Source organism: Micromonospora sp. NPDC023956 (assembly GCF_040639195.1).
Lineage (GTDB): Bacteria > Actinomycetota > Actinomycetes > Mycobacteriales > Micromonosporaceae > Micromonospora.
This window is the reverse complement of sequence record NZ_JBEZZN010000006.1, coordinates 91,235-147,297: the sequence shown is the minus strand read 5'-3', so window position 1 is coordinate 147,297 and position 56,063 is coordinate 91,235. Positions and strand designations below refer to the sequence as shown.

53 protein-coding genes and 1 pseudogene (1 of these 54 cut by a window edge) are annotated in these 56,063 nt (G+C 73.1%); 25 read left to right on the top strand and 29 right to left on the bottom strand.

Annotated features, from left to right (window positions below; genetic code table 11):
* Positions 1–340, bottom strand: a pseudogene (locus AB0F58_RS14570) (YafY family protein); its annotated part reaches 632 nt to the left of the window's first position; the annotation flags it as partial.
* On the bottom strand, positions 337–1,332 hold the full coding sequence (locus tag AB0F58_RS14565) for a WYL domain-containing protein (RefSeq protein WP_357142577.1): 996 nt from the start codon (positions 1,330–1,332) through the stop codon (positions 337–339). The pseudogene AB0F58_RS14570 and the gene AB0F58_RS14565, both read right to left, overlap by 4 nt.
* Positions 1,333–1,528: 196 nt before the next feature.
* Here AB0F58_RS14565 and AB0F58_RS14560 point away from each other — a divergent pair, with 196 nt between their 5' ends.
* Both AB0F58_RS14560 and AB0F58_RS14555 read left to right on the top strand, forming a co-directional pair.
* The gene (locus AB0F58_RS14560; RefSeq protein WP_357142576.1) at positions 1,529–2,506 is read left to right on the top strand and encodes a cation diffusion facilitator family transporter; all 978 of its coding nucleotides are present in this window, start codon (positions 1,529–1,531) and stop codon (positions 2,504–2,506) included.
* 69 nt (positions 2,507–2,575) lie between these two features.
* Positions 2,576–3,658 (top strand): DUF3866 family protein, encoded by a 1,083-nt coding sequence (locus AB0F58_RS14555; RefSeq protein ID WP_357142575.1) that lies wholly within the window; start codon positions 2,576–2,578, stop codon positions 3,656–3,658.
* A gap of 98 nt (positions 3,659–3,756) precedes the next feature.
* Here AB0F58_RS14555 and AB0F58_RS14550 read toward each other — a convergent pair whose 3' ends face one another.
* Both AB0F58_RS14550 and pafA read right to left on the bottom strand, forming a co-directional pair.
* Positions 3,757–3,936 (bottom strand): hypothetical protein, encoded by a 180-nt coding sequence (locus AB0F58_RS14550; protein WP_357142574.1) that lies wholly within the window; start codon positions 3,934–3,936, stop codon positions 3,757–3,759.
* A gap of 64 nt (positions 3,937–4,000) precedes the next feature.
* Positions 4,001–5,359 (bottom strand): Pup--protein ligase, encoded by a 1,359-nt coding sequence (pafA, locus tag AB0F58_RS14545; RefSeq protein WP_357142573.1) that lies wholly within the window; start codon positions 5,357–5,359, stop codon positions 4,001–4,003.
* Positions 5,360–5,544: 185 nt separating this feature from the next.
* On the opposite strand from pafA, the gene rfbB reads away from it, so the two are divergent.
* Positions 5,545–6,522: a dTDP-glucose 4,6-dehydratase gene (rfbB, locus tag AB0F58_RS14540; protein WP_357142572.1), complete on the top strand. Its 978-nt coding sequence runs from the start codon at positions 5,545–5,547 to the stop codon at positions 6,520–6,522.
* A 49-nt stretch (positions 6,523–6,571) separates the two neighbouring features.
* Here rfbB and prcA read toward each other — a convergent pair whose 3' ends face one another.
* The 6 genes from prcA to arc all read right to left on the bottom strand — a co-directional run bounded on the left by prcA (position 6,572) and on the right by arc (position 12,543).
* Positions 6,572–7,420, bottom strand: coding sequence for a proteasome subunit alpha (gene prcA / locus AB0F58_RS14535; protein WP_357142571.1), 849 nt, complete (start codon positions 7,418–7,420; stop codon positions 6,572–6,574).
* Positions 7,421–7,484: 64 nt separating this feature from the next.
* Entirely contained in the window at positions 7,485–8,324 is an 840-nt protein-coding gene (gene prcB, locus AB0F58_RS14530; protein ID WP_357142570.1) for a proteasome subunit beta, read from the bottom strand.
* The gene (locus AB0F58_RS14525; protein WP_357142569.1) at positions 8,243–8,752 is read right to left on the bottom strand and encodes an endonuclease VII domain-containing protein; all 510 of its coding nucleotides are present in this window, start codon (positions 8,750–8,752) and stop codon (positions 8,243–8,245) included. The genes prcB and AB0F58_RS14525 overlap by 82 nt, the downstream gene beginning before the upstream one ends.
* Before the next feature lie 5 nt (positions 8,753–8,757).
* Entirely contained in the window at positions 8,758–8,973 is a 216-nt protein-coding gene (locus AB0F58_RS14520; RefSeq protein ID WP_074477166.1) for a ubiquitin-like protein Pup, read from the bottom strand.
* Between the two features lie 93 nt (positions 8,974–9,066).
* A complete protein-coding gene (gene dop, locus AB0F58_RS14515) occupies positions 9,067–10,584 on the bottom strand; it encodes a depupylase/deamidase Dop (RefSeq protein WP_357142568.1) in 1,518 nt (505 codons plus the stop codon).
* A gap of 177 nt (positions 10,585–10,761) precedes the next feature.
* Complete coding sequence (gene arc, locus AB0F58_RS14510) at positions 10,762–12,543, bottom strand: proteasome ATPase (RefSeq protein ID WP_357142567.1); 1,782 nt, start codon at positions 12,541–12,543, stop codon at positions 10,762–10,764.
* A 167-nt stretch (positions 12,544–12,710) separates the two neighbouring features.
* On the opposite strand from arc, the gene AB0F58_RS14505 reads away from it, so the two are divergent.
* Positions 12,711–12,998 (top strand): ferredoxin, encoded by a 288-nt coding sequence (locus AB0F58_RS14505; RefSeq protein WP_357142566.1) that lies wholly within the window; start codon positions 12,711–12,713, stop codon positions 12,996–12,998.
* 387 nt (positions 12,999–13,385) lie between these two features.
* Here the strand turns inward: AB0F58_RS14505 and AB0F58_RS14500 are convergent, their stop codons facing one another.
* From AB0F58_RS14500 to AB0F58_RS14490, 3 genes are read right to left on the bottom strand one after another with little or no spacing between them, the layout of a single operon-like run.
* Positions 13,386–13,958, bottom strand: a complete 573-nt coding sequence (locus tag AB0F58_RS14500; protein ID WP_357142565.1) for a hypothetical protein — start codon at positions 13,956–13,958, stop codon at positions 13,386–13,388.
* Between the two features lie 37 nt (positions 13,959–13,995).
* On the bottom strand, positions 13,996–14,967 hold the full coding sequence (locus AB0F58_RS14495; RefSeq protein WP_357142730.1) for a tRNA (adenine-N1)-methyltransferase: 972 nt from the start codon (positions 14,965–14,967) through the stop codon (positions 13,996–13,998).
* Between the two features lie 41 nt (positions 14,968–15,008).
* The gene (locus AB0F58_RS14490) at positions 15,009–16,172 is read right to left on the bottom strand and encodes a M50 family metallopeptidase (RefSeq protein WP_357142729.1); all 1,164 of its coding nucleotides are present in this window, start codon (positions 16,170–16,172) and stop codon (positions 15,009–15,011) included.
* Between the two features lie 217 nt (positions 16,173–16,389).
* On the opposite strand from AB0F58_RS14490, the gene AB0F58_RS14485 reads away from it, so the two are divergent.
* From AB0F58_RS14485 to AB0F58_RS14465, 5 genes are all read left to right on the top strand, one after another.
* A complete protein-coding gene (locus tag AB0F58_RS14485) occupies positions 16,390–17,307 on the top strand; it encodes a PD-(D/E)XK nuclease family protein (protein ID WP_357142564.1) in 918 nt (305 codons plus the stop codon).
* A gap of 88 nt (positions 17,308–17,395) precedes the next feature.
* Positions 17,396–18,610 (top strand): sensor histidine kinase, encoded by a 1,215-nt coding sequence (locus AB0F58_RS14480; RefSeq protein ID WP_357142563.1) that lies wholly within the window; start codon positions 17,396–17,398, stop codon positions 18,608–18,610.
* Positions 18,607–19,287, top strand: coding sequence for a response regulator transcription factor (locus AB0F58_RS14475; RefSeq protein WP_357142562.1), 681 nt, complete (start codon positions 18,607–18,609; stop codon positions 19,285–19,287). Before AB0F58_RS14480 ends, AB0F58_RS14475 begins: the two co-directional genes overlap by 4 nt.
* 300 nt (positions 19,288–19,587) lie before the next feature.
* Positions 19,588–20,358: an ABC transporter ATP-binding protein gene (locus tag AB0F58_RS14470; protein ID WP_357142561.1), complete on the top strand. Its 771-nt coding sequence runs from the start codon at positions 19,588–19,590 to the stop codon at positions 20,356–20,358.
* Positions 20,358–22,907: an FtsX-like permease family protein gene (locus AB0F58_RS14465; RefSeq protein ID WP_357142560.1), complete on the top strand. Its 2,550-nt coding sequence runs from the start codon at positions 20,358–20,360 to the stop codon at positions 22,905–22,907. The genes AB0F58_RS14470 and AB0F58_RS14465 overlap by 1 nt, the downstream gene beginning before the upstream one ends.
* A gap of 118 nt (positions 22,908–23,025) precedes the next feature.
* Here the strand turns inward: AB0F58_RS14465 and AB0F58_RS14460 are convergent, their stop codons facing one another.
* The gene (locus AB0F58_RS14460; protein WP_357142728.1) at positions 23,026–23,685 is read right to left on the bottom strand and encodes an HAD family phosphatase; all 660 of its coding nucleotides are present in this window, start codon (positions 23,683–23,685) and stop codon (positions 23,026–23,028) included.
* A gap of 165 nt (positions 23,686–23,850) precedes the next feature.
* Here AB0F58_RS14460 and AB0F58_RS14455 point away from each other — a divergent pair, with 165 nt between their 5' ends.
* Complete coding sequence (locus tag AB0F58_RS14455; RefSeq protein ID WP_357142559.1) at positions 23,851–24,462, top strand: DinB family protein; 612 nt, start codon at positions 23,851–23,853, stop codon at positions 24,460–24,462.
* A 61-nt stretch (positions 24,463–24,523) separates the two neighbouring features.
* Here AB0F58_RS14455 and AB0F58_RS14450 read toward each other — a convergent pair whose 3' ends face one another.
* Positions 24,524–24,763, bottom strand: a complete 240-nt coding sequence (locus AB0F58_RS14450; RefSeq protein WP_357142558.1) for a hypothetical protein — start codon at positions 24,761–24,763, stop codon at positions 24,524–24,526.
* Positions 24,764–25,019: 256 nt separating this feature from the next.
* Between AB0F58_RS14450 and AB0F58_RS14445 the strand changes: the two genes are divergently transcribed.
* Positions 25,020–25,907 (top strand): hypothetical protein, encoded by an 888-nt coding sequence (locus AB0F58_RS14445; RefSeq protein ID WP_357142557.1) that lies wholly within the window; start codon positions 25,020–25,022, stop codon positions 25,905–25,907.
* Between the two features lie 82 nt (positions 25,908–25,989).
* The gene (locus tag AB0F58_RS14440) at positions 25,990–26,880 is read left to right on the top strand and encodes a sulfotransferase domain-containing protein (RefSeq protein WP_357142556.1); all 891 of its coding nucleotides are present in this window, start codon (positions 25,990–25,992) and stop codon (positions 26,878–26,880) included.
* A gap of 234 nt (positions 26,881–27,114) precedes the next feature.
* On the opposite strand, the gene AB0F58_RS14435 is transcribed toward AB0F58_RS14440, so the two are convergent.
* Positions 27,115–27,579 carry a hypothetical protein gene (locus tag AB0F58_RS14435; protein ID WP_357142555.1) on the bottom strand — a complete coding sequence of 155 codons (465 nt, stop codon included), beginning with the start codon at positions 27,577–27,579 and terminating at the stop codon, positions 27,115–27,117.
* 43 nt (positions 27,580–27,622) lie between these two features.
* Entirely contained in the window at positions 27,623–31,138 is a 3,516-nt protein-coding gene (gene metH / locus AB0F58_RS14430) for a methionine synthase (protein ID WP_357142554.1), read from the bottom strand.
* A gap of 324 nt (positions 31,139–31,462) precedes the next feature.
* Here metH and AB0F58_RS14425 point away from each other — a divergent pair, with 324 nt between their 5' ends.
* Positions 31,463–32,332, top strand: a complete 870-nt coding sequence (locus AB0F58_RS14425) for a PAC2 family protein (protein ID WP_357142553.1) — start codon at positions 31,463–31,465, stop codon at positions 32,330–32,332.
* Positions 32,333–32,524: 192 nt separating this feature from the next.
* A complete protein-coding gene (locus AB0F58_RS14420) occupies positions 32,525–33,316 on the top strand; it encodes a GntR family transcriptional regulator (protein WP_357142552.1) in 792 nt (263 codons plus the stop codon).
* Between the two features lie 142 nt (positions 33,317–33,458).
* On the opposite strand, the gene mshC is transcribed toward AB0F58_RS14420, so the two are convergent.
* The 4 genes from mshC to AB0F58_RS14400 form a co-directional block, all read right to left on the bottom strand.
* Positions 33,459–34,697 (bottom strand): cysteine--1-D-myo-inosityl 2-amino-2-deoxy-alpha-D-glucopyranoside ligase, encoded by a 1,239-nt coding sequence (gene mshC, locus AB0F58_RS14415; RefSeq protein WP_357142551.1) that lies wholly within the window; start codon positions 34,695–34,697, stop codon positions 33,459–33,461.
* 125 nt (positions 34,698–34,822) lie between these two features.
* The gene (locus AB0F58_RS14410; protein WP_357142550.1) at positions 34,823–35,641 is read right to left on the bottom strand and encodes an SCO1664 family protein; all 819 of its coding nucleotides are present in this window, start codon (positions 35,639–35,641) and stop codon (positions 34,823–34,825) included.
* Positions 35,638–36,225, bottom strand: a complete 588-nt coding sequence (locus AB0F58_RS14405) for a DUF3090 domain-containing protein (RefSeq protein ID WP_357142549.1) — start codon at positions 36,223–36,225, stop codon at positions 35,638–35,640. The genes AB0F58_RS14410 and AB0F58_RS14405 overlap by 4 nt, the downstream gene beginning before the upstream one ends.
* A 154-nt stretch (positions 36,226–36,379) precedes the next feature.
* Positions 36,380–37,084, bottom strand: a complete 705-nt coding sequence (locus tag AB0F58_RS14400) for a histidine phosphatase family protein (protein WP_357142548.1) — start codon at positions 37,082–37,084, stop codon at positions 36,380–36,382.
* An 813-nt stretch (positions 37,085–37,897) separates the two neighbouring features.
* Here AB0F58_RS14400 and AB0F58_RS14395 point away from each other — a divergent pair.
* On the top strand, positions 37,898–38,491 hold the full coding sequence (locus AB0F58_RS14395) for a hypothetical protein (protein ID WP_357142547.1): 594 nt from the start codon (positions 37,898–37,900) through the stop codon (positions 38,489–38,491).
* Positions 38,492–38,569: 78 nt separating this feature from the next.
* On the opposite strand, the gene AB0F58_RS14390 is transcribed toward AB0F58_RS14395, so the two are convergent.
* Positions 38,570–39,406, bottom strand: coding sequence for an undecaprenyl-diphosphate phosphatase (locus AB0F58_RS14390; RefSeq protein ID WP_357142546.1), 837 nt, complete (start codon positions 39,404–39,406; stop codon positions 38,570–38,572).
* Positions 39,403–40,455 (bottom strand): LLM class F420-dependent oxidoreductase, encoded by a 1,053-nt coding sequence (locus AB0F58_RS14385; protein ID WP_357142545.1) that lies wholly within the window; start codon positions 40,453–40,455, stop codon positions 39,403–39,405. The genes AB0F58_RS14390 and AB0F58_RS14385 overlap by 4 nt, the downstream gene beginning before the upstream one ends.
* 204 nt (positions 40,456–40,659) lie before the next feature.
* Between AB0F58_RS14385 and AB0F58_RS14380 the strand changes: the two genes are divergently transcribed.
* A complete protein-coding gene (locus AB0F58_RS14380; RefSeq protein ID WP_357142544.1) occupies positions 40,660–41,631 on the top strand; it encodes an aldo/keto reductase in 972 nt (323 codons plus the stop codon).
* A 75-nt stretch (positions 41,632–41,706) separates the two neighbouring features.
* Entirely contained in the window at positions 41,707–41,898 is a 192-nt protein-coding gene (locus tag AB0F58_RS14375; protein ID WP_088984700.1) for a DUF5703 family protein, read from the top strand.
* An 84-nt stretch (positions 41,899–41,982) separates the two neighbouring features.
* Here AB0F58_RS14375 and AB0F58_RS14370 read toward each other — a convergent pair whose 3' ends face one another.
* Both AB0F58_RS14370 and AB0F58_RS14365 read right to left on the bottom strand, forming a co-directional pair.
* A complete protein-coding gene (locus tag AB0F58_RS14370; protein ID WP_357142543.1) occupies positions 41,983–42,642 on the bottom strand; it encodes a hypothetical protein in 660 nt (219 codons plus the stop codon).
* Positions 42,643–42,707: 65 nt separating this feature from the next.
* Entirely contained in the window at positions 42,708–44,033 is a 1,326-nt protein-coding gene (locus AB0F58_RS14365; protein WP_357142542.1) for a M20/M25/M40 family metallo-hydrolase, read from the bottom strand.
* 209 nt (positions 44,034–44,242) lie between these two features.
* Here AB0F58_RS14365 and AB0F58_RS14360 point away from each other — a divergent pair, with 209 nt between their 5' ends.
* The 3 genes from AB0F58_RS14360 (at position 44,243) to AB0F58_RS14350 (ending at position 46,315) form a co-directional block, all read left to right on the top strand.
* Positions 44,243–44,845: a hemerythrin domain-containing protein gene (locus tag AB0F58_RS14360; protein ID WP_357142541.1), complete on the top strand. Its 603-nt coding sequence runs from the start codon at positions 44,243–44,245 to the stop codon at positions 44,843–44,845.
* Between the two features lie 93 nt (positions 44,846–44,938).
* Positions 44,939–45,910, top strand: coding sequence for a LysR family transcriptional regulator (locus AB0F58_RS14355; protein ID WP_357142540.1), 972 nt, complete (start codon positions 44,939–44,941; stop codon positions 45,908–45,910).
* A gap of 168 nt (positions 45,911–46,078) precedes the next feature.
* Complete coding sequence (locus tag AB0F58_RS14350; protein WP_357142539.1) at positions 46,079–46,315, top strand: hypothetical protein; 237 nt, start codon at positions 46,079–46,081, stop codon at positions 46,313–46,315.
* A gap of 27 nt (positions 46,316–46,342) precedes the next feature.
* On the opposite strand, the gene AB0F58_RS14345 is transcribed toward AB0F58_RS14350, so the two are convergent.
* Genes AB0F58_RS14345 through AB0F58_RS14335 form a run of 3 tightly spaced genes read right to left on the bottom strand, consistent with a single transcriptional unit; the run spans position 46,343 to position 49,435 of the window.
* Positions 46,343–46,693: a DUF3140 domain-containing protein gene (locus tag AB0F58_RS14345; RefSeq protein ID WP_357142538.1), complete on the bottom strand. Its 351-nt coding sequence runs from the start codon at positions 46,691–46,693 to the stop codon at positions 46,343–46,345.
* Positions 46,693–46,854, bottom strand: a complete 162-nt coding sequence (locus AB0F58_RS14340) for a hypothetical protein (protein WP_357142537.1) — start codon at positions 46,852–46,854, stop codon at positions 46,693–46,695. The genes AB0F58_RS14345 and AB0F58_RS14340 overlap by 1 nt, the downstream gene beginning before the upstream one ends.
* A gap of 25 nt (positions 46,855–46,879) precedes the next feature.
* The gene (locus tag AB0F58_RS14335; protein WP_357142536.1) at positions 46,880–49,435 is read right to left on the bottom strand and encodes an ATP-dependent Clp protease ATP-binding subunit; all 2,556 of its coding nucleotides are present in this window, start codon (positions 49,433–49,435) and stop codon (positions 46,880–46,882) included.
* A 93-nt stretch (positions 49,436–49,528) separates the two neighbouring features.
* Here AB0F58_RS14335 and AB0F58_RS14330 point away from each other — a divergent pair, with 93 nt between their 5' ends.
* The 5 genes from AB0F58_RS14330 to AB0F58_RS14310 all read left to right on the top strand — a co-directional run bounded on the left by AB0F58_RS14330 (position 49,529) and on the right by AB0F58_RS14310 (position 54,669).
* Positions 49,529–49,969, top strand: a complete 441-nt coding sequence (locus tag AB0F58_RS14330) for a hypothetical protein (RefSeq protein WP_357142535.1) — start codon at positions 49,529–49,531, stop codon at positions 49,967–49,969.
* 139 nt (positions 49,970–50,108) lie between these two features.
* Positions 50,109–50,369, top strand: coding sequence for a hypothetical protein (locus AB0F58_RS14325; RefSeq protein WP_091462511.1), 261 nt, complete (start codon positions 50,109–50,111; stop codon positions 50,367–50,369).
* 4 nt (positions 50,370–50,373) lie between these two features.
* A complete protein-coding gene (locus tag AB0F58_RS14320) occupies positions 50,374–51,330 on the top strand; it encodes a hypothetical protein (protein WP_357142534.1) in 957 nt (318 codons plus the stop codon).
* The gene (locus AB0F58_RS14315; RefSeq protein ID WP_357142533.1) at positions 51,323–54,007 is read left to right on the top strand and encodes an FtsK/SpoIIIE domain-containing protein; all 2,685 of its coding nucleotides are present in this window, start codon (positions 51,323–51,325) and stop codon (positions 54,005–54,007) included. The genes AB0F58_RS14320 and AB0F58_RS14315 overlap by 8 nt, the downstream gene beginning before the upstream one ends.
* A complete protein-coding gene (locus tag AB0F58_RS14310; protein WP_357142532.1) occupies positions 54,004–54,669 on the top strand; it encodes a hypothetical protein in 666 nt (221 codons plus the stop codon). Before AB0F58_RS14315 ends, AB0F58_RS14310 begins: the two co-directional genes overlap by 4 nt.
* Before the next feature lie 40 nt (positions 54,670–54,709).
* On the opposite strand, the gene AB0F58_RS14305 is transcribed toward AB0F58_RS14310, so the two are convergent.
* Positions 54,710–55,984: a cupin domain-containing protein gene (locus AB0F58_RS14305; RefSeq protein ID WP_357142531.1), complete on the bottom strand. Its 1,275-nt coding sequence runs from the start codon at positions 55,982–55,984 to the stop codon at positions 54,710–54,712.
* Positions 55,985–56,063 lie beyond the last annotated feature (79 nt).

The window sequence follows — 56,063 nt, the reverse complement described above, 5'->3', positions numbered from 1 at the left end:
CCGGCGTCTCGGCGAGCATCCGCAACGCCACGACCAGCGCCAACGCCTCGTCCGGCGTCAACCGCAGCGGACGGTCGATGCCGGCGTCGTAGGTGATGGTGACCCGGTCGCCGTCGAACGCCATGTCGATCAGGTCACCGGGACCGTAGCCGGGCAGCCCGCACACCCAGAGCAGTTCCAGGTCCTCCCGGAGCTGGCGTTCGGTCACCCCGAGGTCCCCCGCCGCCTCGGCGATCTCGATGCCCGGCCGGGCGAGAAGATACGGCACCAGGTTCAGCAGGCGGGCCAGCCGGTCGGCCGAGGCCCGCGAACCGGTCGGGCGGGTGGCGGTACGACTCACCGGACACCTCCGCTCACCGCGACCTCGTCGTGCCGGGCCGCGACTTCCTTCAGTCGCTGGATGACCGCCTCCCGCACCTCCGGCGGATCCAGCACCCGCACGTCCGGGCCGTAGCCGACGAGCTGGCCGGCCAGCGACTCCGGGTCGGCGTACGGCAGGACCAGTCGGTCCCCGTCCGGCCCGGTGCCGCCACCGACCGCCCAGCGGCGCAGTCCGGCGGCCCGGCCCGGGGTGACCAGGACGGTGGCCCGGCCGGTCCGCTCCACCGGCCCGGACCAGCGGGCGACATGGCTGATCAGGTCGACCTCCGGCGGGGTGTAGGCGCCGGGACGACCGGTCACCCGGACCGCGCCGACCACCCGGGACAGGCGGAAGCACCGGGTGGCACCCCGGTCCAGGTCGTGACCGACCACGTACCACCGGCCCCGCCAGCAGACCACCCCCCAGGGCTGGAGGCGGCGGGTGGCGGGCGCGTCACCGTCGGGGGTGCGGTAGTCGAAACTGACGTCGCGCCGATCCCGCGCGGCGGCGGTCAACGGCGCGAACGCCGGGTCCACCGTGACCATCGGCTCCAGGCCGAGAGTGGCCTGGGGGTCCACGTCCACACCGGCGGCGCGCAGCTTCGCCAGCCCCGAGGAGGCGGCGGCGGCGAGCCCGGCGTGCTGCCACAGTCGCGCCGCGATGCCCACGGCGGCGGCCTCGTCCGGTTCGAGCGGGATGTCGGGGAGCGCGTACTCTCGGTGGGCGATCCGGTAACCCGGCTCGGTGTCGAAGACACTGGCGGTACCGGTCTCCAACGGCACGCCCAGCTCCCGCAACTCGGCCTTGTCCCGCTCGAACTTGCGCTGGAACGCCTCGTGGTCGCGGACGTCGTCCGGATCGTGCTCGTAGCCGGGCACGGTCGCGGCGATCTGCGCGGCGGTGAGGAACCGTCGCGTGGACAGCAGGCAGATCACCAGGTTGACCAGGCGTTCGGTACGGGTCCGCGACACGTGCAAGACGCTAGCAGCCCGCCGACCCGCGCAGTCCGTGCACCCACACGCGCGGCGCGCCGCCAGCCGCTCCGGCCGGGCGAGCGGCGACGCCCCGGTGGTGGCCGGCAACCCCTTCTCGTCACCATGGGGTGACCGAAGACCCTTCCTGCCGGTGCAGGGAGCAGGTGACGGGTTGCGATCGTAGGGTGAGCCCATGGCGGGCGCGCCGGCCAGGACCGAGAGTGTCGGCACGGTGGTCGTGGCCGGGGCCGCGAACCTCGCGATCGCCGTGGCCAAACTGATCGCCGGACTGCTCTCCGGCTCTGCGGCGATGCTCTCCGAGGCCGTCCACTCGCTCGCCGACACCACCACCGAGGTGCTGCTCTACGCCGCGCTGCGGCGGGGCGCGCGCCCTGCCGACCACCGCCACCCCTTCGGGTACGGCAAGGAGAGCTACCTCTGGGCGCTGCTCGCCGCGTTGTTCACCTTCGTGGCCGGCGCCGGCTTCGCCGTCACCCACGGGGTCACCACGATCCTCGTCCACGAGCACCGCGGCGACTACCTCCTGTCGTACGTCGTGCTCGCCGTCTCGTTCGCCATCGAGTCGGTCTCCCTCGCCCGCGCCGTACGGCAGGTCCGGCGCGCGTCGCAACGCTGGCGTACCACCCCGCGCCACTTCCTGCGGTTCACCGCGGACACCACCGTCAAGGCGGTCTTCCTGGAGGACAGTGCCGCGCTGGTCGGGCTGCTGCTGGCCGTCCTCGGCGTGGGCCTGTCCCAGCTGACCGGGGACGAGCTCTACGACGGGGTCGCCTCGATCCTGATCGGAGGGCTGCTCCTGGTCGTGGCCACCGTCCTGGCGTACAGCAACGTCTCCCTGCTGGTCGGCCGGGCGGTGCCGGGGCGTATCCGGCGCGAGATCGAGGACGAACTCGCCGCCCTGCCCACGGTGCAGCGGATCGACACCCTGCTCACCATGCAGCTCGGCCCGGACGACGTGCTGGTCGCCGCCAAGGTCGACTTCTCCGACGACGCGACCGGCACCGACATCGAGGCCGCGGCGGACGAGGCCGAGCGGCGACTCACCGACCGCTACCCCGAGATCCGGTACGTCTTCCTCGACCCGACCGGCGCGCGCCCCGGGGCGGCCGGCCCCGCCCCGGACCCGGACGACCCGGCACCGGCGGGTTGACCAGCGGCGGGCTCGGACGGCGGGGACCCGGACGTGGACGACCGGCCGGACGCCGATAACGTGCCGGTCATGGTGCGATGGCGGACGGGCACGGTCACGGCACTGCGACGCCGGTGGCACGGCGCGACGGAACTCGACGTGGTCCTGCCCGACGGAGCCACCATGCGGGCGCTGGCCTACCCGGCTCTGGTCGGCGAGCCCGAGCCCGGTGACCGGGTACTGCTCAACGCCGGCGCGCTGCTGATGGGGCTCGGCACCGGCGGGTACGCGCTCGTCGTCGCCCTGCCCGACCGGCTGCCCGACGACCCGCCGCAGGCCGCCAGCCGCGACGCCGGGCACCTGGTCAAGGCCCGCTACACACCGCTGCAACCGATCCTGCTCGGTGTCGACGAGGAGGCCTCCCCGCACCACCGGCTGCTCGCCGAGGCCGACGACCTGGCCGGCCTGCCGGTGGTCACCGCCGACCTGCACTCCGCGCTTCCGGCGATCCTGGCCGGCGTGCACGCCGACCGGCCCGACTGCCGGGTCGCCTACCTGCTCACCGACGGCGGGGCGCTGCCCGCCTGGTTCTCCCGCACCCTGGACGGGCTGCGCGGGCAGCTCGCCGGCACGGTCAGCGTCGGGCAGGCATTCGGCGGCGACCTGGAGGCGAGCACCCTGCACACCGGGCTGCTGGCCGCCCGGCACGTCCTGCACGCCGACGTCGCCATCGTCGCCCAGGGGCCGGGGAACCTCGGCACCGGCACCCGGTGGGGCTACTCCGGGGTGGCCGTCGGCGAGGCGGTCAACGCGGTCGCCGTCCTCGGCGGGCGGCCGGTCGGCTCGCTGCGGATCTCCGACGCCGACCCGCGCCCCCGGCACCGGGGCGTGTCCCACCACAGCCTCACCGCGTACGGACGGGTGGCGCTCGCCCCGGCGGAGCTGATCGTCCCGGAGGGCCTCGACCCGGCGCTGGACGCCGAGGTGGGCGCGGCGCTGAGTCCGTTGGCCGCCCGGCACCGGATCGTCCGGGTCGACACCGAGGGGCTGGACGCGGCGCTGCGGACGAGCGTCGTGCCGCTGTCGACGATGGGGCGCGGGCTGGACGCCGACCACGCGTACTTCCTGGCCGCCGCCGCGGCCGGCCGGTACGCCGCCCGCCTCGCCGGCTGACCGCCGTATCCCCGGGGGCCGGTCGCGCACGGGCGCGGCGGGTCGACCGGGGTCGGGGTGCCGGTCGTGCGGCTCAACGCCGTCGAGGCGGGGGCAGGTCAGACCAGGAACACCAGGGCCAGCCAACCGCCCACCATCGCCACCAGGGCGAGGGTGAGCACCCAGGTCGGCACGGTGTACTCACCGCGCCGGTTCCGCTCGATCTCGTCACGAATCTTCTGCCGGCGCCGCTCGACCCAGCTGGGGTGGTCGCGGTCCGGCGGTGGGGAGTTGACCATAACCCGGCAAGCGTACCGGGGTGTCCCGGCCGGCCGACCGGCCCGTCGGGACACCCCGGGTCGGTCACATGCTCGCGATCAGCCGCTCCACCCGCTCGTCGTACGCACGGAACGGGTCCTTGCACAGCACGGTGCGCTGCGCCTGGTCGTTGAGCTTGAGGTGCACCCAGTCGACGGTGAAGTCCCGCCGCTTCTCCTGGGCGTGCCGGATGAACTCGCCCCGCAGCCGGGCCCGGGTGGTCTGCGGCGGCGTCTCCTTCGCCTCGAAGATCTCCGGGTCGGTGGTCACCCGGTCGACCTGGCCGCGCCGTTCGAGCAGGGCATAGAGACCCCGGCCGCGCCGCAGGTCGTGGTACGCCAGGTCCATCTGGGCGACCCGTGGGTGCGACAGCGGCAGGTCGTGCTTGCGCTGGTACCGCTCGATCAGCCGGAGCTTGGTCACCCAGTCGATCTCGCGGGCGACCGGCTCCAGGTCACCGGTCTCCACCGCGCGCAGCACCCGGCCCCACAGCTCCACCACCCGCTTGGCGCTCTGGTCACCGCCGCGCCGCTCGACGAACTCGGTCGCCCGGGCGAGGTACTCCTGCTGGATCTCCAGGGCGCTGACCTCCTTGCCGGAGGAGAGCCGCACCTTGCGCCGGCCGGTGATGTCGTGCGAAACCTCGCGGATCGCCCGGATCGGATTCTCCAGGGTGAGGTCCCGCATCACCACGCCGGCCTCGATCATCCGCAGCACGATGTCCGCCGACCCGACCTTCAGCAGGGTGGTGACCTCGTTCATGTTCGAGTCGCCGACGATCACGTGCAGTCGGCGGTACCGCTCCGCGTCGGCGTGCGGCTCGTCCCGGGTGTTGATGATCGGCCGGCTCCGGGTGGTCGCCGACGAGACCCCCTCCCAGATGTGCTCGGCCCGCTGGGAGAGGCAGTACACCGCCCCGCGCGGCGTCTGGAGCACCTTGCCCGCGCCGCAGATCAACTGTCGGGTGACCAGGAAGGGGATCAGCACGTCGGCCAGCCGCCCGAACTCCCCGTGCCGGGAGACCAGGTAGTTCTCGTGACAGCCGTACGAGTTGCCGGCCGAGTCGGTGTTGTTCTTGAACAGGTAGATCTCGCCCGCGATGCCCTCGTCGTGCAGCCGCTTCTCCGCGTCGATCAGCAGACCCTCCAGGATCCGCTCACCGGCCCGGTCGTGGGCGACCAGGTCGACCACCGAGTCGCACTCCGGCGTGGCGTACTCCGGGTGCGAACCGACGTCGAGGTAGAGACGGGCACCGTTACGGAGGAAGACGTTGCTCGACCGGCCCCACGACACCACCCGACGGAAGAGGTAACGCGCGACCTCGTCAGGGGAGAGCCGCCGCTGCCCCCGGTAGGTACAGGTGACGCCGTACTCGGTCTCGATACCGAAGATTCGCCGCTCCATGAAGAGACATTAGCCCCCCACGGCCCGAATTGGGCAGCGCTCGACGGCGGCATTGTCGCACCCGGTCGTCGGACCGGCACCAACCGCACCGATCCCCCGCGGCGGCGAACCGGCCGGTCGGGCCGGCAGCGGGGCCGCGCCGTCCCGGTCCGCCGGGCCACGGTCCCGGGTAGAGTTGGCCGACCGTGAGGATCCTCGTCACCGGCGGCGCCGGCTTCATCGGTTCGGCCTACGTGCGGCGCCTGCTGCGCGGCGCCGAGCCGGAGATCACCCCGACCGTCCTGACCGTCCTGGACAGCTTCACCTACGCCGGTACGCGGGGCGCGCTCGCCGCCGTGCGCGCCGATCCCCGGCTGCGGGTGGTCCACGGTGACGTCCGGGACGTCGACCTCGTCGACGGCACCGTGGCCGGGCACGACCTGGTCGTGCACTTCGCCGCGGAGTCCCATGTGGACCGCTCGATCGTCGGGGCGGCCGCCTTCGTCAGCACGAACGTGCTCGGCACCCAGACCCTGATCGACGCGGCCCTGCGGCACGGGGTCGGCCGGTTCGTCCAGGTTTCCACCGACGAGGTCTACGGCTCGATCGACACCGGCTCGTGGACCGAGTCCGCGCCCCTGGACCCCTCCTCGCCGTACTCGGCGTCGAAGGCTGCGGCGGACCTGCTGGCGCTGGCGCACCACCGCACCCACGGACTGGACGTGGTGGTCACCCGCGGCTCGAACACCTACGGCCCCTACCAGTACCCGGAGAAGCTGGTCCCGCTCTTCGTCACCAACCTCGTCGACGGGGAGCCGGTGCCGCTCTACGGCGACGGCCGGCACGTCCGCGACTGGCTGCACGTCGACGACCACTGCCACGGCATCGCCCTGGCCCAACGGCTCGGCCGGGCCGGACGCGTCTACCACCTCGCCGGCGGCACCGAACTGACCAACCGGGACCTCACCGGACGGATCCTCGCCGTCTGCGGGGCCGACTGGGACCGGGTGCGCCAGGTCGCGGACCGCAAGGGCCACGACCGGCGCTACTCCCTCGACACCACCCGCAGCCGCCGGGAGCTGGGGTACGCCCCCCGGGTCGACCTGACCACGGGACTGGCCGCCACCGTCGACTGGTACCGGTCGAACCGGGCCTGGTGGCGGCCCCTGAAGGACCGCCCCTGAACCGGGCCGCCCGCTCAGGCCGCCGGCCCGGTCGACGTCCCGGTGGAGGTCACGCCTCCGCAGGCCCGGTCGACTCCTCCGGGGCGACCTCGGTGGCCTGCCCCTCCAGGTCCGCCGAACCGGCCGAGGTGGTCGGCTTGCCCGCCGGGGCCGACGGCGGCTTCGGCGTCTCCGCCCGAGCCGACCCGGCCGGCTCCTCGCCACCGTCGAGCAGCGCGGTCAGCGCCGCCCCGGTGATCCGGCGGAAGGTCCGCCCCACCCGGCCACGGTCCAGCACCGCCACCTCGAGCTGGTTCGCGGCGATGGTCCGTGCCGCGCCCCCCTCGCCACCGACGGTGCCGAGCGCCCGCACCGCGACCTTGACCGCCTCGGCGAGAGACATCTCCGGGCGGTGCTCCGACTTGAGCACACCGGAGATCGCCTCCGCCTGTCCGCCCATCGCCATCCGACCCGGCTCGTCGTTCACCGAGCCGTCGTAGGTCAACCGGTAGAGTTCGTCCTGCTCCGCCGAAGCACCCACCTCGGCGACGCAGATTTCCACCTCGAACGGCTTCGACTGCTCGGTGAAGATCGCACCGAGGGTCTGCGCGAACGCGTTGGCCAGCGCCCGTCCGGTCACGTCCCGCCGGTCGTAGCTGAGGCCGTTGAGATCGGCCATCCGCACCCCGGCGCGCCGCAGGTTCTCGAACTCGTTGTACCGGCCGACCGCGGCGAAGCCGATCCGGTCGTAGATCTCACTGACCTTGTGCAGGGCGCTGGAGATGTTCTCCGCGACGAAGAGCACCCCGCCCGCGTAACTGAGGACCACCGCGCTACGGCCCCGGGCGATGCCCTTGCGGGCCAACTCGGAGCGGTCGCGCATGATCTGCTCGGGCGAGGCGTAGAACTGCATGGCCACGACGGCGGTTCTCCTTCAGGCGCTGTGCTGACGGCTGCTGGTTGCTGTTGGGCGGGAAGCGGGGTCAGCCGCCCGGGTTCTCCATCCGGCCCGCCACGACGCTCTCGGCGAGCGCGGCGGTCTCCTCGGCGGTGAGCCGGTGCGTTCCCTCCGCGGTCGCGGTCATCACCACCGGATAGATCCGACGGGTCAGGTCCGGGCCACCGGTGGCGGTGTCGTCGTCGGCCGCGTCGTAGAGCGCCTCCACCGCGAGTCGGGTCGCGTCAGCGACGGAGAGGCCGGTGCGGAACCGCTTCTTCAGGGCGGACCGGGCGAAGATCGAACCCGAGCCGATGGCGTCGTAGCCGGTCTCCTCGTAGGGACCACCGGTGACGTCGAAGCTGAAGATCCGGCCAGCTCGGGCCGGGTCCGGCGCGGCCAGGTCGAAGCCGGCGAAGAGCGGGATCACCGCGAGGCCCTGCATCGCGGCGCCCAGGTTGCCCCGGATCATCGCGGCGAGCCGGTTGGCCTTGCCGTCGAGCGAGAGCATCGCGCCCTCGATCTTCTCGTAGTGCTCCAGCTCCACCTGGAACAGTCGCATCAGCTCGATGCCGATGCCCGCGGTACCGGCGATGCCGACCAGCGAGTACGCGTCCGCCGGGTGCACCTTCTCGATGTCCCGCTGGGCGATCAGGTTGCCCATGGTGGCCCGTCGGTCGCCGGCCATCACCACGCCGCCGTCGGCCACGATGGCCACGATGGTCGTCGCGTGCGGCGCGAGGTCGGCGGCCATGCCCGGCGGCAGCGGCCGTCGGCCGGGCAGCAGCTCCGGTGCCACCCGACTCAGGAACTGGGTGAAGGAGGACGTCCCCGCGTTGGTGAACACATCTGGTAGACGCCCGGATGGATCAAAACCCGCTGCCACGTGGTTCCTCTCAGGTACGTGATCGCCCCGGCCAGCCGTGACTGGTCGTCACGGAACTGACCAAGACCACCGTTGCAGTTGAAGCAGAGTATCCCGCGCACCCACCCGGTGCGGTGATCGTGGTCCACATGTTGCGGCTCGGCGGCACCACAGATCGCGCAGACGCCGCCCTGTTCGGCCAGAAGCTGGTCGAACTCCTTCTGCCCGATGCCGTACCGCCGACGCAGGTAGCCCACCGGCGTCGGCGACCGTCGTTGCGGCACACCACCCTGCTTGCGACGACTCGCCTCCGACCGGGCCGCCGCACAGGTCTTGCAGTCGAGGGCGAGGCCGCCGGCCCGGCGGCGATTCCGGTGGAACTCCGTCAGAGGTGGTACCCGCTCACACTCCCGGCACGGCTTGTCCGTCGCACGTGGCGAATCGGACATGTGCCCTATTGTCCGCCCTTCTGGACGTAGCCCCGCACGAATTCTTCGGCGTTCTCCTCGAGGACGGAGTCGATCTCGTCGAGCAGGTCGTCGACGTCCTCGGTGATCTCGGCGTGCCGCTCGGCGACCTCCGGGTTCGCCTCGGTGGTGACGTCCTCGATCTCCTCGCCCTGGCGCGCCTTGCCCGACTGGGACTGACCGCCGCTGTCACGAGTAGCCATCCGGTGCCTCCTCCACGATCGCTTGCCAGAAACTTACCTCGCGGAGGCGACGAAAACCGGTCACCCGACCGGCTTTCGCCACCGACCGCCGACTCAGCCGCCGGTCAACGTCTCCAACAGGTCCTTCGCGCTCTCGCAGCGGTCGAAGAGTGCTCCCACGTGCTGCCGGGTGCCCCGCTCGGGCTCCATCATCGGCACCCGCACCAGCGACTCCCGGCCGATGTCGAAGATCACCGAGTCCCAGCTCGCCGCGACCACCTCGGAGGGGTACTCGGCGAGGCAGCGCCCCCGGAAGTAGGCCCGGGTGTCCTCCGGCGGCTCGGTCATCGCCGTGCGGGTCTCCTCGTCGGTCAGCAGCGTCCTCATCGACCCCCGGGACACCAGCCGGTGATAGAGGCCCTTCTCCGGCCGCACGTCGGAGTACTGGAGGTCGACGAGCTGGAGCTTGTGCGAGCCCCAGCCGAGCTTCTCCCGCTCCCGGTAGCCCTCCAGCAGCCGCAGCTTCGCCACCCAGTCCAGCTCGTCCGCGCAGAGCATGACGTCCCGGCCCAGCCGGTCCAGCACGCTCTCCCAGCGGGCCAGCACGTCGAGGGTCTGCTCGTCGGCGTCGGCGCCGTACCGGGTGTCCACGAAGGACCGGACCCGCTCGTAGTACGCCCACTGGAGGTCCAGGGCGGTCAGCCGCCGGCCGTCGCGCAGCCGCATCCGGTGGGTCAGCGACGGGTCGTGGCTGACCGCGCGCAGCTCGCTGACCGGGTCGGCGATGCCCAGGTCGGGGCCGAGCGCCTTCTCCTCGATCATGGTCAGGATCAGGGCGGTGGTGCCGACCTTCAGGTACGTGGAAATCTCCGAGAGGTTGGCGTCGCCGATGATGACGTGCAGCCGGCGGTACTTGTCGGCGTCGGCGTGCGGCTCGTCCCGGGTGTTGATGATGGGCCGCTTCAGGGTGGTCTCCAGACCGACCTCGACCTCGAAGAAGTCGGCCCGCTGGGAGATCTGGAAGCCGCTCTGCCCGCCGTCCTGGCCGATTCCGACGCGCCCCGCGCCGCAGACGATCTGCCGGGTGACGAAGAACGGCGTCAGGTACGCCACGATGTCGGCGAAGGGCGTCTGCCGGCGCATGAGGTAGTTCTCGTGCGCGCCGTAGCTGGCGCCCTTGTTGTCGGTGTTGTTCTTGTACAGGTGGATCGGCTGGGTGCCGGGGATGGTGGCCGCCCGCCGGGCTGCCTCGGCCATCACCCGCTCCCCCGCCTTGTCCCAGCGGACCACGTCGCGGGGCGTGGTCACCTCGGGGGTGGAGTACTCCGGGTGGGCGTGGTCGACGTAGAGCCGGGCGCCGTTGGTCAGAATGACGTTGGCCAGGCCCAGATCCTCGTCGGCGAGCGCCTCCGCCGGGTCGTAGGCGGCGCCGGAGTAGGTGAAGCCACGAGCGTCGCGCAGGGGCGACTCCTCCTCGTAGTCCCAGCGCGCCCGGCCACCCCGGTTCAGCTCGGGACGCGCGCCGTAGGCGTTGACCACCTGCGACGAGGTGACCATCGGGTTGGCTCCGGCCTGGCCGGGAACGGAGATCCCGTACTCGACCTCGGTGCCCATGATCCGTCGTACGCTCATCGACCTACCCGCTTCGCTCGCCAACGTGCTCCGGTGTCACGTCGAGCGTAGTCCGCGTCACCCGGGAAGTGGGCGTGGCGCATCAGCCGAGGACGGTGTGGTCGATCCTGCCCGAGCGTGCCCGGGGAACAGCGGGAGCCCGCGGCGTGTCGCGCCGCGGGCTCCCCTGGTCGACGGTCAGAGGTACTGACCGGTGTTGCTGGCGGTCTCGATGGAGCGGCCGGACTCGGTGCCCTTGCCGCCGGAGACGAGCGTCCGGATGTAGACGATCCGTTCGCCCTTCTTGCCGGAGATCCGGGCCCAGTCGTCCGGGTTGGTGGTGTTCGGCAGGTCCTCGTTCTCGCGGAACTCGTCGACGCAGGCGTCGAGGAGATGCTGGAGCCGGAGCCCCTTGCGCCCGGAGGTGAGGAACTCCTTGATGGCCATCTTCTTGCCCCGGTCGACGATGTTCTGGATCATCGCGCCCGAGTTGAAGTCCTTGAAGTAGAGGACTTCCTTGTCGCCGTTGGCGTAGGTGACCTCGAGGAAGCGGTTCTCCTCGGTTTCCGAGTACATCCGCAGCACGACCGCGTCGATCATCGCGGCGACGGTGGCCTGGGGGTCGCCGCCGTGCTCGGTCAGGTCGTCCGGGTGCAGGGGCAGCCCGGCGAGGATGTACTTCGAGAAGATGTCCTTGGCCGCCTCGGCGTCCGGACGCTCGATCTTGATCTTCACGTCGAGTCGGCCGGGTCGCAGGATGGCCGGGTCGATCATGTCCTCCCGGTTGGAGGCGCCGATCACGATGACGTTCTCCAGCCCCTCCACGCCGTCGATCTCGCTGAGCAGCTGCGGGACGATGGTGTTCTCCACGTCGGAGGAGACACCGGAGCCCCGGGTCCGGAAGATCGAGTCCATCTCGTCGAAGAACACGATGACGGGGGTGCCCTCGCCGGCCTTCTCGCGCGCCCGCTGGAAGATCAGCCGGATGTGCCGCTCGGTCTCGCCGACGTACTTGTTGAGCAGCTCGGGGCCCTTGATGTTCAGGAAGAAGCTGGTGTGCTTCTCCTTGCCCTCCCGCTCGGCGATCTTCTTCGCCAGCGAGTTGGCCACGGCCTTGGCGATCAGCGTCTTGCCGCAGCCGGGCGGACCGTAGAGCAGGATGCCCTTGGGCGGGCGGAGCTGGTGCTCCCGGAACAGGTCGGCGTGCAGGAAGGGCAGCTCGACCGCGTCGCGGATCTGTTCGATCTGCGAGTGGAGGCCGCCGATGTCGGTGTAGCCGACGTCGGGCACCTCCTCCAGGACCAGCTCCTCGACCTCGCTCTTCGGGATGCGTTCGTACGCGTACGCCGAACGCGGCTCGATCATGAGCGAGTCGCCGGCCCGGATCGGTGAACCGATCAGGGTGTCGGCGAGGTGCACGATCCGCTCCTCGTCGGAGTGCGAGACCACCAGCGCCCGGTCGCCCGGTTCGCCGTCGGGGCCCGCCAGGACCTCCTTGAGCATCACGACCTCACCGACCCGCTCGTAGCCGAACGCGTCGACGATGTTCAACGCGTCGTTGAGCAGGACCTCCTGGCCGCGGCGGAGTTCGCTCGCGTCCAGTGAGGGTGAGACGGCCACCCGGAGCTTGCGACCGCCGGTGAAGATGTCCACCGTGCCGTCGTCGTGCCGGGCGAGGAAGACACCGTAACCGCTGGGCGGCTGCGCCAGCCGGTCGATCTCCTCCTTGAGCGTCACGATCTGCGCGCGTGCCTCCTTGAGGGTGCTCACGAGCCGTTCGTTGTTCTCGGTCAGCCGCGCCAACTGTGCCTGGGTGGCCGCCAGGCGCTCTTCGAGCTGCCGGACGTGTCGGGGGCTCTCGGTCAACTTGCGCCGCACCAGAGCGAGTTCCTCTTGGAGAAACGCGACCTGCGTGGAGAGATCGTGGGCCTCCTTCTCCCACCGTGCGGCGCGCGAGTCCGCGTCGTCGCTGCGTGCCACGTCCCACCTCCCCGGGGGGCTTGAACGTTCTGCCCTAACACTAGCCGCTATGAGCCCGATTCGGTCCCACGCAACGCGCTGAACCTTGATCGCCGGGTACGCGGGCGGGGCCGGTCCGGCGTTCGGGTACCGTCGGGGGCGGAACGCGGGAGCATGGGGGTACAGCGATGACGGAGGTCGCGACCGACCAGTTGCAGGTCTGGGTGGACCAGGACCTGTGCACGGGCGACGGACTCTGCGTGCAGTACGCACCGGAGGTCTTCGAGTTCGACATTGACGGCCTTGCGTACGTCAAGGGCACCGACGGCGAGTTGCGGATGGCCCCGGGTGCCCGGGTGGACGTCCCCGCCCACCTGCGTCTCGAGGTGATCGACTCGGCGCGGGAGTGCCCCGGCGAGTGCATCCACGTCGTCGGGGACGACGACGTGGAGGTCGCCGGCCCGGACGCCGACTGACCCCGCCCGCGCCCACCACGCCCGGCCCGGCCGCCGCCGGGAGACCCTCGTCGCCCCCGGCCCGGACACCGGCCGGGCCCCCTGGTCGCCCGGCGCACGGCGGCGGGCCGGCGGGGCGGCGCGGCGTCGAGCCGGTTTCCGGCGCGCCACGAGCCGACCACCAGCGAGGCCCGAGTCCGACCCCAACGAGCCCCGAGTCCGATCCCAACGAGCCCCGAGTCCGACTCCAGCGAGGCCCGAGTCCGGCTCCAGCGCCCGCGCGCTTCGGTCAGCGGCGCGTCCCGGACCGCCGGGGCGACGGCCACCGGTGGCCGTGAACGGCAAGGACTCCCCCGGGCGGTGCCCGCCGACCGCTGCCGCCGCATCGCCTGCCGGCCGGGGCGGTGGTCAGAGGACCGGCCGACCCACCACCGAGGCGACCAGCCGGGCGAACTCCTCCAGGCGGCCGATCTGCCCCGCCCCGCCGTCGTCGAGCGTCTTGCCGAAACGCAGCGCGTCGTGCCGGGGCGCCCCCACCGCCTCGTCACCGGACGGTGCCTCGTCCATCGACGTCAGCAGCAGGTAGACGTCGATGCTGTCGACCCGGATCTCGCCGCTGTCGGACCGGGTGAGACGACGGCGGCAGCCGACCTCGGTGACCGTGGAGACCGGCACGACCCGCAGGGACGACGTCATCGAACCGGGCGGCCCCTCCCCCGGCGGCACGTCCTCGCCGTGCCACAGGATCAGTCGGCTGCCGTCGCAGACGACGACCTCCTGCCACACGCCGTTGACCTCGTTGACGAACCGTTCCAGGGTGAAGCCCAGCACGGACGCGCCCCGCAGCACCCCGCCGAGCGCCTCGAGCGCCACGTCGGGGTCACGCAGGTAGGCACGCGCCGCCGATTCGAGGTCCTGGTACGGCGACCAGTCCGGGAAGACCGCGGGCAGGTCACCGCCGCCGATGCCCGGCCGGCTCATCCCACCGCCCCCCTCCGGTCGGTGTTCCCGTCCACCGTCACGGGGCGTCCGTCTCCTCCGGGGCGACGCCGTCCGGCTCGGCCGGTCGGGTCGCCGCCAGCCGGGCCGCCTCGGCGTCGCGCAGCAACTGCCGGCGCTGCACGTACGCCTCGGTGCCCTTGCTGGGCTTGCGCCGGCGGGGCGGGGCGGTGACGCCGGGGGCGAGCTTACGGGCGGAGACCAGGAACGCGGTGTGCGCGATCATCCGGTGGTCGGGTCGGACCGCGAGCCCCTCGGCGTGCCAGTCGCGCACCAGGGACTCCCAGGCGCGCGGCTCCGTCCAGCCGCCCCGCTCACGCAGCGCCTCGACCAGCTCGGAGAGCTGCGGGGTGGTGGCCACGTACCCGATCAGGACCCCGCCGGGGACGAGGGCCCGCTCGACCATGTCGAGCATCTCCCACGGGGCGAGCATGTCCAGGATGATCCGGTCGAAACCGGTTTCCGGGCAGTCCGCGACGTCGCCGACGTGCAGCCGCCAGGCGGGGTGCGGGCCGGTGAAGAACGCCTCGACGTTCCGGCGGGCGATCTGGGCGAAGTCGTCGCGCATCTCGTAGGAGTGCAGCTCGCCACCGGTGCCCACGGCACGCAGCAGCGAACAGCTCAGCGCGCCGGAGCCGGCACCGGCCTCGAGGACCTTCGCGCCGGGGAAGATGTCGCCCATGGCGACGATCTGCGCCGAGTCCTTCGGGTAGATGACCTGCGCGCCGCGCGGCATGGAGAGCACGTAGTCCGACAGCAGCGGTCGCAGGGCGAGGAAGGCGGTGCCGCCACCGGAGGTGGTCACCACGCTGCCGTCGGGCAGCCCGATCAGCGCCTCGTGTTCGAGGATGCCCCGATGGGTGTGGAAGGCCTTGCCCGGTTCCAGGGTGACCGTGTGCATGCGCCCCTTCGGGTCGGTGAGCTGGACCCGGTCGCCGGGGCGGAAGGGCCCACGGTGCACGGGGGGCAGCGCCGGCGGGTCGGCGGGCACCGGGGTGCCGTTCTCGGCCGGGAGGGCGGTGGGGTGTGCGGTCACGTGTTCATCTTCCGTTTGGGTTCCAGGAGCTGCGCCAGATCCGCGATGTGCAGAACGCCGACGACATCTTCGCCTGACGTCACGACGTACTGTGCGCCCGGGTGGGTCTGCACGGCCTCCACCACGCGTTCCCCGTCGAGGCCGACCGGCAGCGCGGGCACCGTGGCCAGCGAGCGCGCCACCTCGTCCACCGCCAGCCAGGGTCGCCGCTCGGGTGGCACCGCCGCCACGCGGGCCGGATCGACCAGCGCGACCGGGCGACCGGCTCCGTCGGTGACGACGAGCGCGGCCTCCGGGGGCCCGCTCTCCGCCCGGCGGCGCTGCGCCTCGGCCAGTGGTGTGCCGCTGGGCACGCCGAGCAGCGGGCGGGCCAGCCGGGACAGGTCCACCAGCGGGAACCGTCGGCTCATCCGGGCGATCCGGATCGACTGGCCGGCGCCCCGCCAGAGGGTCGCGGCGACCAGCAGCACCAACGGCAGGGCCAGCGGTGCCAGCACCGCCCACACGGTCAGCAGGGTCACCACCAAGGCGGTGCCCAGCGCCACCACCCGGCCGACCCAGCCGGCGATCTCGGTGGCGAGGTGCCGGTCGCGGGTGGCCGACCAGATGACCGCCCGCAGTGCCCGCCCGCCGTCCAGTGGCAGGCCGGGCAGGAGGTTGAAGATCGCGACGACGACGTTGCTCACCGCGAGCTGGAAGGCGAGCTGGTGCAGCAGGGTACGGTCCGGCAGGGCGAGGGTGGCCGCCACCGCGGCGACGCCGAGCACCGCCGAGACCGCCGGCCCGGCGAGGGAGATCACCAGATCGGTCCGGGGGGACGGGGCGTCCCGCTCCATCTCGGTGTACCCGCCGAGCAGTTCCAGGGTGATCCCCCGCACGCCGATGCCGTACCGGCGGGCGGTGAGGGCGTGCCCGAGTTCGTGCAGCAGCACCGAGCCGAGCAGGGACACCACGAACCCGAGACCGATCAGGTAGCCGGCGGCCGGGGGGAGGCCGAGCTGGCGGCGGGCGAACACCGCGTACAGGACGGTGACCAGCAGGGCCAGCAGCACCATCGAGGTGTTGAGGTACAGCGACACCCCGAACACCCGCCCCACGGCGAGGCCGGGACGCCGGTCGGGCCGGGAGCGCGGGCGGGGCTTCTCCTCCATCGCGTCGATGCTACGGACCCGGGGCGTACGTCCTCCGCGGGTCGGTCCGCCCGGGACGGCCACAGCCCGCAGCGGCCCCTCCCGGACGGCGCCAGGGGTGGTGCGGTCGGCTCCGGGGGAGGCCGGGGGCGGGCCGGTCCCGGGTGGTCCGAGCAGCGGGCCGGGACCGCCGGGACGGGGAGCGGCGGGATGCCGGTGTCACACCGGTGCCCTAACCTTTCTGGACATGACGGCGCAACCGGTGACGACGACGCAACAGACGGCTCCGACGCAGGTGCCGCCGACGGTCCGGGCGTCGCTGTCGCCGTCGCGGGCCGCCGACTTCAAGACCTGCCCGCTGCTGTACCGGTTCCGCAGCATCGACCGACTGCCCGAGCGCCCGTCGGTGGAGCAGGTCCGGGGCACGCTGGTGCACGCGGTGCTGGAGCGGCTGTTCGACCTGCCGGCCGGCGGGCGGACCCCGACCGCCGCCGGTGACCTGGTCGCTCCCCAGTGGGACCGGCTGGTGACCGAGCAGCCGGAGCTGGCCGACCTCTTCCCCGGCGGCGACCCGGCCGCCGTGGCCGAGTTCCTCCGCTCCGCCACCGCCCTGCTGGACGGCTACTTCACCGTCGAGGATCCGAACCGGTTGGACCCGGCCGAGCGGGAGAGCCTGATCTCGGCGGTGGTCGACGACGAACTGCTGATCCGGGGCTACGTCGACCGGCTCGACGTGGCGCCCGACGGCGCGCTGCGGGTGGTCGACTACAAGACCGGCGGCGCGCCGCGCGAGGCGTTCGAGGCGCGGGCGCTCTTCCAGCTCAAGTTCTACGCCCTGGTGCTCTGGCGCACCCGGGGGGTGGTGCCGCGGGTGCTGCGTCTGCTCTACCTGCGCGACGCCGAGGTGTGCGACTACACCCCCGACGCCGAGGAGCTGGAGCGGTTCGAACGCACGGTGGTGGCCCTGTGGCGGGCGATCGAACAGGCCACCGAGCGGCAGGACTTCCGGCCGAGGCCCAGCCGGCTCTGCGACTGGTGCAGCCACCAGGCGCACTGCCCGACCTACGGCGGGACCCCGCCGCCGTTCCCGGAGGCCGCGGCGAACGCCGACCCGCTGCGGGACGCCCGCTCCCGACCGGCCCCGCCACCGGGCGCGGACGAGTGAGCGGACGAGCCGTCCTCCTCCGCAAGGATGAGCCAGGGTTCACCGTCGGCGACGATCACCCTGTCCTACGGGCGGCTAGCGTCGTGGTGTGACCGAGCTTCCCCACTGGCTACGTCGGCGCCCGCTCACCGCGGACGTGCTCTTCGCCGTCGGCCTGGTGCTGTTGGAGGTCGTGTTCACCCTGCTCACGCCCCGGGAATTCTGGCCCCGGCAGCTTCCGGTGGCGATCGGGTGGAGTGTGCTCTGTGCCGCGCCGGTGGCGGTCCGCCGGGTGGCGCCCTGGTCGGCGGTCGGCGCCACCGTGCTGACCCTGATCCTGCCGGCTCTCGCCGGGTACGCCCCGGCCGCGCAGAGCATCACGGTCGTGGTGTTGACGTACACGATGGCGGCGAACCGTCCGATCCGACCGGCGGTCCTGGCCGCGTTGGCGCTCTGGCTGCCGGTCGCGGCGGTCAACGTGCTCGCACCGCCGACGGGGGTGTTCGAACTGAACTCCGCCTACCTGGTACTGAACAACCTGCTGGTCGGGCTGGTGTCGTTCTCGGTGGGCCGCGCGGTGCACGCCCGCCGCGCCTCCACCGAGGCGCTGCGGGAGCGGGCCCGGGTGGCGGAGGCGACCCAGCGGTCCCTGGCCGAGCAGGCGGTCGCCGACGAGCGGCGACGCATCGCCCGCGAGCTGCACGACGTGGTGGCCCACCACGTCAGCGTGATGGGGGTGCTCGCCACCGGTGCCCGTCGGGTGCTGCGCCGGGATCTGGACGCCGCCGACGAGGCTATCGCCACCATCGAGGACACCAGCCGGTCCACCCTGCGGGAGATGCGCCGTCTGCTGGACGTGCTGCGCACCGACGAACCGGCCGCCGAGTTGGCCCCGCAGCCCGGCCTGGCCGGCATCGAGTCGCTGGTCGAGCAGGTCCGCGAGGCGGGGCTGCCGGTGACGCTGACCGTGGAGGGCGCCCCCGGGCCGCTGGAGGAGGGGGTCACCCTGACCGTCTACCGGATCGTGCAGGAGGCGTTGACCAACGCGCTCAAGCACGCCGGTCCGGCCACCGCACAGGTCACCCTGACCTTCGGTGACCGGTCGCTGGACGTGGAGGTGACCGACACCGGTCGGGGCCCCGGCGTCGACACACCCGATCGGATCGGACACGGTCTGGTCGGGATGCGGGAGCGGGTCGGCCTCTACGGTGGGGTCCTGCGCACCGGCCGGCGCCGCGGCGGCGGTTTCCAGGTCAGTGCGACGTTACCGATGGAGCCGCTCGCGTCCGGTGCGGGCACCCGGCACGGCAGGAGTGTGGCATGACCGAGGGCACGACACGGCCGGTGCGGGTGCTGCTCGCCGACGACCAGCCGCTGCTGCGTACCGGCTTCCGGATGGTGCTGGGGGCGGAGGACGACCTGGACATCGTCGCCGAGGCCGGCGACGGCGTCGAGGCGGTGGACCTGGCCCGGCGGCTCCTGCCGGACGTGGTGCTGATGGACATCCGGATGCCCCGGATGGACGGCGTGGCGGCGACCCGCGCGATCGTCGAGGCACGCCTGCCGGTGCGGGTGCTGATCCTGACCACCTTCGACCTCGACGAGTACGTGGTGGGGGCGTTGCGGGCCGGGGCCGGCGGCTTTCTCGCCAAGGACGTGCCGGCCGAGGACCTGGTCACCGCGATCCGGACGGTCGCGGCGGGCGAGGCGGTGGTGGCGCCCCGAATCCTCAAACGGCTGCTGGACCGCTTCGCCGACCTGCTGCCCGACCCGTCGTCCGCGCCGCCGAAGGAGCTGGGCTCGCTGACCGACCGGGAACGGGAGGTGCTGGTGCAGGTCGCCCGGGGCCTGTCCAACGCCGAGATCGCCCGAGCGCTGTCGGTCAGCGAGACGACGATCAAGACGCACGTCGGCCACGTGCTGACCAAGCTGGGCCTGCGGGACCGGGTACAGGCAGTGGTGCTGGCGTACGAGTCGGGTCTGGTCCGTCCCCGGGGCTGACCGCGCCGACCGGCTCCCCGGCTTGCCGGGGCCACGTAGCGTGACGCACGGGAACGGGTTGTCCGCTGCGTCGTTTGACCCTGACGTGACGTCAGCGTCGACCATGGGCCGGGTCGGCCCGGCGCGGACGGTGCTCAGGGGTGACCCCGAGTACGGATCGGGGCCCACCCGCAGCGGAAAATCCGTTCCCGTTCCGCCTCCGGGCGGACGGATCGGCCCGGCCGGGGGCCGAGGATGACACCATGCCGCACCGACCAGCGGGGGCGGTGCGGCGGCAGAAGAGATACACGAGGGGGAACGGTGACCGTTACGGTGGACCGCCATGCTCAGGTCGCGGCTCGCGCCCGTGAGGTGTGGAAGGTGTACGGCAGTGGTGAGGCCCAGGTCCTCGCGCTGCGCGGGGTCGACGTGGAGTTCGAACGCGGCCGCTTCACCGCGATCATGGGCCCGTCCGGTTCGGGCAAGTCGACACTGATGCACTGCCTGGCCGGGTTGGACACGGTCACCCGGGGCACCGTGTCGATCGGCGACACCACGGTGACCGGCCTGAAGGACGCCGGGCTGACGAAACTCCGCCGGGACCAGGTCGGCTTCATCTTCCAGCAGTTCAACCTGCTGCCGACGCTGACCGCCAAGGAGAACATCCTGCTGCCGCTGTCGATCGCCGGTCGCAAACCCGACCCGGCCTGGTACGACACGGTGATCGACACGGTCGGCCTGCGGGACCGCCTGGACCACCGGCCGAGCCAGCTCTCCGGCGGCCAGCAGCAGCGGGTCGCCTGCGCCCGCGCGCTGGTCTCCCGCCCGGAGGTGATCTTCGCCGACGAGCCCACCGGCAACCTGGACTCCCGCTCCGGCGCGGAGGTGCTCCGCTTCCTGCGCAACTCGGTCCGGGAACACGGGCAGACCATCGTGATGGTCACCCACGACCCGACGGCCGCCGCGTACGCCGACCGGGTGGTGTTCCTCGCCGACGGGCAGATCGTCTCCGAGCTGATCGAGCCGACCGCCGACACCGTGCTGGACACCATGAAGAAGCTGGACGACCCGATGACCGAGGTGACCGACTGATGTTCCGGGCGACGCTGAAGAGCCTGCTGGCCCGGAAGGTCCGCCTGCTGCTGTCCGGCCTGGCCGTGGTGCTGGGCGTCATGTTCGTCTCCGGCGCGTTCGTGCTCACCGACACCCTCGGCCGTTCCTTCGACGCGATCTTCGCCGACGCGTACGAGGGCATCGACGTCAACGTCACCGCCAAACCGAGGATCGCGGTCGACGAGACCCAGGGCGGGCTGGTCGCTCCCCCGTTCCCGGCCGCCACCCTGGAGAAGGTCGAGGCGCTGCCCGGAGTGGCCAAGGCCACCGGCATGGTCGCCGCGGACGGTGCCCGGCTGATCGGCAGCAACGGCAAGGTGGTGCCCACCCTCGGGCCGCCGCAACTGGGCGGCAACTGGCTCGGCGAGAGCGACCTGGTGCGGCTACGTGAGGGACGCGAACCCCGGGCCGACAACGAGATCGTGGTCAACGCGGCCCTCGCCGAGGCGGCCAAGGTGTCCGTCGGGGACCGGGTCGGCGTCCTCACCCTCGAACCGAAGCGCGACTTCACCCTGGTCGGGGTCTTCGGCTACAGCGGCGACCGGGACAGCATCGGCGGCGCGCACGAGGTCATGTTCACCACGCCGGTGGCGCAGCGGCTGATGCTCGGCCAGCCCGGCACGTACAGCAGCATCGCGGTGCGCGCCACGGACGGCGTGCGCCCCGAGACGCTGCGCGACGACGTGGCGGGCGTCCTCGGCGCCGAGTACGACGTGAAGACCGGCGAGCAGGCCTCCGAGGCCGCCTCGGCGGGGCTCAAGGAGGGCCTGTCGTTCTTCAACCAGATCCTGCTCGGCTTCGCCGGGGTCGCGTTGCTGGTCGGCACCTTCCTCATCCTCAACACGTTCTCGATCATCGTGGCGCAGCGCACCCGGGAACTGGCCCTGATGCGGGCGATCGGGGCGAGCGGCCGGCAGATCATCGGCTCGGTGGTCCTGGAGGCGATCGCGGTGGGGCTGCTCGCCTCGGTGCTCGGCCTCGCCGCCGGCATCGGCATCGGCGCGCTGCTGGCGTACGTGTTCGGGCAGTTCGCCGGCGGGCTCGCCCTGGCCGGCCTGGCGGTCCCCCCGGCGGCGGTGATCAGCTCCTTCGCGGTGGGCATGCTGATCACGCTGGTGGCGGCGCTGCTGCCGGCGCTGCGGGCGGCCCGGATCCCGCCGATCGCGGCGATGCAGGACGTGGCCACCCCTGACCGGCCGCTGACGAAGATCACCGTCGCCGGCGCGGTGGTCACCGCGATCGGCGCGGTCCTGCTCGCGCTGGGCCTCACCGACAACGCCGGTGGGAACACCCTGGCCGCCATCCTGGCCGGCGTGCTGTTCGCGTTCGTCGGGGTGGCGCTGCTCACCCCGCTGATCAGCCGACCGGTGGTCTCCCTGCTGGGCGCGGTCTTCGCCTGGTCCGTACCGGGCAAACTGGGCCGACTCAACTCGGGACGCAACCCGCGCCGCACCGCCATCACCGCCGCCGCGCTGATGGTCGGCATCGCCCTGGTCACCGGCGTGACCGTGGTGCTCGACTCGGCGAAGTCGAGCATCGCCGACCGGGCGGCGGACACCATCGACGCCGAGTTGACGATCTCCGGGGCACAGACCGGCCCCCGGCAGCCGACGTTCGACCCGTCGGTGATCGACCGGGCCGCCGCGCTGCCCGGGGTGAGCACCGCCGTCGGGCTGTTCAACGACTTCGCCGAGGTCGACGGCGAACGGCGGTACGTCAACGCCGCCACCGACCTGGCCGCGGTCGGGCGGATCTACCACGCGAAGGCCACCTCCGGCACCCTCGCCACCCTCCGCCCTGACCAGATCGCGCTCAGCGAGCCGGTGGCCAAGAACCGGGGCAAGGCGGTCGGTGACACCCTCACCATCCAGTTCGCCCGTGGTGCCCGGCACACCTACACGGTCGCCGCGATCGTGCCCGAGGACCGGCTGCCCGGCTCGTACCTGCTCCCCCGGGAGAGCGCCGCGGACTTCACCGTCCCGCAGCCGTTCCTGGCGCTGGTGCAGCTCGCCGACGGCACCAGCATCGGGCAGGTACAGCCCCGGCTGGAGGAACTGGTCGCCGACAGCCCCGAGGTGTCGGTCGCCGACCGGGCGGCCTTCGTCGAGCAGCAGACCGGCGCGTTCGACCAACTGCTCACGATGATCCAGATCCTGCTCGCCCTGGCGATCGTGATCGCCGTGCTCGGGATCGTCAACACGCTGGCCCTGTCGGTGCTGGAACGCACCCGCGAGCTGGGCCTGCTCCGGGCGATCGGACTACGGCGGTCGCAGACCATGCGGATGATCACCGTCGAGGCCGTGGTGATCTCGGTCTTCGGCGCGCTGCTCGGCGTGGCGGTCGGCACCGGTCTCGGCGCGGCCGTGGTCCGGGCCCTCGAGGACGAGGGCATCGACAAGCTGGTCCTGCCCTGGTCGCAGATGGGGGTGTTCCTGGGGCTCGCCGCGCTGATCGGGGTGATCGCCGCGGCCCTCCCGGCGACCCGCGCCGCCCGGATCAACGTCCTCGGCGCCATCGCCCACGACTGACCCGTTGGCCGGTCAGTAGGTACGGGGCCCCTGTTACCGCTTCTCGCGGAGCAGGGGTCCCCGGCTACCCCGGGGAAGCGGGAGACGCCCGGCTACCACGGGAAGCGGAAACGCCCGGCTACCCCGCGGGCGGGGCGGGCGGTGGACGGAGCAGGGCCGCCAGCACCGCCAGGTCCACGCCGTCGAGGCTCTCCCGCAGGTGCACCCCGTCGGCTGCCGGCACCGGCACCTCCGCCGGCACCGCCAGCACCGCCGCGCCGGCCGCCAGCGCGCTGGCCACCCCGGTCGGTGAGTCCTCGATCGCCACGCACCGCTCGATCGGCACGCCGAGCAGCCGTGCCGCCGTCAGGTACGGCTCGGGGTGCGGTTTCGTCGCCTCCACCTCGTCGCCGCAGACCACCACGTCGAAACTGTCCCGGCCGAGGGTGTCCAGCGCGATCTCCACCAGCCGCCGGCCACTGGAGGTGACCAGCGCGGTCGGCAGGCCGGCGGCACGGACCGCACGGAGCAGGTCCGAGGCGCCGGGACGCCAGCGCAGGCCGGTCCGGAACAGCTCCACGATCCGGTCGTCGATCCACGCCGCGCTGGCCACCGGGTCACGCCACGGCTGTGCCAGATCGGCGTGCAGGAGCGCCATCGAGTCGGCCATGCTGGTGCCCACCATGGCGAGCCGGGCCTCCTCCGAGAGCGTGCCCCCGTACTCGGCGGCCAACTCGTAGAGGGCGACGTCCCAGAGCTTCTCACTGTCGACGAGGGTGCCGTCCATGTCGAAGAGCACGGCGGCGGGCGGCTGGCTGCTCAGCGGATCCTCCCGGGGTACGGCGGTCCCGGCGATCCTCGCAGCCCCGCCCGCCGCCGGTGGCACCGGTCCCCGGCGGGGAGACGTGGGTCAACCCGCCGGTCAGGTCCGGCCGCAGGCGGCGAGGGACTTCTCGTACCCGTGGTGGGCGGGTTTGCCGGCAGCCCGACCCTGCCCGCGCCGGCCCGGGGGCGGCGGAACTACGCTCGGTGCCGGGACGGCGGCAGCGCCGCCGGGGAGGACGCCACCGTGACCATCGACCGCATCGGACCGCCGTTGACCGGCGGCGAACGCGAGACGCTGCGCGCCTTCCTCGACTACCAGCGGGCGACGCTGACGATGAAGTGCGAGGGCCTGACCGACGAGGACCTGCGCCGCCGGTCGATGCCGCCGTCGACGCTCACGCTGCTCGGGCTCGTCCGGCACATGGCGGAGGTGGAACGCACCTGGTTCCGCCGGGTCATCGCCGCCGAGGACGTCCCGTTGGTCTGGTCCGACCGGGGCGACTACCAGGTGGCGTACGACGCGAGCACGGCCACCCGCGCCGAGGCGTTCGCCGCCTGGCAGGCCGAGGTCGTCCACGCCCGCCGGATCGAGCGGGACGCGGCGTCGCTCGACGTCACCGGCCACCAGGCGCGCTGGGGCCAGGACGTGTCGCTGCGCCTGGTGATGGTGCACGTGACCCTGGAGTACGCCCGACACAACGGGCACGCCGACCTCATCCGCGAGGGCATCGACGGCGTCGTCGGGGCGTGACCGTCCTCCGACGTCTGCCGCCCCCACGGTCTGCGCAGGTCGTGGCCGGCCCGGAAACGGATCAGCCGGGGGCGACCACCAGGGCCTGCCGGTACTCCTGCGTCCCCTCGGCGTCACGTTGGTCCGCCGGCAGACCGGTCAGCCCGGTCCGGAGGTTGTCCGCCGCCGCCCGGTCCCCGAGCGGGCCGCTGTCGACCGCGTCGGCCTGCTCGCCGGTCTCCACCTGCACCCGCACCGCCTCGGCATCGTTCCGGGCCTCGGCGTGCAGCCAGCCGACGAACTGGGTCCACTCCGCCGCCACGGCGTGCAGCCCGGGGGGCGTGCGGTCCCCGGGCCCGTACCGCGAGATCCTGCACGGTGCGCCACTGCGGCACCGCCCACGACAGCATCGCTGGCATGGGTACTCCCCGGGTGGCGGACCGGACGGCGGGCTACCACTGTCGACGGTAGCGAGCCCGACGGGGTGTCCGCAGCAACCCGGCCCCGGTCGCGGACGGCGTCCGAGCTGAGTAGTGGTACTCAGGCGGTCCGGAAGGGACTCACGCGACCCTGTTCTCATGCCTTCCCGCTGCCGAGAACACTCCCGGGTCGGCGATACCGCCGCGAACCACCGGCCGCCCACCGCGGTCGGCTCCGCGGACCCGGACTGGCGGTACGCCCCGCGACAGCGCGGTCGGGCGAGGTCGACGTGGCAGGGACGGAGCCTGGTCACCGGGGTGGTGATCCTTGCCGGTTTCCTGACCGGATGCGGCGGCCCCGGGGAACCACCCGCGCGAACCGCCGAGGCCGAGGCGAGCGCCCGGAACGTGGCGGACCAGATCGTCGCCGACCTCAGGACCCGAACCACCCCCCGGACCCGCACCGCGGACGAGATCGGCCGGGCACTGGCAGCACGTGCCGAGGCCGACCTGGTCGCGATCTCCGGAGTGGACACCGGCCAACCGGGCGGGGTCACCGCCGTGCTACGGGTAGCCGGCTCGGGCACGGACGGCACGTGGCTGCAACCGGAGTGGGTCGTCGAGGACTTCTGCTTCGAGTTGCGCTTCACCGCCACGTCCTCGCTGTCCCCACGCACGGTCCCCTGCCCCTCGCCCGCCGCCGGGCCGACCTTCCCACCGGTCCCCGTGCCGACGGTGCCGTCGCCGGAGGAACTGCGCGCGACACTCTCGGCGACCGCCGCTGACGAATCCGCCGTTCGCGCGGCGCTCGCCGAACTCTCGCGCGACCCCACGATCCGGGTCGACGTGGCCGCCCAGGACGCCACGGTGGGCGTGGCGTTGCGCTATCCCGCCGGCGACGACGGTCGGTACGGATGCATCTTCGCGCGCACCCGGACCGGGGCGGTGGAGGTGTGGCAACCGACCGGCGTCCAGCTACTACCGGGCGAGTTGACCTGTCGGGCGACGGAGAGCCTCGCCGGGCACGGCCGGCAACCGCCACGCTGACGGCCCGAACCGTCGCCGGCCTGTCCGGCGGCCCGGAAAACGAGGAGGCGGACCCGCACCGGCTTCCCCTAGGCTCGCACGGATGACCAACCCCGTGCGTTATCGATCCGGGGAGGAGGACAGCGGCCGGTGGCTCGCTTTCCCGCTCCGGCACGGTGACATCGTCATCAGCACCCGGTCGAAGAGCGGCACCACCTGGATGCAGATGATCTGTGCGCTGCTGATCTTCCAGACCGCCGACCTACCGGCCCCGCTGGTGCAGCTCTCGCCCTGGCTCGACTGGCTGATCACACCGGACCAGCAGGTGTACGACCAGCTCGCCGCTCAACAGCATCGACGCTTCGTCAAGACGCACACCCCGCTCGACGGGCTACCGATCGCCCCACAGGTGTCGTACATCGTGGTGGCCCGGCACCCCCTGGACATGGCGGTGTCCCTCTACCACCAGGGCGAGAACATCAACCGGGAACGAGTGCGCCAGCTCACCGGGGAACCGCCGTCCGACGACGCCCGGCCGGCGCCGCCCCCGCTCCACGACTGGCTGCTGCGCTGGACCGAGAGCGACCGGGACCCCCGGGAGGCGATGGACTCGCTGCCCGGAGTGCTCTGGCACCTGACCGACGCCTGGCGACGCCGACGGGAGCCGAACGTGCTGCTGGTGCACTACGACGACCTCCTGGCCGACCTGGACGGACAGATGCGGCGGATCGCCGCCTGGCTGGGCATCGAGGTGCCGGCCGAGCGGTGGGCGACGCTGGTGGAAGCGGCCACGTTCGGCGCGATGCGGAAGCGCGCCCAGGTCCTGGTGCCCGATGCCGCCGGTGTGCTGAAAGACCGGCACGCCTTCTTCCGCCAGGGCCGCACCGGCGCGGGAGCGGCACTGTTGAGTACCGAGGAACTCCGCCGGTACCACCGACGCGCCGCCGAGATGGCCCCACCGGACCTGCTGGCCTGGCTGCACCGGGGGAGGTAGGTGCCGGGCCCGCCTCGACGCCGGCCCCCACCAGCCGAGCGCCGGACGCTGTCCCGACGGCCCAGCGGACCGTCGGGACAGCGTTCACGCAGCTCAGCCAGGCAGCGGCGCGTGGCGTTGACTGTTCCCGGGTGCCGGACGAACCGGGAATGTGGGGATGCACCTGCGCCAACCGCCCACGATCGGCCATGCCCGTCCGCCGCCGCTCGTGCCCGTCGTCACCCAGACAGTCACTCAGCCGTTGCTGGGACTGGAGATCCCTCGTTTGGCGAAGGACGCAGCGACTCGATCGAAGACGCCGACAGCACGCTCCGCCTGCGCGACGGCCTCCGACAACGGCACGTCGAGCTGGGGGTCGTACCCGGGTAGGCCCGTGACCGCCTGGACGGCTTCACCGAGTTGGTACATCGCCGTGACGGTCGCCCGCGCATCGTCGCCGCGGTACCAGTAGGGAACCGTGATCCCAGCCCCTCCTGCGTAGTAGCTGAGCTGGATGCCAGTCGGCTCGTGGGTCAGCTCGTAGTGGTGGGCCCCCTCGAAGACGGAAATCTCACCGAGCACCTGTCGCGCCGCCACCACCAGCCGGGCCCAAGCCTCGCCGCTCGGCCGCTCGTCGCCGTCGGCCTCCTGTGCCGCATCCAACGCGTCATCCCCGGACTGGCCGTCGCTTCGGGGCGCAAAGATCAGGTCATAGCTCATGGCGATGAACCGTACAACCACCCGGTCCTGCCCGTCGGGGGTGTCACTTGGCGTTGAAGTAGTTCGCCTCCGGGTGGTGCACCACGATCGCGTCGGTGGCCTGCTCCGGCTCCAGCTGGAACTCCTCCGACAGCCGTACCCCGATCCGGTCCGCCCCGAGCAGGTCCACGATCTTCGCCCGATCCTCCAGGTCCGGGCAGGCCGGGTAGCCGAACGCGTACCGACAGCCCCGGTAGTCGCTGCGCAGCAAGCCGGCCAGGTCCGCCGGATCGGTGTCGGCGACGGTGCGTCCCGACGGCAGCGTCAGCTCGGACCGGACCCGGCGGTGCCAGTACTCGGCAAGGGCCTCGGTAAGCTGCACGGAGAGCCCGTGCACCTCCAGGTAGTCGCGGTACTCGTTACGGGCGAACATCTTCGCCGCGTACTCGCTGACCGGCTGGCCCACGGTGACCAACTGCAACGCCACCACGTCCAACTGCTCGCCGCGGGGCTTGAAGAAGTCGGCCAGGCAGAGCCGCCGCTCCTGCCGCTGCCGGGGGAAGGAGAACCGGGCCCGCTCGCTGTGCCCGTTCTCGTCCAGCACCACCAGGTCGTTGCCCTCGGAGTACGCCGGGAAGTACCCGTACACCACCGCCGCCTCGAGGACCTTGTCCGCGGTCAGCCGGTCCAGCCAGTACCGCAGCCGGGGCCGCCCCTCGGTCTCCACCAGTTCCTCGTACGACGGGCCGGCCCCGCCCCGGGAGCCGCGCAGCCCCCACTGGCCGAGGAACGTCGCCCGCTCGTCCAGCAGCGCCGCGTAGTCGGCCAACGGCAGGCCCTTGACCACCCGGGTACCGAAGAACGGCGGGGTGGGCACGTCCGCGTCGGTCGTCACGTCGGAGCGGACCGAAGCGTCGTCCAGCTCCGGCAGCGACTCGTTCACCATCGCCCGCTGCCGCTCCCGGCGGGCCCGCCGGGCCGCCAGCGCCGCCTCCCGCTCCGGGTCCACCACCGGCGCGCCGCCGCGCTTGGCCGCCATCACCCGGTCCATCAGGGTCAGTCCCTCGAACGCGTCCCGGGCGTAGTGCACCTCCCCGGGGAACACCGCGCGCAGGTCGTCCTCGACGTACGCACGGGTCAGCGCCGCCCCGCCCAGCAGCACCGGCCACCGCTCGGCGACGCCGCGGGTGGCCATCTCGCCGAGGTTCTCCTTCATGATGACCGTGCTCTTGACCAGCAGGCCGGACATCCCGATCGCGTCCGCCCGGTGCTGCTCGGCCGCCTCCAGGATCGCGTTGATCGGCTGCTTGATGCCGATGTTCACGACCTCGTAGCCGTTGTTCGAGAGGATGATGTCGACCAGGTTCTTGCCGATGTCGTGCACGTCGCCCTTGACCGTGGCCAGCACGATCCGGCCCTTGCCGCCGTCGTCGGCCTTCTCCATGTGCGGTTCGAGGTACGCCACCGCGGTCTTCATCACCTCGGCGGACTGGAGCACGAACGGCAGCTGCATCTGGCCGGAGCCGAACAGCTCGCCGACCACCTTCATGCCGTCCAGCAGGATGTCGTTGATGATCAGCAGCGGTGCCGTGCCGGCGGCCATCGCCGTTTCCAGGTCGGCCTCCAGGCCGTTGCGCTCACCGTCGATGATCCGCCGCTTGAGCCGCTCGTTCAGCGGCAGCGCGGCCAGCTCCTCCGCCCGCGACGCGCGCGCCGAGGCCGCGTCCACCCCCTCGAAGAGGTCGATGAACCGCTGGAGCGGGTCGTACCCCTCCCGACGGCGGTCGTAGACCATGTCGAGGGCGACCTCGCGGTGCTCGTCCGGGATCTTCGCCATCGGCAGGATCTTGCTGGCGTGCACGATCGCGCTGGTCAGCCCGGCCTGCACGCACTCGTTCAGGAAGACCGAGTTGAGCACCTGTCGGGCCGCCGGGTTCAGTCCGAACGAGACGTTCGAGACGCCGAGGGTGAAGTTGATCCCCGGGTACCGCCGGGTGATCTCCCGGATGGCCTCGATCGTCTCGATCGCGTCCCGGCGGGTCTCCTCCTGACCGGTGGAGATCGGGAAGGTCAGCGTGTCCACCATGATGTCCGGCAGTTGCATGCCCCAGCGGCCGGTCAGGTCGTCGACGATGCGCGAGGCGATGCGGACCTTGTCCGTCGCCGTACGGGCCTGCCCCTCCTCGTCGATGCACATCACCACCACCGCGGCGCCGTGCTCCTTGATCACCGGCATCACCCGACCGAAGCGCGACTCCGGCCCGTCGCCGTCCTCGTAGTTGACCGAGTTGACCACGCACCGCCCGCCGAGCATCTCCAGACCGGCCTCGATGACCTGCGGCTCGGTCGAGTCCAGCATGATCGGCAGGGTGGACGCGGTGGCGAACCGGCCGGCCAGCTCCCGCATGTCCCGGGTGCCGTCCCGGCCGACGTAGTCCACACAGAGGTCGAGCAGGTGCGAACCGTCCCGGGCCTGACCCCGGGCGACCTCCACACAGGACTGCCAGTCACCGGCGAGCATCGCCTCACGGAACGCCTTGGAGCCGTTGGCGTTGGTCCGCTCCCCCACCATCAGCACCGACGCGTCCTGCGCGAACGGCACGTGGTGGTAGATCGAGGAGACCCCCGGCTCCCGCACCGGCTGCCGGGCGGCCGGACGGACGCCGTGCAGCCGCTCGGACACCACCCGGATGTGCTCCGGCGTGGTGCCGCAGCAACCACCGATCAGCGAGACGCCGTACTCGGTGACGAACCGCTCCAGCGCCTCGGCCAGTTCCTCCGGGGTGAGCGGGTAGACCGCCCCGTCGGAGGTCAACTGCGGCAGGCCCGCGTTCGGCATCACCGACAGCGGCACCCGGGCGTGCTGGGAGAGGTAGCGCAGGTGCTCGCTCATCTCCGCCGGGCCGGTGGCGCAGTTCAGCCCGATCAGGTCGATGCCCAGCGGCTCCAGGGCGGTCAGCGCCGCGCCGATCTCGCTGCCCAGCAGCATCGTGCCGGTGGTCTCGACGGTGACGTGGCAGATCAGCGGCACGGTTGTCCCGCTCTCGGCCATCGCCCGGCGGGACCCCACCACGGCCGCCTTGACCTGCAACAGGTCCTGGCAGGTCTCCACGAGCAGGGCGTCCGCGCCCCCGGCGATCAGACCGGCGGCGTTCTGCTGGTACGCGTCCCGCAGCGTCGCGTACGCGGCGTGGCCGAGGGTGGGCAGCTTCGTGCCGGGCCCGATCGACCCGATCACGAACCGGGGACGCTCCGGGGTGCTCCACGCGTCGGCCGCCTCCCGGGCGATCCGCGCGCCGGCCTCGGAGAGCTCCCAGATGCGGTGCTGGATGTCGTACTCGCCCAGGTTCGCCAGGTTCGCGCCGAAGGTGTTCGTCTCGACGCAGTCGCTCCCGGCGGCGAGGTAGGCCTCGTGGACCGACCGCACGACGTCCGGCCGGGTGGCGTTGAGGATCTCGTTACAGCCTTCGTAGCCCTCGAAGTCGTCGAGGGTCAGGTCGGCCGCCTGGAGCATCGTCCCCATCGCGCCGTCGGCGACGAGGATCCGGTCTGACAGCACATTCAACAACGAGGTCCGCACCCGTTCAGGTTAGTGCGGAAACTCGCGTCGTGGTGGAGCGGTACTCGCCGCTCCCACATTCTGCCGGTCAGCCGGCCGGTCGGCCCCGGTCCGTCGGCCGGTCCGTCGGCCGGTCCGTCGGCCCGGCCCACGCCGGACGGCGACCGGTTCCACCGGCCCCGCCCGCCCGGCGGCGACCGCCGACCGGCGCGGCCGACGGGCCGCATGCGACGCCGGGACGTAGGCTGACGACGTGAGGGACAACAGGGACGCCGCCGCGCGGGGCCGCCACACCACGGCGCGTGGTGCCGGCGCCGACCGGGACGAGCAGGGTGAGGTGACGGCGTGACCGAGTTCGACGGGCTGCCGGTGCTGCGCTCTCCGGTGGCCATCGCCGCCTTCGAGGGCTGGAACGACGCCGCGGACGCCTCGACGGCCGCGGTGGAGCACCTGGAGCAGGTCTGGCAGGCCCGCCAGGTCGCCGAACTGGACCCGGAGGACTTCTACGACTTCCAGGTCAGCCGGCCGACGATCACGATGGCCGACGGCGCCACCCGACGGGTCGAGTGGCCCACCACGCGGTTCATGGTGGCCAGCCCGGAGGGGACCGAGCGGGACGTGGTGCTGATCCGGGGCATCGAGCCGAGCATGCGGTGGCGCACCTTCTGCGAACAGGTGCTGGAGTTGTGCCACAGCCTGGAGGTCGAGCGCGTGGTGCTGCTCGGCGCGCTGCTGGCCGACGTGCCGTACACCCGGCCCCTGCCGATCAGCGGCAGCGCCTCGGACGCCGAGGCCGCCCAGCGCTACCAGCTCACCCCCACCCGGTACGACGGCCCGACCGGCATCGTCGGAGTGCTGCACGACGCCTGCACCCGGGCCGAGGTCGACGCGGTTTCGTTCTGGGTGCACGTGCCGCACTACGCCAACAACCCGCCCTGCCCCAAGGCCACTCTCGCCCTGCTGCACCGGGTCGAGGAGGTGCTGGACCTGCCGGTACCGATGGCCGACCTGGCCGAGGAGGCCGCCGAGTGGGAGCAGCGGGTGCGCAGCGCCGCCGAGCAGGACGCCGAACTCGGTGAGTACGTCCGGGAGTTGGAGGAGCGGGTCGGCGACGCCGGCATCACCCCGTTGACCGGGGACGAGATCGCCCAGGAGTTCGAGAAGTACCTGCGGCGGCGGGGCGGTTCCGCCGGGCCGACCGCCGGTTCCTGGTAGGCCGCCGCACCCCTGACCACCCGAACGGGCCCGGGACGTCGACGAGACGTCCCGGGCCCGTCGTCGTGCGACGCCCTCGGCGAGAGTTCCGGGTCTGGAGGTGGCGTACAGGGGCGTGCCGGGGTGGCGGAGGACCCACACCGTAGGGCATCCTAGGAACCTAGCTGTTCCGGGCCGGGAGGAGCCGCCGCCGTGCAGATCAACCCGGGAGCCGCCGAGTTCCCGCACCGTCAGATCGCCGACCAGCTGAAGACGCGGGTCCGGCGCGGGGACTGGGCTCCCGGCGAGCGACTACCGTCCATCCCCGCCATCGCCGAGATGTTCGGGGTGGCGAAGCAGACCGTCCAGCGTGCCGTCGACCAGCTGCGGGTCGAGGGTGTGCTGATCACCAAACCCGGCTCGGGTACGTACGTGCGGGGCACCCGGCGCCGGCTCAACCGGCTCTCCCGGGGGCGCTACGGCGGTTTCCGGGGCTACCACGCCGACCTGGCCGCCCGGTACCGGCAGCACCTGGTCGGGGTGGGCCGCGCCCCCGCCCCACCCGAGGTGGCCGACGCCTTCGGCGTACCGGACGGCACCGAACTGCTCGTCCGGCGGCACCTGGTCCGCACCGAGGACACCCCGGTCGAGGTGGGCGCGTCCTGGTTCCTGCCCGCCGACACCGCCGGCACCTCGTTGGAGCGCGCCGAGGCGTTCGGCCGGCCGCTCTACCAGGAGGCGGAGGAGGCCACCAGCCGGCGGTACGTCACCGCCAGCGACACGATCAGCGCTCGCCAGCCCAGCCGGGAGGAGGCGGAGACCCTCCAGATCCGGCCGGACACGCCGGTGCTGCACCTGCTGCACGTGGCGTACGACGCCGCGCGCCGGCCGATCGAGGTGGCCCAGGCGACCTGGCCGGGACCGATGACCACGCTGACCGAGGAGTACCGGGTCCCCGGTCCGACGCCGGAGCCCGACCCCGACCCGGGCCTGGTGCTCGGCTGATCCGGACGGTGCGGGCCGCCGCAGCCGCCTGCCGCCGAACCGCCGCCGTGCGGGTGCGGGCCGCCGCAGCCGACGCGCTTCGCCACCGCACCCGACGCCGAGCCGGCGGCGAAGGCAGCTGCGAAGGCAGCGGAACGGTGGGTCAGAGGCGAATACCGAGCAGGGCGTCCACCGTCGCGGTGACCAGCGCCGGGGCGTCCGGGTCGTCCGCCGCGCCGGCCAGCGTCTCTTCGGCCCACCGGTCCACCAGCGCCAGCGCGCCCGGCGTGTCGAGATCGTCGGCGAGGTGCCGGCGCACCCCGGCCAGCAGCGCCGCACCGGACGCCCCGGCGGGGGCGGCGGCGGCCCGACGCCAGCGGGCCAGGCGCTCCCCGGCGGCGGCGAGCAGGTCGTCCGTCCAGGACCGGTCGCTGCGGTAGTGCCCGGCCATCAGGGCGAACCGCACCGCCATCGGGTCGACCCGGTCGGCCCGCAGCCGGGACACGAAGACCAGGTTGCCCCGGGACTTGGACATCTTCTCGCCGTCCAGACCGATCATGCCGGCGTGCACGTAGTGGGTGGCGAACGGAGCCTGTCCGGTGAGCCGCTCGGCGTGCGCCGCCGAGCACTCGTGGTGCGGGAAGATCAGGTCGTTGCCGCCGCCCTGCACGTCGATCCGGTCGCCGAGCAGGTTCAACGCGATCACCGTGCACTCGATGTGCCAGCCGGGGCGCCCCGGACCCAGGTCGCCGCCGGGCCAGGACGGCTCCCCCGGGCGTTCGCCGCGCCAGAGCAGCGGGTCGAGCGGGTCGCGCTTGCCGGGTCGCTGCGGGTCGCCGCCGCGCTCCGGGAAGAGCTCCAGCATCTCGGCGCGGGAGAGGTTGGACTCGTAGCCGAAGCGGCCGGTGGCGGCGATGTCGAAGTAGACGTCCCCGGTGCCGTCGTCGAGGCGGTACGCGGCGCCGTCCTTGAGCAGCAGCAGCACCCGGTCGGCGATGTCCGGGATCGACTCGACCGCGCCGACGTAGTGCGCCGGCGGGATGATCCGCAGCGCCTCCATGTCCTCGCGGAACAGGGCCGTCTCCCGCATCGCCAGGACCTTCCAGTCCTCACCGTCGCGCTCGGCCCGTTCCAGCAGCGGATCGTCGATGTCGGTGACGTTCTGCACGTACCGGACCGCACGGCCGCTGTCGCGCCACATCCGCTGGACGAGGTCGAATGTGATCATGGTCGCGGCGTGCCCGAGGTGGGTCGCGTCGTACGGCGTGATGCCGCAGACGTACATGGTCGCCGTGCCCTCCGGATCACTCCGGTGTGCACCGCGACGCGCCGAGTCGAACAACGTCAGCGGCTCGCCCCTGCCCGGCAGCCGCGGCACCTCGTGCCCCGCCCATGACTCCATGCCCGTCAGCCTAACGATCGTTACGACAGCGGGGACGGCCCGTGTTGGTGATCAACCCGACACGTCCCGGCAGGATCGGTGGACCGGTGCGGACGACGGATGGGCTCAGGGAGCGACGCCGCAGGTCAGATGGGGGGCCAGGGTACCGCCGGCCAGTCCTGCGACGGCAGCGGGAAGCGGCCGGTCTCCCGCAACACCTCGATCCGGGCCGCCAGGCGGCGGACCTCGGTCAGGGTCAGGTGCGCCGACAGTTCCTCGCCGAGCGGGCCGTCGACCTGCCGGGCGAGCGCGTCGAGCATCCGCACCGCGTCCGCCGGAAGCTGCCGGCCGGACCAGCCCCAGAGCACCGTACGCAGCTTGTCGTCCACGTGGAAGGTCACGCCGTGGTCCACGCCGTAGATCCGGTCGTCCGGGCCGACCAGCACGTGCCCGCCCTTGCGGTCCGCGTTGTTGAGCACCGCGTCCAGCACGGCCAGTCGGGCCAGGCGCGGATCGTCGGCGTGCGCCAGGGCGTACGGGGTGCCGTCGTCGTCCCGCGCGGCGGCGACCGCGAACCAGCGCGGTGGCACCGCGTCCGCCGGCACGAACCCGACCAGCGGTTCGGCGTCGACCGGCTCGTCGATCCAGAGCTGACAGGAGCCGGGACCGAACGGGCCGTCCCGCAGCACCGTCGGGGGCACCAGATCCCATCCGGTGGCCCGGGAGACCAGGTACGCGGCGACCTCCCGGTCGGCGAGCGTACCGTCGGGGAAGTCCCAGAGCGGACGCTCGCCACGGACCGGCTTGTAGACACAGCGCACGGTCACCCCGTCCAGGGTGAGGGTGCCGCGCAGGGTGGTGTTGGAGGCGTCCACCAGCCGCCCCTCCAGGGCGAACTCACCCGCGCGGAGCACCCGGAGTGCGGCGCTCTCCTCCTCGGATGGGCGGAGGTCCGACAACGTCACCGGTGGTAACCGTTGTGCCGGGGGCAGAGGTGACCGGCGGGATCGAGAGGCTGCCCACAGAGCGGGCAGGGCGGCCGGCCGGCGTTGACCACCCGGCGGGCCCGCTCGATGAACCGACGGGTCTCCTGCGGGGTCAGCCGCACCCGGAGTCGGTCCAGGTCCTCGTCCGGTTCGACCACGTCGTCCTCGTCGTCCTCGTCGTCGTCCTCCTCACCGAGCGCGACCTCGACCTCCGTCTCGCCCACGGCGATCGCCTCGATCACCACGGTCGACGTGTCGACGTCGAACGCCAGGCCCAGGGTGCCGACCCGGAACTCCTCGTCCACCGGCGTGTCCAGGGGCTCGTTGTCGGCGGCGCCGGCGGCCGGCAGCTCGGGCAGGTCGACGCCGAAGCGCCGCTGCGCCTCGGTGAGGAGCTCCTCCAGCTTCTCGGCCAGCAGGGAAACCTGGACCTTCTCCAGCGCCACGCTGACCAACCGGCCACCACCGCGCGCCTGGAGGAAGAACGTCCGTTCCCCCGGTGGCCCCACGGTCCCAGCGACGAACCGCTCGGGCGGTTCGAAGGCGTGCACCTGGTGGGTCATACCCACGACCCTATCCGGCCGTCCGAACGGGTGCGCACCCCACCGACGCAGAATCGCCGTCCGGTCCGCCCGCTCCGGCCGGGACCACCGGCCACGTCGGCGACCACCCGGCTGGGCCGACCGGGCACGCCGGCGACCACCCGGCTGGCGACGCTCACCGGCCGGCTCCCGCACCGCCGCCCACCGCGGCGTCCGAATCCCTCGACCGGGTCGTCCGGCGTCGCCCCTTGCGCGCCGGGGGGACGAGCCCGGTCAGATCGCCGCCGGTGTCGTTGAGCCGCAGCAGAAAAGGCCGGGTCGGGGTGTACCGGATCGCCGTCACCGACGCCGGGTCGGCGACGATCCGCTGGAACAGGTCCAGGTGCATGCCGAGCGCGTCCGCCACGATGGCCTTGATCACGTCGCCGTGGCTGCAGGCCAGCCAGACCGCCTCCGGTCCGTGCTCGGCGGTGAGCCGGGCGTCCCAGGAACGCACCGCCGCGACCGCGCGGGCCGCCATCGCGGCCATCGCCTCTCCCCCGGGGAACACCGCCGCACTCGGGTGCTGCTGCACCACCGGCCAGAGCGGGTCCTTCGCCAGCTTCTTCAGCGGCTGCCCCTCCCACTCGCCGTAGCCGCACTCGATCAGCCCGTCCTCGTCGACCGGGGCCGCCCCGGGCAGGGCCAGTTCCAGGGTCTGCCGGCAGCGGACGAGAGGACTGGTCACCACGGCGGCCAGCGGCAGGACACGGAGCCGCTCACCCACCAGGCGGGCCTGGGTCTGCCCGGTCTCGTCCAGTTCGACCGGTTGCCGACCGGCCAGCCCGCCCTCGGCGTTCGCCGTCGTCCGGCCGTGTCGTAGAAGCAGAAGGGTCGCCACGCGACCACCCTATGACCTGACCCGGCGCTTTCCGCTCACCCGCCCGTCCACACTCCGTCCCCGGCCCCGGCTCCCCGCCAACCCAGCCCCGACCCCGGCCGGATCGACCCAACCCAGCCCGACCCGACGACCCGACTCCAACCCGGTCCCCCTCAGCCGGTCCGCCGCGCCCCGTCCCGATTCCGCCCGCCCAGCCCCGGTCCGACCCGGCCGGGCTGGCCTAGCGCGGCGTGGCCCGGCTGGCCCAGCGCGGCGTGGCCCGGCCCCGATTGCCGTGATCGACTCCGGTTCGGCGATCTGGGTGTGTTCCAGGACGGTGATGCCGCCGTTTCGGCGAAACGGAGTCGATCACCGGGGCCGGATGCGGCGGGATGGGCGAGTCAGGTGTCCCGTCTGAGCCCGAATGACCGGGTCGGTCCCGGCTGGGCCGGTGGGCCGGGGGTGAGCCGGCTGGGCCGGGGGTCCGGGGGTGGGCCGGCTGGCTGGGTTGGGGTTGAGTTGGTCTTGGTGGGTTGGGTGGTTTGGGTGGGCTTGGGGGCGCCCCGGGCGGGGGCGGAGCGGGCGCGGGCGGGGGTGGGCGGCCGTGGGAATGCCGATCGGGTCTAGGTCGTTGGGTCTTTCCGTGCGGCCGTAGGAGCCCAACACCCCCTGTCGTGGGTGTGGGTCGGCTGGAATGTCGGCGGGTCGGCGGTCGTTACATCTGGACTGGCGTGGTGAGCCCCCCGGCTCCCCGCTGTTTTCCGAGAGTTTCCGGGCGCCGGACGGTGCTCGCGCACCCGGTGGGGTGTGCTGACCCCCGAATGGAGTTCCCCCATGAACACGATGCTGCGTAAGAGCGTTCTCGGTGTGGCTGGTCTGGTGTTCGCCGGTGGTGTGATCGGTGGTCCGGTCGGTGCGGCGCTGGACACCCCGGCGTACGCCGCTCCGGGTAGCCCGGTGGCCGCGGTGCAGGCGGAGAAGCCGGATGCGGGCAAGTTGATGCCGCACGGTGTGCAGGGCGCGCAGTCCCGGATCCCGCTGGACGCCGAGCAGACCGCCAACGTCAAGGCGATCATCGAGGCGACGAAGAAGGCCGGCATGGACGAGCGGGCCGCCGTGGTCGCGATCGCGACCAGCCTCCAGGAGTCGAAGTTGGAGAACCTGGGTCACCTGGGTGACCGCAACGACCACGACTCGCAGGGCCTGTTCCAGCAGCGCCCGTCGTCCGGGTGGGGCACGGTCGAGCAGATCACCGACCCGCAGTACTCCACCACGGCGTTCCTGAAGGGCCTCAAGCAGGTCGACGGGTGGCAGGACATGCCACTGACCGAAGCCGCGCAGACGGTGCAGGTGTCGGCCTACCCCGACCACTACGCCCAGTGGGAGAAGCAGGCCGCCGACCTCGTCACCGAACACTGGACCAGCTGACCCACGACACCGCTGACCCACAACGCCGACGGGCCGGCACCCCCACACGGGGGTGCCGGCCCATCGGCGTGTCCGGGGTCAGGTGGCCGAGATGGTGCCGGTCATCAGCAACGCCAGCACAAGGGTGCCGAGGGCGACCCGGTAGAGGACGAAGACGTACAGGGTGTGGTGCGCGACGTAGCGGAGCAGCCAGGCGATCGCCGCGTATCCGATGGCGAAGGCGATCAGGGTCGCCACCACCATCTGGGCCACGCTGGGTACCGACGTTCCTGGCGAGGCCGGCTCGAAGACGTCACCCAGGCTGAACACGCCGGACATCACCACGGCCGGGATGGCCAGCAGGAACGAGTAGCGGGCCGCCGCCTCCCGGGTCAGGTTGAGGAAGAGGCCGGCGGTGAGGGTACCGCCGGACCGCGACACCCCGGGGATCAGCGCCATCGCCTGAGCGAACCCCATGACGACGCCGTCGGACATCTTGAAGTTCTCCAGGGTGCGGGTCTGTCGACCCCAGTACTCGGCGAAGGCGAGCACGAACGCGAAGACGATCAAGGTGGTGGCCACCAGCCACAGGTTGCGGGCGGCGGTCTGGATCTGGTCCTTGAACAGGAAACCGAAGGCACCGATCGGGATCGAGCCGACGATCACGTACCAGCCCATCCGGTAGTCGAGGCTGGACCGGACCGATTTGTCCCGGATGCCGGCCAGCCAGACCCGGGTGATCCGCCAGATGTCCTTGGCGAAGTAGAGCAGCACGGCAGCCTCGGTGCCGAGCTGGGTGACCGCGGTGAACGAGGCACCGGCGTCCCGCTCGAAGAAGATCGCCGACGTGATCCGCAGGTGACCGGAGGAGCTGACCGGAAGGAACTCGGTGAGTCCCTGGACGATGCCGAGGACGATCGCCTCGATCCAGCTCACTCGCCCACTCCCGCGAGTTCCAGGGCCTCGGCGCAGGTACGCAGGGTCTGCACCCCGCTCTCCCGGTCCGCGACGAAGAGGGTCAACGACAGCGTGGTGACGCCGGCGGCGGCGTACTCGCGCATCCGCTCGGCGATGCGCTCCTTGCCGCCGAGCAGCGAGGTGCGGTCGATGAACTCCATCGGCACCGCGGCGGCGGCGTCCCGCTGCCGCTTGGCCAGGTAGAGGTCCTGCACCTCGCGGGCCGCGTCACCGTAGCCCATGCGGGTGGCGAGCTGGTTGTAGAAGTTCTGCTGACGGCTGCCCATGCCACCGACGTAGAGGGCGGCGTAGAAGCGGACCAGCTCGGCGCAGGCGGCGACGTCGTCGCCGACCACCACCGGCACCGACGGTACGACGTCGAAGCCGGCCAGCTCCTTGCCGGCCTTCGCCCGACCGGCGCGGACGGCGGCGAGCTGCTCCTCGGCGAACTCGGGCGCGTAGAAGACGGCCAGCCAGCCGTCGGCGATCTCCCCGGCCAGCTCGAGGTTCTTCGGGCCCACGGCGGCGAGGTAGATCGGGATGTGCTCGCGCGGCGGGCGGAAGCCGAGCCGGAGCGCCTTGCCCGGCCCGTCGGGCAGCGGGAGTGTGTAGTGCTCGCCGTCGTAGGCGACCTCCTTGCGCCCGATGGCGAGCTTGACGATGTCCACGTACTCCCGGGTGCGGGCGAGCGGCTTGGCGAACCGGACGCCGTGCCAGCCCTCAGAGACCTGCGGGCCGGAGACGCCGAGCCCGAGCCGGAACCGGCCACCGGAGAGCGTGTCGATGGTGGCCGCGGTCATCGCGGTCGCCGCCGGGGTCCGCCCCGGAATCTGCATCACCGCGCTGCCCAGGTCGATCCGTTCGGTCTGCCCGGCGATCCACGCCAGCATGCTCGGCGAGTCGGAGCCGTAGGCCTCCGCCGTCCACACCACCGAGTAGCCGAGCCGGTCCGCCTCCTGAGCCAGAGCCAGATGGTCGGCCGGCGTGCTCCACGCCGTCTGGTATCCGAGGCTGAGCCCGAGTCGCACTGGTCCTCCCCCATCCCGCACCACGAGTCGCATCAGGTTACGCAATGCCGGCGACGGGCCCGACCCCCGCCTCGCTCCCCCGGGACGGGCCACGTCGGCGCCCCCGGGACGGGCCACGTCGGCGCCCCCGCGACGGCCGGACGGTCGGAGAGATGACGGAGGCGAGGATATCGGTCGGGCCCCGATTCGAAATAAGGTTCACGCATGCAACAGCGACCGCTCGGCCGAAGCGGGCTGGCGGTTTCCCGGCTCGCGCTCGGCACCATGACCTGGGGTCGGGACACCGACGCCGACGACGCGGCCGCCCAGTTGAAGAGCTACCTCGACGCGGGCGGCAACCTGGTCGACACCGCCGACGTCTACGGCGACGGGGACGCCGAGTCGGTGATCGGATCGCTACTCGGGACCCTGGTGCCCCGCGACGACCTGCTCATCGCGACCAAGGCGGGGCTGCGGCCGGGCTTGCGACGCCGCCGGGACGGCTCCCGGGGGCACCTGATGCGGACCCTGGACGCCTCGCTGCGCCGGCTCGGCACCGATCACGTCGACCTGTGGCAGGTGCACGGCTACGACCCGGACACCCCGTTGGAGGAGACGCTGTCGGCCCTCGACCACGCGGTGACCAGCGGCCGGGTCCGGTACGTGGGGGTGTCGAACTTCTCCGGCTGGCAGACCGCCCGGGCCGCCGCCTGGCAGGCGGCCTTCCCCGGCCGTGCGCCGGTGGTCGCCGCGCAGGTCGAGTACTCGCTGCTGGAACGGGGGGTCGAGCGGGAGGTGCTGCCGGCCTGCGCGGCCATGGGGCTCGGGGTGCTGCCGTGGTCGCCACTGGGCCGGGGGGTGCTCACCGGCAAGTACCGGCACGGCCGGCCCGCGGACTCGCGGGCCACCTCGGCGCACTTCGGCCCGTTCGTCGCCACCTACCTGGAGCCGCGCTGCTCCAGCATCGTGGAGGCGGTGGCGACGGCTGCCGGTGGGCTCGGTGTGTCACCGCTGGAGGTGGCGCTGGCCTGGATCCGGGACCGTCCCGGGGTGGCCGCCCCGATTCTCGGCGCGCGGACCGCGGGACAGCTCCAGGGGGCGTTGCAGGTCGAACGGATCAGCCTGCCGGGGGAGATCACCACCGCGCTCGACGACGTCTCGGCGGTGGAGGTCGGCTACCCGGAACGCGACGGCTGACCATCCCGACGCCTGGGTGGCGCGGGTCTCCCGGCGGGGGTGGCGCCACGTCGTCGGGCTGGGCAGCATAGGCCCATGGACTACGAGTACGCGCCGCTGCGGCTACCACCGAACGTCGACCGGGTGACCGCCGCGGTGCAGCTGGCGATTCAGGCCGAGTACGCCGGCTGGGAGCTGGCCCGGGTGCGGCTGTACCGGGACGGCACCCGGCAGGTGGTCCTGCGTCGTCGCCGGGTCAACCAGCCGCAGCCGGGCCTGTCCTACTGACCGGGCCGCCGACGGCGGCCCGGTCCCACCGACGGCCAGGGGCCCGGACCGACCGGCCCGGGCCCCGGCGTACGTCCGGGACGGTCAGTGCGTGTGCCCCAGCTCGTCCTCGTCGAGATCCAGGAAGGGGTGCTCGTCGAGTCGGCCGACCAGGCGGTCGTCGGCGGCCGGCTGGAACGGGCCGACCGGATCGTCGTCGTCGAACGACTCCAGGTCGACCGGGGTGCCCACCTCGCTGACCATCACGACCCCGTCGAGCGGCTCCAGCTCGGGGACGTCCAGCGCGCTGAGCGAACCGTCGCCGCTCTGCAAGAGTTCCAGCACCGCCTCGCCGACGCCCTCGACCGGGGCCGGCTCGTCGTCCGCCGGGGTCCCCTCCCGGCGGGCCGCCTCGGCGGCCCGGATCAGCGCCGACACGCTCGGCACCCGGTAGTCGCGGCGCTGGCGTACCGAGACCACCTGCGGGTGCGGGTCGTTGGGCTCGGCGCCCTCGCCACCCGGGCCGAAGTGGGCGTCGGCCTCGTTGGGGTCGATCGACTCCACGTCCCACGGGGTGACCTCGCCGAAGGCGTCGAGGAGCTGCTCGTCGTAGGCGAAGGACGCGTTGTTCAACTCGACGTACGCCTGCCAGACGTCGTCGTCGTCGACCCGGCCCTGGGCGGCACGTACCGCGGCCAGGTGCCGGCGGGCCGCGTCGATCACCCGCTCGAGGGCAGCGTCCAGCTCAGCGTGCTGGTCGGTCATGTGAGGAAGTCCCTTTCGCGATGGGGGAAAAGCCGTACCGGTGGCGCGTCGCGGCGCGGTGCCGGTCAGCAGGTGCGGAGGAACCGGTCGAGTACCCGCACGCCGAACTGTAGTCCGTCCACCGGAACCCGCTCGTCGATGCCATGGAAGAGTGCGGAGAAATTCAGGTCGGGCGGGAGCCGGAGCGGGGCGAACCCGAAGCAGCGGATGCCGAGCTGGGCGAAGGCCTTGGCGTCGGTGCCACCGGAGAGCATGTACGGCACCGGCCGGGCACCCGGGTCCTCGGCGCGCAGCGCGGCGGACATCGCCTCCACCAGCGCCCCGTCGAAGGTGGTCTCCAGGGCGGGCTGGCGCTGGACGTACTCGATGTCGATGCCCGGACCGACCAGCTCGCGCAGCTGCTGCTCCAGCATCTCCGACTGGCCGGGCAGGCTGCGGCAGTCGATGGTGGCGGTGGCCCGGCCGGGGATGACGTTGTCCTTGTAGCCGGCGGCCAGCCGGGTCGGGTTGGCGGTGCTGCGGACGGTGGCACCGATGATGTTGGCGATCGGCCCCAGCCGGGCGATCGCGGTCTCCGGGTCGTCCGGGTCGAGTTCGACGCCGAGCACCTCGGAGACCTCCTCCAGGAAGGCCCGTACAGTCGGGGTGACGGTCAGCGGGAAGCGGTGCCGACCGATCCGGGCGACCGCCTCGGCGAGCGCGGTCACCGCGTTGTCGTCGTGCACGAACGAGCCGTGCCCGGGACGGCCCCTGGCGTGCAGCCGGAGCCAGTCGATGCCCTTCTCGGCGGTCTCGATCAGGTAGAGCCGGGTGGCGTCGTCGACGGTGTAGGAGAAGCCGCCGACCTCACCGATCGCCTCGGTGCAGCCGTCGAAGAGGTCCCGGTGGCGCTCGGCGAGGAAGTGCGCGCCGTAGTCGCTGCCCGCCTCCTCGTCGGCGGTGTAGCACAGCACGACGTCGCGGGGCGGCCGGACGCCGGTGCGCTGCCAGTGGCGGACCACGGCGAGCACCATCGCGTCGAAGTCCTTCATGTCGATCGCGCCGCGCCCCCACAGGTACCCGTCGCGGATCTCGCCGGAGAACGGGTGCACCGACCACTCGTCGGCGTCGGCGGGGACGACGTCGAGGTGGCCGTGCACCAGCAGCGCACCCCGTCCGGGGTCGGTGCCGGGAATCCGGGCCACCAGGTTGGTCCGTCCGGGGGCGGACTCCAGCAGGGTCGCCTCGACGCCGACCTCGGCCAGCTTCTCCGCGACGTACTCGGCCGCCTGCCGCTCCCCGGCGCTGGTGGCGTGGTCGCCGGTGTTGGTGGTGTCGATGCGCAGCAGGTCGCGGCAGAGGGTCACGACCTCGTCGGTGGGGTCGGGTACGGCGGGTACGGGGTCCGTCATCGGTTCTTCATACCAGCCGCACCGCACCCGTCACGACAGGCGTACGCGTGAGACGTCGGACGTGGCCCGCCCGTCCGTCCGGGACGGGGGCTCGGTGGCGGGACCGGTTTCGGCCGGTGGCCGGTCGGGTACCGCCGTCAGCGTCCGTCCGCCCGGCGTCGGCGCAGCTCGCCGCCGGGCCGGTCCGCCCCCGTGCGAGGAGACAACCCATGAGCGTTTCGCTGCCGCCGTTGCCGCCCGCCGAGGGTGACGAGGGGTACCGTCCCGGCGGCCGGAGCGTGGTCGACGTCGTCGGCGAGGAACACCGGCGGCTCACCGCGCTGGTCGAGGAGCTGGCCGACCCGGCGACGGACGCCGACCGGCGGCGGGCGGTGGCCGACGTGTTCACCGCCGAGGTCTCCCGACACCTCTCCGGTGAGGAGCAGTACCTCTACCCGGCGCTGCGGGGCGCGCTGCCCGACGGGGCGGAACTCGCCGACCGGGACGTGGCGACCGACACGGCGCTGCGGCGGGCCGTCCGGGCGGCCGACCCGGAGCACGTCGCCGAGGTGGGTCGCCGCTGGCAGCAGCACGTGGCGGCGGTGGAGCCGGCGCTGGGCCGGCTGCGCGAGGCGGCCACCGAGGAGGAGCTGATCCGGCTCGGCAACCGGTTCGCCATCGCCGAGGAGGCCGCGCCGACCCGCCCGCATCCCGGGACGCCGACCGCTCCCCCGTGGAACCGGATCGTCGAGCCGGCGGTGGGGGTGGTCGACAAGATCCGCGACGCGGTCACCGGTCGTCGGACGTACCCGGCCGACCTCGACAGGGATTGACCTTGGACCGATGAACAGGATCTGCCATCCATCGGAACTCTTCGAAACACGAAAGGTCTTCCGGAAGTCCCGACTCGGTCATACCGTCACGTCATGAACCTGGAGTTGCGACACCTCAGGGTGGTCTGCGCGATCGCGGAGACCGGCAGCGTGACCAAGGCGGCCTCGACCCTCGGACTGGCACAACCGGCGCTCACCGCGCAGCTCCAGCGCATCGAACGGACACTCGGCGGTGCGCTGTTCGACCGGGACCGACGCGGGGCCCGACCGACGGCCCTCGGCGAGCTGGTGCTCGCCCGCGCCCGGGTGCTGCTGCCGGCGATGAAGGGCCTCCAGGACGAGGCGGCCCGGCTGGCCAGTGCCGGGGACGCGTTGAGCCGGTACCGGTTCGGCGGGGTGAACAGCCCGATCCTGGGCCGGCTGGTGCACCGCATCGCCGCCGACCAACCCGCCGCGCCGATCAGCACCTACGCCTCCTGGTCGGTCGACGAGCTGTCCCAGCTGGTCTTCAGCGGGCGACTCGACTACGTGCTGACCGGGGTGTGCGGCGACGCCGCGCCGTCGGCGGAGTTCGGGCTGAGCTGGCGGGAGGTGGCCGTCGACCCGGTCTTCGTGCTGCTGCCCGAGTCCCACCCGCTCGCCGGGGGCGACGAGGTCCCGCTGGAAGGGCTCCGGCGCGAGCAGTGGGTGGCCGCGCCCGGGGACGGCTGCTTCGGCGACTGCTTCGCCGCCGCGTGCGCGCGGGCCGGATTCACCCCCCGGAAGGTGTACGAGACGGACGTGCGCGTCTGCATGGACCTGGTCGAGGCGGGCGTCGCGGTGGCGCTCTGCCAGGCCACCTTCCGACCGGTGCCCGGCCTGGTGACCCGGCGACTGGCCGGCAACCCGCTGCGCTGGCGCCTGCTGCTCGGCTGGCACCCGGAGTCGCCAGCGGCCCGGTTCGCCGAGGGGGTGGTGGGCACGGCGACGGCGGCGTACACCGACTCCCTCGCGCCGCACCCGGCGTACCTGGAGTGGCTGTTGGACCACCCCGAGTTCGGGGCACGGCGGCGTACCCCGGTGTAGACCGGGATCCGCCGGGGCCACCCCCGCGACCACCCGGGCGGGCAACGGCGACCGGAGCCGGGCAGTCGGCCCTCGACCACACCGGGTGCGAAACCCCGGCGACCGGAGCCGGTCGGCCTCGATCACGCCGGCGGGTGCGAAGTCCCGGCGAACGGGTACCGGGGGGACATGACCGACACCGACCGTCCCGGCGACGACCGGGAGACCGTCCGCCGGGCCGCCGCCGCGCACACCGCCGCCGCCCGCGACGTGGAGTCCTTCCTGCGTACCCTGCCGGCCGTCCCCGGCCCGGAGCACGTCGCCGAGTACGCCACCCTGCTCAGCCGGGAGGAACGCGCCCGCGCCGACCGCCAGGCGGCGGTGGACGCGTTCGGCCTGACCCTGGGCAGCATCGAACCGCAGTGACCCGGGTCCGGTGGGCCGGTCCGCCGGTCAGCGCTCCACGAGCGGGTCGTGTCCCAGGTCGAGCAGGGCGTGCCGCCACCCGTCGTCGGCGTTGCCGCCGGCCGGTTTCCGCGCCGTCAGGGCGTCGATCCGGTCCACGGCGTCCTGCATGATCCTCATGTCCTCGCCGGTGAGGTCCACCTTGCGCTTGCGGAGCACCGCGAGGATGTGTCGGCCCGGCTCGGGCAGGTCCAGGTCGGGGTTCGGACCGAACGCCTCCTCCCCCGAGCCACGGGTGAGCAGCCACTGCCGCAGCTGTTCCGAGGGCATGTTCACCCGGGCGTGGAAGTCCTCCCAGAGCAGCTCCACGTCCGCGTCGAGTCTCGCCTCGCGTACCATCACGCCTCCTCTGCGGGTCCGGGCTCAGCCGGCCGCACGTCGTCGGTCAGGGCCCCGGGCCCCTCCGGCGGCACCTGGACCCGGGCCGGGTTGGCCGTCGGCGGTGCCTTGATCGGTTCGGCCCGCTCCGGCTCGTCCGGGCTCTCCTCCACCTCGCTCACCGGCGGCCTCCGCTCGTCGGGACGGTCAACGGGGATGGGTCGTCGTCGCCGGCCGGTGGCCGCCCCGCTCGCCGGCGGCGACGTCGAAGGCGAGCGCGTCGTCGCGGACGTTCACGGTCACCCGCTGGCCGGGGGAGATTTCCCCCTCGAGCAGCATCCGGGACAGCCGGTTGTCCAGTTCGCGCTGGATCGTCCGGCGCAGCGGACGGGCCCCGAACTCGGGCTGGTACCCGTGCTCGGCGAGCCAGTCGACGCCCGCCTCGGTGACCTCGACGGTGATGTCCTGCGCGTGCAGCCGGCGGCGGGTCTCCTCCAGCAGCAGGCCGGTGATCTGCCGCAGCTGCGCGGACTCGAGCCGGCGGAAGATGATGATCTCGTCGATCCGGTTGAGGAACTCCGGACGGAAGTTCTCCTGGAGCCGGCGCATCAGCCGGTCCCGCAGCTCGTCGGTCTCCTGGGCGGTGCCGGGTTCACCGGCGCCGAAGCCCACGCTGCGGCCGGCCCCGGTGATCAGCTCGGACCCGAGGTTGCTGGTCATGATCAGCACGGTGTTGCGGAAGTTCACCGTCCGGCCCTGGCTGTCGGTGAGCCGGCCGTCGTCGAGCACCTGGAGCAGGATGTTGAACACGTCCGGGTGCGCCTTCTCGATCTCGTCGAGCAGCACCACCGCGTACGGGCGACGCCGGACGGCCTCGGTCAGCTGGCCGGCCTCCTCGTACCCGACGTAGCCGGGCGGTGCGCCGACCAGCCGGCTGACCATGTGCCGTTCCTGGAACTCGCTCATGTCCAGCCGGACCATCCGGTCGGCGTCGCCGAAGAGCGCCTCCGCCAGGGCCCGGCCCAGCTCGGTCTTGCCGACGCCGGTGGGGCCGAGGAAGAGGAAGCTGCCCATCGGCCGGTCCGGGTCGGCCAGCCCGGTCCGGGAGCGGCGGACCGCCTCGGCGACCGCGTTCACCGCGTCCTCCTGGCCGACCACCCGTTCGTGCAGGTGCCCCTCCAGGCGCAGCAGCCGGTCCCGCTCCTCCTCGGTGAGCTGGCTGACCGGGATGCCGGTGGCCCGGGAGACCACCTCGGCGATCTCCTCCGGTCCGACCTGGGGCACCTGCGGGGCGTCGGTCTCGCCCTTGGCCACCCGGATCTGTTCCTCGATCTCCTGCAACCGGTCGCGCAGCGCCGAGGCGCGTTCGTACTGCTCGTCGGCGACCGCCTGCTCCTTGTCCCGGCGTACCTCGTCGAGTTGGCGTTCCAGGTCCCGCACGTCCGCCGCCGGGGTCCGGGTCCGCAGCCGCACCCGCGCGCCGGCCTGGTCGATCAGGTCGATCGCCTTGTCCGGCAGGAAGCGGTCGGTGACGTACCGGTCGGCGAGTTCGGCCGCGGCGACCAGCGACTCGTCGGTGAACCGCACCTGGTGGTGGGCCTCGTACCGGTCGCGCAGGCCGCGCAGGATGGCGACCGTGTCCTCCACGGTGGGCTCCGGCACCAGCACCGGCTGGAAGCGCCGGGCCAGCGCGGCGTCCTTCTCGATGCTGCGCCGGTACTCGTCCAGCGTGGTCGCGCCGATCACCCGCAGTTCGCCGCGGGCGAGGGCGGGCTTGAGCATGTTGGACGCGTCCATGCCGCCCTCGCTGCCGGCCCCGCCGGCGCCGACCAGGGTGTGGATCTCGTCCAGGAAGACGATCAGCTCGTCCCGGTGGGCGCGGATCTCGTCGATCACCTTCTTCAGCCGTTCCTCGAAGTCGCCCCGGTAGCGGGTGCCGGCCACCAGTCCGGCCAGGTCGAGCTGGATCACCCGCTTGCCGAGCAGGGTCTGCGGGACGTCGCCGTCGCAGATCCGCTCCGCCAGCCCCTCGACGATCGCGGTCTTGCCGACACCCGCCTCGCCGATCAGCACCGGGTTGTTCTTGGTACGGCGGGAGAGGATCTCCACGGCCTGTTCGATCTCGTCGCTGCGGCCGACCACCGGGTCGATCCGGTCGGCCTTGGCGAGGTCGGTCAGGTCCTGACCGTACTGGTCCAGGGTGGGTGTGCCCCGGTCCGGTCGCGCTCCCGTCATCGGTCCCCGCTCCGTCCCCGCCGCCTGTAGGGACTCCGGTTGGATCCGCCCGGCCGCCAGCATCCGCCCGGCCGGCGACTCCGGGTTCAGCGGCAGGGCCATCAGGATGTGTTCGGGGCCGATGTAGTTCGCCCCGATCGCCCGAGCGAGCTGGTGGGCGTCGAGCAGCGCCCGCTTGGCCGCCGGGGTGAGCGAGAGGTTCGGTGGGACCTCGCCACCGGGTGCCCCGTCGCCCCGGCCGCCGAGCGCGTTGAGCAGGGTGTCCGGTTCCGCGCCGGCCCGGCTCACCAGGTCGCGCAGCCCCTGGCGTTGCAGGGCGGCCCAGAGCAGGTGGTCGGTGTCCAGGTCGTTGCTGCGCCGCTGGGCCGCCCGGCGGGCCGCGTCGGCCAGCAGCTCCCGCGCGTCGGCGGTCATCAGCCGGGTGATGTCGACCCGGTGGGCGGGGCGGTTACCGCCCTCCCCCCGGCCGAAGTAGCGGGCCAGAAACTCGTCCCACGGGTCGGCGCCGAAGTCAGCGGGTCCCCACATGAGCAGTCCTCCCGGTTCGGCAGCGACAGGATCGACACGCAGGGCTACCCGAGGGTGGCCCCGACAAACGCGTCCGGATGGCAGGGTGGGGGCATGGAGACGACCCCGCTGCTGATCGTGGACGCCGCCAACGTCGTCGGGAGCCGACCGGACGGGTGGTGGCGGGACCGGGTCGGCGCGACCACCCGGCTGCGGGACCGGCTGGTGCCGGTCGGCGGTCGGGGCGTACCGCCGGAACTGCCGGCACCGGCCGAGGTCGTGCTGGTGGTGGAGGGGGCCGCGCGGGACGTGCCGGGCACCGACGGGGTGCGGGTGGTGTCCGCCGCCGGCTCCGGTGACGACGCGATCGTCGACCTGGTCGGGGCCGAGAGCGGTCGGCGGCGGCTGGTGGTGACCGCGGACCGGGTGCTGCGGGAACGCGTCCGGGCCCTCGGCGCGGAGGTGTACGGGCCGCGCTGGCTGCGCGGCGAACGCGACACGCCGCCACGGGAGTCCGCCGCGCCGACGGGGCCGGATCCGAACCGGTCCTCGTGACCCTGGTCGGACCGGCCGCTGCCGCCGCCCGCACCCGTGCCGAACGGACAGCGGGGCGGTAACACCCACAGGGCGGCTGTTCTCTCCCCCACCGCAATAGGCTCTAATGGAGTCCTCCCCGCCCCCAGGAGGTTTCGCCGTGGCGAGCGTCGCCGAGCTCAAGGCCGCCATCGATGTCGCGCTCCAGCAGATCGGTGAGGGGCAGACAGCGGTGCAGGCCGCCGGGGAGAAGCTGGCCGAGGCGCAGCAGACCCTCGCCGGCGCGCTGGAGGGCAGCGGGCACGAGACGGTCGAGGCCGCCCAGGCCTCGCTGACCCAGGCCAGTCAGGAGTTGGAGGAGTGTCTCGCCGCGACGCTGGTCGCGGTGGAGCAGGCGCAGCTCTACGTCTCGACGCTCTGAGCCCATGTCGATCATCGAGGACATCGGGGCCCAGGTCCGGGCCGCCTCCGACGAGCTGCCCCTGGCGCCGCTGGCCCAGGCGCTGGAGAAGTTCGCCCTGGCCGCCGAGCGGCTGCGCTGGGTCCGGCAGGAGTCGTCGAACCCGATGGGGGTGCCGGAGCTGTCGGCCGCCGTCGAGCACGCCGAGTCCGCCGGCCATGCCCTGCGGGTGGCGCAGGAGCAGCTCGCCAGCTACCTGGCGGCCATCGGGCTCGGCGCGGACGGCGCCCCGGCGGCGAAGCCGCAGCCCCGCCAGCCGGCGCACGACGCGCCCCGGGGCGACGCCCCGCCAACGGGCGACGACGGCACCGGGGAGCCGGGTCCGGCCCCGGCGGTACGCCGCTGGTGGGCGGTGCGGGTGGCGGAGCTGACCGGCGGTTCGGAGGGCGAGCCGACCGGGCCGGACGAGCAGGTCGCCGACTCCCGTGAGCTGCTGCGCCGGGTGGTCGGCGGGGTGAAGGCCGGCGACCGGAGCCGGCTGCACACCGAGCTGCGCCGGGCGCACGCCGACGTCGGGCTGGGCCTGGCGACGGTGACCCCACCGCTGCTGCGGGAGCTGGCCGGCGAGCTGCTGGGCCACCCGCCCAAGGCCCCCGATCTGCCGCGACTGCGGAACGAACTGGACGGTCGGGTACGGGACCTGCTGCCCGGGTTGCCGCCGGCGGTGCTGGAGACCGTACTGACCCGGGTCTGCCGGATGCCCCCGCCCCGGCAGCGTTCCGACGACGAGCAGCCGCACCCGGCCGACCCGGCGGTCACCGCCGGGGTGGTGACCGGCCTGCTGCTGGCCCGGCTCGGCCGGGACCTGCCGCCCGAGCGGCCCGACGACGAGCGGCCACCGGCCGGGGCCGACCGGGCCGCGAACCCGCCGCCCCGGCCGGCGGCCGATCCCACCCGTGGCAGGCCCGGTCCGCATGGCTGACCGGCGGGCCCAGTTGGTGGGGCGGGTGCGAGGGCTGCTGTCGGAGGCGTTGGGCTCGGCCCGGGGCCGACTGACGGACGCGCGCACCGAGTGGGAGAGCGGGCAGGAGCGGTTGGCGCGGGTGCGGCGGGCCGCCGCGACGGTGCCGCAGCGGGTCGGCGCGGAACGGGACCGCCGGCTCGCCGAGATCGACTCCCGGTACACCGCGCGGATCGCGGAGCTGGCCCGGCAGGCCGCCGCCGCCGCCGAGCGGGAGGCGCCGGGCGCCGCGTCGGCCGAGTGGGCGGGGTGGACGCCCACCCCGGCCGGACGGGCCGAGCCGCCCGGCGCGGTCCGGATCGGCACCGTCCGGATCCCCGGCGCGGAGCCGGTGCCGGCGCTGGTGCCGCTGCTGGACGCCGGGCACGTGCACCTCGCCGGCGGCCTCCATCCCGGCGGGGACGCGGTGGTCTCGGCCCTGCTGCTGCGCAGCATCGGCCGGGCCGAGCCGGGCACGGTCCGGTTGATCGGGTACGACCCGGAGCACCTCGGTGGCGGCCTGGCCGGGTTCGCTCCGCTCGGCACCGCCGGGCTGCTCACCTTCGTCGGCCCGGGTGGGCTGGCCCGGCTCCTCGACGACCTGGTGGAGCAGATCCGCCGGATCAACGAGACCGTACTGGCCGGGGAGCACTCCTCGTTGCGGGAGCTGGCCGTGGCCACCGGGCGGCGTCCGGAGCCGTGGCGGGTGGCCGTGCTGCTCGGCGGGGACGAACTCTCCCGGCACGAGCGCAGCCAACTCGACCGGGTGGTCCGGACCGGAGCGGCCTGCGGGGTGCACCTGGTGGTCCGGGACATCCCGCTGCCGGACGACCCGACCGTGCAGCGGGTGCTGGTCTCCCCCGGCGACGTCCGCATCGGCGGCCCGTCCGGCCTGCCGGTACGCCTCGACCCGCCGCCCCCGGCACCGTTGGTCACCGAGACCTGCCGGCAGGTGGCCGGCACGGTCGCCGCCGGCCCGGCCCCGACCCCGTTCACCGAACTGCTCCCGCCACCGGAGCAGATGTGGACGGAGGACTCGTCGACCGCGCTGGTCGCGCCGATCGGCGAGGGACCCAGCGGTCGCCCGGTGCTGCTGACCCTCGGCGACTACCCGCCGCACGCCCTGATCGGCGGTCCGTCCGGCACCGGCAAGACCAATCTGATCTTCGCCTGGATCGGGGCCCTGGCCGCCCGCTACTCCCCCGCCGAGCTGGAGTTCTACCTCCTCGACTTCAAGGAGGGGGTGTCCTTCGCCCGGTTCGCGCAGGGGCGACGGGACCCGAGCTGGCTGCCGCACATGCGGCTGGTCGGGATCAACGTCAACACCGACCGGGAGTTCGGGCTGGCCCTGCTGCGCTTCCTCGCCGAGGAGCTGCGCCGCCGGGCGGACGCCGCCAAGCGGCACGAGGTCACCAAGCTCGCCGAGCTGCGGGCGGTCGACCCGACCGGCCACTGGCCCCGGATCGTGGCGGTGGTCGACGAGTTCCAGATGCTGCTCGCCGGCCGGGACATGGTCGCCCGGGAGGCCGCCGACCTGCTGGAGGACCTGGCCCGGCGGGGCCGCTCGCAGGGTATCCACCTGGTGCTCGCCTCGCAGGACGTACGCGGGATCGAGGCGCTGTGGGGCCGACCGGCGCTGGTCGCCCAGTTCACCCTCCGCATCGCGCTGCCCAAGGCGCTGCGGATCCTCGCCGAACGCAACGACGCCGCCCAGTCCCTGCCCCGGCACCATGCCGTGATCAACGCGGAGTCCGGCATGGTGGAGGGTAACCAGGTGGCCCGGATCCCGTCGGCCAGCGAGTGGGAGACCTGGAGCGAACTCCAGCACCGGCTGTGGCGGATGCGCCCGCAGGACGCCGCCCCCGCCCGGCTCTTCGACGGCGACGCGATCCCCCGGCTCGCCGACGCCCCCGACTTCCGGGCGCTGACCCCGGCCCGGCAGCCCGGCGGGCCGCGCGGCCCGGTCGCCCTGCTCGGGGAGATCATCGACGTGCAGGCCCGCTCGGCGACGCTGCGGCTGCCCCGGGCGCCGGGCCGTAACCTGGCGGTGCTCGGCACCCGGGTCGACGAGGCGTGCGCGGTGCTCGACGCGGTCGGGCGGTCCCTGGCCCGGCAGCACGAGCCCGGTTCGGCCCGGTTCTCCATCGCCTGTCTCGACCCGGACGCCGACCACGCCGCCCGCGCCCTCTACGAGGACCTCGCCGACGACGCCGCCTGGTACGACGAGGAGACCGTGCCGGAACTGGTGGCCGAGACGGCCGAGGCACTGGCCGCGCCGGGCACCCCGACCACGCCGCACTACCTGCTGCTCTACGCGGTCGACGCGGCGGCCGGCCGGCTGGGCGCGCGGGTCGGCCGGCGGACCGGGCTGGAGCACCTGCGGCAGCTCCTGCACGACGGGCCGGAACGGCGTACCCACGTGCTGGCCTGGTGGCGCGGCGTGGCCCGGATGCGCATCGACCTGGGTGGGCCGGCGTCCCGCACCGACCAGATCGGGGCCTGGGTGGCCCTGGACGTGCAGGGCGGGGAGCTCGGCTCGTCGTTGTACCCGGGCACCGGTGGACCGGACTGGTACCCGCGCCCGTGGCGGGGGCTCTTCTTCGACCGGGCGGTGCACCGCACCGGGCAGACCATCATCCCCTATGGACTCCCGCGATGAACGAGCCGGTCACCAGTGAGTCGTACGCCGCCCAGCTTCGTCGGCTGGCGGAGCTGACCGCGCGGGTCGCGACGCAGCGGGCCGAGGCGCAGGCCTGGCACGAGCGGCAGTGCGCCGCCGCCGAACGGGCCGTCCGGGAGGCCGCCGAGCAGGTCCGGCGGGCCGAGGCGGAGGTCGCCGAGGCGACCGAGCTGGTGGAGCGGGTGGACACCGAGGCGGCCCACCTGTGGCAGGTGCTGCGCGGCCGGCTGGGTGCCGGGGCCCGGCGCCTGGGTGACCCGCCGGGGCCGGCACGAGGCGCCTCGGGCGACCCGGCGATGCTGCTGGAGCGGGCACGCGAGCTGCTGGACCGCACCCGGCAGCCGGGGGACCTGCCCGGGTCGGTGAACCCGCTGCTGGCGCTCTGCGGGGTGTTCGGGGCGGTGGTGGCGTACGCGGTGGCGACCGGCGCGCGGGCGCTGGGCGAGCGGTACGGTGGCGACCTCGCGGTGGGGATGCCGGTGATCGCCTTGGTGGTCTCGCTGCTGGGGCCGCTGATCGGGCTGGGGCCGGCGAAGCTGCTCGCCGACCGGCGGCACGCCCTGCTCGGCCCCCGCCCGATGACGATCGTGATCGCCGCCGGTCTGGTCACCACCGTGCTCCTGCTCGCCGTGCCCCGCTGACGCCTGCGCCCCACCGCCGCCCGCGCAGCCGGCCGCCGGATCAGCCGGCCGGGACGAGAACGGCCTCGCGGAGCAGCCGGCGGGCGAGGACGAGCCGGTCGGCGTCGTCGTCCAGACCGGGTAGGTCGCCCACCCGCCAGACTCCACCGGCGAGCACCGCGCGCAGGGCCTCGGCGCACTGCGCCGGCAGCGAGAGGGTCCGGTCGAACAGCCGCAGCGCGACCCGCTCCGGGCCGTCCGGGCCGAGTTGCCAGCGCAGGCCCGGCCGGACGGCGAGGACGTCGTCGACGGTCAGCTCGCGGATCGCGGCGGCCTGGGCCAGCGGGCGGATCGGCGCGGGCCGGGCGGCGGGCCAGGCCCGCTGCCGCAGTCGCCCGGCGACCGCCGCCGGATCGGCGCGCAGCAGCCAGTCCCGCAACGCCTCGACCGTCTCGGTCAACTCGGGCTCGATCGCGTCGGGGTCGGCCACGTCGACGCCGAACGGAAGGGTCGCGCGCAGGCGCGGATCCTCGGCGGCCAGGGCGAGGAGTTCCTCGACGATCGCGTACCGGGTGAGCGCCCGGACGCCGATGGTCAGGTGCAGCGAGCTGGACTCCTGCGCCTGGGCACTGTGCAACCAGCCCCGGGGCAGGTAGAGCGCGTCGCCGGGGGCGAGCACCACGTCCAGCGCGGCGGCCCCCTCGGCGGTGGCCGAGACCTCGTCGGCCCGGCCGCCCCAGGGCTGCCGTTCCAGCGGGTCGGGCAGGACCGGCGGGTGGATCCGCCAGCGTTTGCGTCCGTCCACCTGGAGCACGAAGACGTCGTGGGTGTCGTAGTGGGTGGCGAAGCCCTGGTTGCCCGGTGGGGTGAGGTAGGCGTTGACCTGCAACGGCTGCCCGACGGCCAGGCCCAGGTCGCGGGCGAGGTCGATCAACGCCGGCCAGGTGCGGTGCAGCCCCTGGAGGACCAGGGTGGCGCCGTCGGCGTACTGCTCCAGGATCCGTTCGTCGAGGACCTGGTCCCCGATCTCGGCACCGGCCCCACCACCGCCGGTCCAGCGCGCCACCGGCACGAGTTGGCCGTCCCGGGCGACCCGGAGGAAGGGGGTGCGCAGCCCACGCCGGCTGAGGAGTTCGTCGGCGTCGGCCGGGCTGAACAGGTCGGTGAAGCCGGCCGGGTTGGGCAGCTCGTCGGCGCGGGACAGCAACGGGGTGCGTCCCCAGTGGGCGGCGGCGAACTTCGCCGGTTCGACGGCCACGCACCGGGCGAGCGCCGCGACGGCGGCGGACGGCACCGCCGGGCGGCCGTGGCCGCCCGGCGGGTCGATGGTCGCCACTGCGGGTTACCGGGCGCCGCCGTCGGCGCCACCGTCCTGCTGACCGGGGGTCGCTCCACCGTCGGCCGGGCCCTCCGCG

Excerpts from the sequence above, each read along its gene's own strand:
- AB0F58_RS14560 (WP_357142576.1), top strand. The coding sequence starts at position 1,529 with ATGGCGGGCGCGCCGGCCAGGACCGAGAGTGTCGGCACGGTGGTCGTG.
- AB0F58_RS14555 (WP_357142575.1), top strand. The coding sequence starts at position 2,576 with ATGGTGCGATGGCGGACGGGCACGGTCACGGCACTGCGACGCCGGTGG.
- AB0F58_RS14550 (WP_357142574.1), bottom strand. The coding sequence starts at position 3,936 with ATGGTCAACTCCCCACCGCCGGACCGCGACCACCCCAGCTGGGTCGAG.
- pafA (WP_357142573.1), bottom strand. The coding sequence starts at position 5,359 with ATGGAGCGGCGAATCTTCGGTATCGAGACCGAGTACGGCGTCACCTGT.
- AB0F58_RS14525 (WP_357142569.1), bottom strand. The coding sequence starts at position 8,752 with ATGTCCGATTCGCCACGTGCGACGGACAAGCCGTGCCGGGAGTGTGAG.
- AB0F58_RS14520 (WP_074477166.1), bottom strand. The coding sequence starts at position 8,973 with ATGGCTACTCGTGACAGCGGCGGTCAGTCCCAGTCGGGCAAGGCGCGC.
- dop (WP_357142568.1), bottom strand. The coding sequence starts at position 10,584 with ATGAGCGTACGACGGATCATGGGCACCGAGGTCGAGTACGGGATCTCC.
- AB0F58_RS14505 (WP_357142566.1), top strand. The coding sequence starts at position 12,711 with ATGACGGAGGTCGCGACCGACCAGTTGCAGGTCTGGGTGGACCAGGAC.
- AB0F58_RS14500 (WP_357142565.1), bottom strand. The coding sequence starts at position 13,958 with ATGAGCCGGCCGGGCATCGGCGGCGGTGACCTGCCCGCGGTCTTCCCG.
- AB0F58_RS14485 (WP_357142564.1), top strand. The coding sequence starts at position 16,390 with ATGACGGCGCAACCGGTGACGACGACGCAACAGACGGCTCCGACGCAG.
- AB0F58_RS14475 (WP_357142562.1), top strand. The coding sequence starts at position 18,607 with ATGACCGAGGGCACGACACGGCCGGTGCGGGTGCTGCTCGCCGACGAC.
- AB0F58_RS14465 (WP_357142560.1), top strand. The coding sequence starts at position 20,358 with ATGTTCCGGGCGACGCTGAAGAGCCTGCTGGCCCGGAAGGTCCGCCTG.
- AB0F58_RS14445 (WP_357142557.1), top strand. The coding sequence starts at position 25,020 with ATGCCTTCCCGCTGCCGAGAACACTCCCGGGTCGGCGATACCGCCGCG.
- AB0F58_RS14440 (WP_357142556.1), top strand. The coding sequence starts at position 25,990 with ATGACCAACCCCGTGCGTTATCGATCCGGGGAGGAGGACAGCGGCCGG.
- AB0F58_RS14435 (WP_357142555.1), bottom strand. The coding sequence starts at position 27,579 with ATGAGCTATGACCTGATCTTTGCGCCCCGAAGCGACGGCCAGTCCGGG.
- mshC (WP_357142551.1), bottom strand. The coding sequence starts at position 34,697 with ATGGAGTCATGGGCGGGGCACGAGGTGCCGCGGCTGCCGGGCAGGGGC.
- AB0F58_RS14405 (WP_357142549.1), bottom strand. The coding sequence starts at position 36,225 with ATGACCCACCAGGTGCACGCCTTCGAACCGCCCGAGCGGTTCGTCGCT.
- AB0F58_RS14395 (WP_357142547.1), top strand. The coding sequence starts at position 37,898 with ATGAACACGATGCTGCGTAAGAGCGTTCTCGGTGTGGCTGGTCTGGTG.
- AB0F58_RS14380 (WP_357142544.1), top strand. The coding sequence starts at position 40,660 with ATGCAACAGCGACCGCTCGGCCGAAGCGGGCTGGCGGTTTCCCGGCTC.
- AB0F58_RS14375 (WP_088984700.1), top strand. The coding sequence starts at position 41,707 with ATGGACTACGAGTACGCGCCGCTGCGGCTACCACCGAACGTCGACCGG.
- AB0F58_RS14370 (WP_357142543.1), bottom strand. The coding sequence starts at position 42,642 with ATGACCGACCAGCACGCTGAGCTGGACGCTGCCCTCGAGCGGGTGATC.
- AB0F58_RS14365 (WP_357142542.1), bottom strand. The coding sequence starts at position 44,033 with ATGACGGACCCCGTACCCGCCGTACCCGACCCCACCGACGAGGTCGTG.
- AB0F58_RS14360 (WP_357142541.1), top strand. The coding sequence starts at position 44,243 with ATGAGCGTTTCGCTGCCGCCGTTGCCGCCCGCCGAGGGTGACGAGGGG.
- AB0F58_RS14355 (WP_357142540.1), top strand. The coding sequence starts at position 44,939 with ATGAACCTGGAGTTGCGACACCTCAGGGTGGTCTGCGCGATCGCGGAG.
- AB0F58_RS14350 (WP_357142539.1), top strand. The coding sequence starts at position 46,079 with ATGACCGACACCGACCGTCCCGGCGACGACCGGGAGACCGTCCGCCGG.
- AB0F58_RS14345 (WP_357142538.1), bottom strand. The coding sequence starts at position 46,693 with ATGGTACGCGAGGCGAGACTCGACGCGGACGTGGAGCTGCTCTGGGAG.
- AB0F58_RS14335 (WP_357142536.1), bottom strand. The coding sequence starts at position 49,435 with ATGTGGGGACCCGCTGACTTCGGCGCCGACCCGTGGGACGAGTTTCTG.
- AB0F58_RS14330 (WP_357142535.1), top strand. The coding sequence starts at position 49,529 with ATGGAGACGACCCCGCTGCTGATCGTGGACGCCGCCAACGTCGTCGGG.
- AB0F58_RS14320 (WP_357142534.1), top strand. The coding sequence starts at position 50,374 with ATGTCGATCATCGAGGACATCGGGGCCCAGGTCCGGGCCGCCTCCGAC.
- AB0F58_RS14315 (WP_357142533.1), top strand. The coding sequence starts at position 51,323 with ATGGCTGACCGGCGGGCCCAGTTGGTGGGGCGGGTGCGAGGGCTGCTG.
- AB0F58_RS14310 (WP_357142532.1), top strand. The coding sequence starts at position 54,004 with ATGAACGAGCCGGTCACCAGTGAGTCGTACGCCGCCCAGCTTCGTCGG.